Source organism: Faecalicoccus sp. LCP19S3_E2, from assembly GCF_052121255.1.
Classification (GTDB): domain Bacteria; phylum Bacillota_I; class Bacilli_A; order Erysipelotrichales; family Erysipelotrichaceae; genus Faecalicoccus.
Genome location: NZ_JBQKEP010000006.1, coordinates 1 through 57671, shown reverse-complemented (window position 1 = coordinate 57671; position 57671 = coordinate 1). Strand labels below are relative to the sequence as shown.

General features: G+C 35.5%; 43 protein-coding genes and 2 pseudogenes (1 of these 45 running past the window's edge). 41 read left to right on the top strand and 4 right to left on the bottom strand.

The window, feature by feature from the left end; genetic code table 11:
- From ACTQX6_RS07100 to ACTQX6_RS07080, 5 genes are all read left to right on the top strand, one after another.
- A protein-coding gene (locus ACTQX6_RS07100) for a CD1107 family mobile element protein (protein ID WP_441657378.1) crosses the window boundary here: on the top strand, positions 1-442 show its 3' portion. It extends 1109 nt beyond the left edge of the window; only the last 442 of its 1551 coding nucleotides appear in the window; its start codon lies beyond the left edge, outside the window; the stop codon is at positions 440-442.
- Positions 443-537: 95 nt separating this feature from the next.
- Entirely contained in the window at positions 538-2244 is a 1707-nt protein-coding gene (locus tag ACTQX6_RS07095) for a DNA topoisomerase 3 (protein WP_441657377.1), read from the top strand.
- Positions 2245-2324: 80 nt separating this feature from the next.
- Positions 2325-3872, top strand: coding sequence for an RNA-binding domain-containing protein (locus tag ACTQX6_RS07090; protein ID WP_441657376.1), 1548 nt, complete (start codon positions 2325-2327; stop codon positions 3870-3872).
- A 76-nt stretch (positions 3873-3948) separates the two neighbouring features.
- Positions 3949-12681: a helicase-related protein gene (locus ACTQX6_RS07085; RefSeq protein WP_441657375.1), complete on the top strand. Its 8733-nt coding sequence runs from the start codon at positions 3949-3951 to the stop codon at positions 12679-12681.
- 43 nt (positions 12682-12724) lie between these two features.
- Entirely contained in the window at positions 12725-13384 is a 660-nt protein-coding gene (locus tag ACTQX6_RS07080) for a DNA-binding protein (protein ID WP_141604745.1), read from the top strand.
- A gap of 71 nt (positions 13385-13455) precedes the next feature.
- Here ACTQX6_RS07080 and ACTQX6_RS07075 read toward each other — a convergent pair whose 3' ends face one another.
- Together ACTQX6_RS07075 and ACTQX6_RS07070 are read right to left on the bottom strand one after the other, a co-directional pair.
- Entirely contained in the window at positions 13456-14787 is a 1332-nt protein-coding gene (locus ACTQX6_RS07075) for a relaxase/mobilization nuclease domain-containing protein (protein WP_141604744.1), read from the bottom strand.
- 5 nt (positions 14788-14792) lie between these two features.
- Positions 14793-15143 (bottom strand): plasmid mobilization protein, encoded by a 351-nt coding sequence (locus ACTQX6_RS07070; RefSeq protein ID WP_141604743.1) that lies wholly within the window; start codon positions 15141-15143, stop codon positions 14793-14795.
- Between the two features lie 298 nt (positions 15144-15441).
- Between ACTQX6_RS07070 and ACTQX6_RS07065 the strand changes: the two genes are divergently transcribed.
- The 21 genes and pseudogenes from ACTQX6_RS07065 (at position 15442) to ACTQX6_RS06965 (ending at position 37798) form a co-directional block, all read left to right on the top strand.
- Positions 15442-15666 (top strand): helix-turn-helix transcriptional regulator, encoded by a 225-nt coding sequence (locus ACTQX6_RS07065; RefSeq protein WP_141604742.1) that lies wholly within the window; start codon positions 15442-15444, stop codon positions 15664-15666.
- Positions 15667-15753: 87 nt separating this feature from the next.
- Positions 15754-16722 (top strand): helix-turn-helix transcriptional regulator, encoded by a 969-nt coding sequence (locus ACTQX6_RS07060; protein ID WP_141604741.1) that lies wholly within the window; start codon positions 15754-15756, stop codon positions 16720-16722.
- A 137-nt stretch (positions 16723-16859) separates the two neighbouring features.
- Complete coding sequence (locus tag ACTQX6_RS07055) at positions 16860-17462, top strand: MptD family putative ECF transporter S component (protein ID WP_141604740.1); 603 nt, start codon at positions 16860-16862, stop codon at positions 17460-17462.
- A gap of 4 nt (positions 17463-17466) precedes the next feature.
- Positions 17467-18159 (top strand): energy-coupling factor transporter transmembrane component T family protein, encoded by a 693-nt coding sequence (locus tag ACTQX6_RS07050; protein WP_141604739.1) that lies wholly within the window; start codon positions 17467-17469, stop codon positions 18157-18159.
- Positions 18160-18170: 11 nt separating this feature from the next.
- Positions 18171-19643 carry an ABC transporter ATP-binding protein gene (locus ACTQX6_RS07045; protein ID WP_141604738.1) on the top strand — a complete coding sequence of 491 codons (1473 nt, stop codon included), beginning with the start codon at positions 18171-18173 and terminating at the stop codon, positions 19641-19643.
- A 4-nt stretch (positions 19644-19647) separates the two neighbouring features.
- On the top strand, positions 19648-21363 hold the full coding sequence (locus ACTQX6_RS07040; RefSeq protein ID WP_141604737.1) for an ABC transporter ATP-binding protein: 1716 nt from the start codon (positions 19648-19650) through the stop codon (positions 21361-21363).
- On the top strand, positions 21364-23112 hold the full coding sequence (locus ACTQX6_RS07035; protein WP_141604736.1) for an ABC transporter ATP-binding protein: 1749 nt from the start codon (positions 21364-21366) through the stop codon (positions 23110-23112). It abuts the gene before it with no gap.
- A 15-nt stretch (positions 23113-23127) separates the two neighbouring features.
- The gene (locus tag ACTQX6_RS07030; RefSeq protein WP_125176721.1) at positions 23128-24474 is read left to right on the top strand and encodes an MATE family efflux transporter; all 1347 of its coding nucleotides are present in this window, start codon (positions 23128-23130) and stop codon (positions 24472-24474) included.
- Between the two features lie 301 nt (positions 24475-24775).
- The gene (locus tag ACTQX6_RS07025; protein ID WP_125176723.1) at positions 24776-25192 is read left to right on the top strand and encodes a sigma factor-like helix-turn-helix DNA-binding protein; all 417 of its coding nucleotides are present in this window, start codon (positions 24776-24778) and stop codon (positions 25190-25192) included.
- 466 nt (positions 25193-25658) lie between these two features.
- Entirely contained in the window at positions 25659-25889 is a 231-nt protein-coding gene (locus ACTQX6_RS07020; RefSeq protein WP_002843391.1) for a DUF6870 family protein, read from the top strand.
- Positions 25890-26030: 141 nt separating this feature from the next.
- Positions 26031-27701: a recombinase family protein gene (locus ACTQX6_RS07015; RefSeq protein WP_141604735.1), complete on the top strand. Its 1671-nt coding sequence runs from the start codon at positions 26031-26033 to the stop codon at positions 27699-27701.
- Complete coding sequence (locus ACTQX6_RS07010; protein ID WP_141604734.1) at positions 27702-29384, top strand: recombinase family protein; 1683 nt, start codon at positions 27702-27704, stop codon at positions 29382-29384.
- A gap of 1 nt (position 29385) precedes the next feature.
- Complete coding sequence (locus tag ACTQX6_RS07005; protein WP_141604733.1) at positions 29386-30912, top strand: recombinase family protein; 1527 nt, start codon at positions 29386-29388, stop codon at positions 30910-30912.
- 7 nt (positions 30913-30919) lie between these two features.
- Positions 30920-31366 (top strand): annotated as a pseudogene (tnpA, locus tag ACTQX6_RS07000) (IS200/IS605 family transposase).
- Between the two features lie 168 nt (positions 31367-31534).
- Positions 31535-31855, top strand: a complete 321-nt coding sequence (locus ACTQX6_RS06995; protein WP_117447266.1) for a PTS lactose/cellobiose transporter subunit IIA — start codon at positions 31535-31537, stop codon at positions 31853-31855.
- On the top strand, positions 31855-33267 hold the full coding sequence (locus ACTQX6_RS06990; RefSeq protein ID WP_441657374.1) for a glycoside hydrolase family 1 protein: 1413 nt from the start codon (positions 31855-31857) through the stop codon (positions 33265-33267). Before ACTQX6_RS06995 ends, ACTQX6_RS06990 begins: the two co-directional genes overlap by 1 nt.
- Positions 33264-33557, top strand: a complete 294-nt coding sequence (locus tag ACTQX6_RS06985; RefSeq protein WP_117447267.1) for a PTS sugar transporter subunit IIB — start codon at positions 33264-33266, stop codon at positions 33555-33557. The genes ACTQX6_RS06990 and ACTQX6_RS06985 overlap by 4 nt, the downstream gene beginning before the upstream one ends.
- Before the next feature lie 4 nt (positions 33558-33561).
- Complete coding sequence (locus ACTQX6_RS06980) at positions 33562-34848, top strand: PTS sugar transporter subunit IIC (RefSeq protein WP_321035985.1); 1287 nt, start codon at positions 33562-33564, stop codon at positions 34846-34848.
- Positions 34849-34926: 78 nt separating this feature from the next.
- Complete coding sequence (locus ACTQX6_RS06975; RefSeq protein WP_441657373.1) at positions 34927-36795, top strand: BglG family transcription antiterminator; 1869 nt, start codon at positions 34927-34929, stop codon at positions 36793-36795.
- Between the two features lie 152 nt (positions 36796-36947).
- On the top strand, positions 36948-37283 hold the full coding sequence (locus tag ACTQX6_RS06970) for a hypothetical protein (protein ID WP_259295374.1): 336 nt from the start codon (positions 36948-36950) through the stop codon (positions 37281-37283).
- Positions 37284-37291: 8 nt separating this feature from the next.
- Entirely contained in the window at positions 37292-37798 is a 507-nt protein-coding gene (locus ACTQX6_RS06965; RefSeq protein ID WP_259295375.1) for a type II toxin-antitoxin system death-on-curing family toxin, read from the top strand.
- A 164-nt stretch (positions 37799-37962) separates the two neighbouring features.
- Here the strand turns inward: ACTQX6_RS06965 and ACTQX6_RS06960 are convergent, their stop codons facing one another.
- Positions 37963-39792, bottom strand: coding sequence for a heavy metal translocating P-type ATPase (locus ACTQX6_RS06960; protein ID WP_434313156.1), 1830 nt, complete (start codon positions 39790-39792; stop codon positions 37963-37965).
- 295 nt (positions 39793-40087) lie between these two features.
- On the opposite strand from ACTQX6_RS06960, the gene ACTQX6_RS06955 reads away from it, so the two are divergent.
- From ACTQX6_RS06955 to ACTQX6_RS06945, 3 genes and pseudogenes are all read left to right on the top strand, one after another.
- A complete protein-coding gene (locus tag ACTQX6_RS06955) occupies positions 40088-40996 on the top strand; it encodes a transposase (protein WP_117447271.1) in 909 nt (302 codons plus the stop codon).
- A 2-nt stretch (positions 40997-40998) separates the two neighbouring features.
- Positions 40999-41388: pseudogene (locus ACTQX6_RS06950) on the top strand (ISL3 family transposase); the annotation flags it as partial.
- A gap of 126 nt (positions 41389-41514) precedes the next feature.
- Complete coding sequence (locus ACTQX6_RS06945) at positions 41515-41733, top strand: cation transporter (protein WP_117447078.1); 219 nt, start codon at positions 41515-41517, stop codon at positions 41731-41733.
- A gap of 319 nt (positions 41734-42052) precedes the next feature.
- Here ACTQX6_RS06945 and ACTQX6_RS06940 read toward each other — a convergent pair whose 3' ends face one another.
- Entirely contained in the window at positions 42053-42676 is a 624-nt protein-coding gene (locus ACTQX6_RS06940) for a lactate utilization protein (protein ID WP_117447079.1), read from the bottom strand.
- 91 nt (positions 42677-42767) lie between these two features.
- Here ACTQX6_RS06940 and ACTQX6_RS06935 point away from each other — a divergent pair, with 91 nt between their 5' ends.
- From ACTQX6_RS06935 to iadA, 12 genes are all read left to right on the top strand, one after another.
- On the top strand, positions 42768-43064 hold the full coding sequence (locus tag ACTQX6_RS06935; protein ID WP_117447080.1) for a metal-sensing transcriptional repressor: 297 nt from the start codon (positions 42768-42770) through the stop codon (positions 43062-43064).
- A gap of 10 nt (positions 43065-43074) precedes the next feature.
- Entirely contained in the window at positions 43075-45606 is a 2532-nt protein-coding gene (locus ACTQX6_RS06930) for a heavy metal translocating P-type ATPase (protein ID WP_117447081.1), read from the top strand.
- A gap of 458 nt (positions 45607-46064) precedes the next feature.
- On the top strand, positions 46065-47435 hold the full coding sequence (locus tag ACTQX6_RS06925; protein ID WP_294686947.1) for an MATE family efflux transporter: 1371 nt from the start codon (positions 46065-46067) through the stop codon (positions 47433-47435).
- 190 nt (positions 47436-47625) lie between these two features.
- Positions 47626-50334 carry a PRD domain-containing protein gene (locus ACTQX6_RS06920; RefSeq protein ID WP_117447083.1) on the top strand — a complete coding sequence of 903 codons (2709 nt, stop codon included), beginning with the start codon at positions 47626-47628 and terminating at the stop codon, positions 50332-50334.
- Entirely contained in the window at positions 50321-50746 is a 426-nt protein-coding gene (locus ACTQX6_RS06915) for a PTS sugar transporter subunit IIA (RefSeq protein WP_167698424.1), read from the top strand. The genes ACTQX6_RS06920 and ACTQX6_RS06915 overlap by 14 nt, the downstream gene beginning before the upstream one ends.
- A 19-nt stretch (positions 50747-50765) precedes the next feature.
- Positions 50766-51230, top strand: coding sequence for a PTS sugar transporter subunit IIB (locus ACTQX6_RS06910; protein ID WP_117447085.1), 465 nt, complete (start codon positions 50766-50768; stop codon positions 51228-51230).
- A 10-nt stretch (positions 51231-51240) separates the two neighbouring features.
- Positions 51241-52017: a PTS mannose/fructose/sorbose/N-acetylgalactosamine transporter subunit IIC gene (locus ACTQX6_RS06905; RefSeq protein WP_195222990.1), complete on the top strand. Its 777-nt coding sequence runs from the start codon at positions 51241-51243 to the stop codon at positions 52015-52017.
- Between the two features lie 20 nt (positions 52018-52037).
- Positions 52038-52877: a PTS system mannose/fructose/sorbose family transporter subunit IID gene (locus ACTQX6_RS06900; RefSeq protein WP_167698426.1), complete on the top strand. Its 840-nt coding sequence runs from the start codon at positions 52038-52040 to the stop codon at positions 52875-52877.
- A gap of 56 nt (positions 52878-52933) precedes the next feature.
- On the top strand, positions 52934-53899 hold the full coding sequence (locus ACTQX6_RS06895) for an SIS domain-containing protein (protein ID WP_117447087.1): 966 nt from the start codon (positions 52934-52936) through the stop codon (positions 53897-53899).
- A gap of 68 nt (positions 53900-53967) precedes the next feature.
- Positions 53968-54603, top strand: a complete 636-nt coding sequence (locus ACTQX6_RS06890) for an HAD family hydrolase (RefSeq protein WP_272002561.1) — start codon at positions 53968-53970, stop codon at positions 54601-54603.
- Between the two features lie 209 nt (positions 54604-54812).
- Positions 54813-56282: a 4-alpha-glucanotransferase gene (gene malQ / locus ACTQX6_RS06885; RefSeq protein WP_117447089.1), complete on the top strand. Its 1470-nt coding sequence runs from the start codon at positions 54813-54815 to the stop codon at positions 56280-56282.
- Positions 56283-56313: 31 nt separating this feature from the next.
- Positions 56314-57444 (top strand): beta-aspartyl-peptidase, encoded by a 1131-nt coding sequence (iadA, locus tag ACTQX6_RS06880; protein ID WP_117447090.1) that lies wholly within the window; start codon positions 56314-56316, stop codon positions 57442-57444.
- The last annotated feature ends 227 nt before the right edge of the window (positions 57445-57671 follow it).

The following is a 57671-nucleotide window of genomic DNA, read 5'->3' as shown; positions in this document are numbered from 1 at the left end:
CAGCGATAACAAAGAAACGAATATGTATTCAGCAGATGCAAGGCAGTTTATTACCTTTCAGACTAAAAATGGTAAGACTTTTCATCTTATCATCAATCACGATGAGGATAGTGAGAATGTAATGCTTTTAACAGAAGTATCTGAAGATGACCTACTTAACATGGTGGAGAAAAAAGAAGCTCCAAAGCAGGAAGTAGTAAAAGAAGAACCTGTTAAGGAAGAAGTAAAACCTGAGAAAAAGGAAGAAAAGAGCAGTTTAGGGACATATATAATTCTTTTACTTGTAGTCGGTGGAGCATTAGGAGCAGGATACTACTTTAAGGTTATAAAAAAGAAAGAAGATAAGGAGCTTGAGGCATTGGAGGAAGATGATGATTTCTTTTCTGAAGCTGAAAGTGATGAAGAAACAAATGATGCAGATGAAGCAGAAGATGAGCAGTAATGCTGCATCAAAAATAATACAGTGTTTGGTGCAAATGCAGGGCGGGAGAGTAATATCTTTCGCCCTATTATATTTAAAACAGGAGGAAAACACAGATGAAGTTAGTTATTGCAGAAAAGCCAAGTGTTGCAATTTCTATTGCAAAGGTTATTGGAGCAAATAAAAAGAAAGACGGATATTATGAGGGAAATGGATATAGGGTTTCTTGGTGTGTTGGTCATTTAATTCAGATGGCAAATCCGGATGTTTATGATGAAAAGTATGCGAAGTGGAATATGGCTGATTTACCGATTATTCCAAAGGACTATAAGTATGAGGTAGCAAAGTCAACCAAGAAACAGTTTGCTATCCTTAAAAAGCTGCTGAATGATAAAGAGATTGATACGGTTATCAATGCGTGCGACGCAGGTAGAGAAGGAGAGAGTATTTTTAGACTTGTATATAATCAGGCAAATTGTAAAAAGAAGATGAAACGCCTTTGGATTTCATCTATGGAAGATAGTGCAATTAGAGATGGCTTTGATCATTTAAAAGACGGAAAAGACTATGACAATCTCTTTGAGTCGGCACAGGCAAGAGCTATCGCTGATTGGCTCGTAGGAATGAATATCAGCAGACTCTATTCTTGTTTGTATAAGCAAAATTATTCTGTCGGCAGAGTACAGACACCTACTCTTGCTATGATTGTAAAAAGAGATGATGAAATAGCTAATTTCAAGAAAGAGAAATACTATACATTGGAGCTATCTATGGATGGTTTTACACTTTCAACAGATAGAATTGATGATGAAATAGCAGCAGAGCAGCTCTTAAATTTAGTAGGCAATAAGATTGAAATTACCGATGTCATTCAGAAAGAAAAAATTACAAAACCAGACTTGCCATTTGACCTGACAACACTTCAAAGAGAGTGCAATAAGTATTTCGGATATAGTGCCAAGCAGACACTTGACTATGCACAAAGCCTTTATGAAAAGAAACTGATTACTTATCCAAGAACAGACAGCAGATATTTAACGGAAGATATGATTACAAGTACCATCAATAACATTTTGGGCAAAAATGACTTTGATACAGGGCGTATCAAGACAGTATTTAACTCTAAAAAGGTTACGGATCACCACGCTATTATTCCGACAATCAGTTCATTAAAGGAAGATGTTTCTAAGCTTCCTCTAAGCGAAGCTAAAGTTTACTTCCTTATATCCGATAAATTTCACGCAAGTGTAGGTTATCCACTCATTGAAAATACAACAAAGATTGTAGTTTTATTTGACGGCTTTGAGTTTACAAGTGCCGGCAAGGTTGTTAAAGATGACGGCTTTACAAAATATCTTAAAGATTACAAGTCTAAGAAAAATGAAGATATAGAGCTTCCTGATGTAAAAGTAGGCGATGTATTTGAAGTAGAAAATAAAGAGATTAAAGAAAAATTTACCCAACCTCCGAAACACTTTACTGAAGATACTCTCTTAAAGTCTATGGATATTGCAGGAAATGATGCCTTAGAAAAAGGCGTAGAAGTTGAAAGAAAAGGACTTGGCACTCCGGCAACAAGGGCAGGAATTATTGAAAACTTAATCTTTAAGGGATTTGTAGAAAGAGATAAGAAAAATCTTATAGCCACGCATAAAGGAATCAGTCTTGTAACGATTGTAGCTGATAACTTTAAATCGGCAGAAACTACCGCAAAGTGGGAAATGGAATTATCCGATATTGCTCAGGGTAAATCTTCAAAGGAAGAATTTTTAGAAGCGATTGAAAATGAGATAAAAGAAGCGGTTTCAACTTATAGTAAGTAAGATGACACTAATTTCAGAGTGGAAAAAATATCCTAAAAGTGCTATAATATATTGAAATATTTTTTGGAAAAGGAGGTATTATGCAGTTTTTAGACATAAAGAGAATGGCTCACAGCATTCTTGAAAATCAAAACATAGAAAGCAGTTTTATCGAATATAAAAAGTCGGCAAATTTTAAAGATAAAATTCTAAAAACTGCTTGTGCCTTTGCCAATAACTATATGAACAATGAGATTGGATTGTTGTTTGTTGGAATTGAAGAAGTTGACGATAAAGAAACGGGAGAAAAGGCAATTCCCAAAAGACCGATAGAGGGGATAAAAGAGTCCAAAATTGAAGGGATTGAAAATGAATTAAAATCTCTGCTTTCCAATATCCATCCTAGAATAAACTACCATATTATTACGGATAAAATTGATGATGAATACTATATTATCGTTGCGGTAGAGAGTGGTAGTAACGGTCCGTTTGAAACAAGTGAAAGAGCGGAAAGGGATAAAGATATTAGGCTAAAGGCAGGAAGATATATCAGAGTCGGTAGAGATTCAAGACTGCCAAATCCAACTGAAGAATTTGAGCTTTTGAAGAAATTTGCAAATTTTTCTTTTAGCTCTAATTTGAACGATACAGCTACCATAGATGATTTAAGCTATGAATACATGAAAGAATATCTGCTTCAGACAGGAGCAAAGAAAGATGTTAGAGAAATGTCTAAGTTGGATATGGCAAAGAGTATGGGACTTGTCAGTGAAAGCGAGTATGGTGGTTATAGAGCTAAAAATTTTGCTGTATTGATGTTTGCAGAAACACCGAATAAATTTATTCCAAATGCCCATGTTGAAATCATAAGAGAAATTGACGGAACGGATAAAATGGAATCAAAAAGATTTGATGGGCCGGTTTGGATACAGGCAAAACAAGTCAGCAAATATTTTGAAGATAATATTATGGCTTCGTATACCATAAGGGAAGCTGATAAAATTGAGCATAAGATTATCTATAACTATCCTCTTACGGCATTTGAAGAACTTGCTACTAATGCTATTTTGCATAAAGAATATGATACGCCTGAATATGTAGGAATATATATTTACAAGGATAGAATTTCTTTTGTAAACCATAACAGACCACTTCCTCCTGTAACTATTGAAGCTCTTAATAGAGATAGAAGTTTTGATAGAAGGCAGTATCTTAATAAAGAACTTAAAGATATGTTCTTTTCTCTTAATCTGATAGAGTCATACGGATCCGGGATAAGGCGTGCAAAAGATGCACTATTAGAAAATGGTTCTCCTGAGCTTAAGTTTTATCCGGACAATGAAGAAGATAACTATACTAATGCAGTTATGGGTGTGAACAAAGAATTTTTGAAAGAGTTTAATGGTAGTACTACCAAAGAAACTACCAAAGAAACTACCAAAGAAACTACCAAAGAAATAAGTAGTATCCAAGAACAAATAGTTCTTCTTATGAAAAGTAATCCAAGCATTACTGCGGAACAGATAGCAAATGAGATTAAAGAAATAACAGCAGATGGGGTACGATACCATATAAGGAATCTTAAATCTCATGGAGTTATTAAAAGAGAAGGCTCTACCAAATCAGGTAAATGGGTAGTGATGAAATAAACAAAATTACAGAATCAAAAGGTGATTAGAGTAAAATCTAACCGCCTTTTTTGTTTGGAAAAAGAAGGAGGTAAAAATGCGAATAAATGATTTTCATAACATTTTGGAGCTTGTAAAACAAGATGTGCTTGATAGTGAAGCAGAATACCTGAAGCTCCTAAAGGTTGTAGGAAACAATCAGAGATACGACTTTAGAAGTCAGTTAAGTATCTATGATAGAAATCCTGAAGCGACAGCCTGTGCCAAGTTTGATTATTGGAGGGAACGATTTAACCGTACCGTTATGAGAGGTCAAAAGGGTATCCCAATTTTAGAGGACTACGGCACATACAAGAAGGTGGACTATATCTTTGATATAGGTCAGACAGTTTCAAGAAACAGGGATGTCAATGAAGTCAATCTTTGGAGATTTGATAAGGAAGCTCATAGGGATGTCTTAAAGGAAATGATAAAAAATGAGGGCTATGAGGAAAGTGAAAGCACCTTAGAAAATATCTTTTCTTTAAGCAGACTTTATGGCGATGAAAAGATAGACAGCCTTATGAATGAGTTTAGAATAGCTGATGAGGATAGAATATCTTTTACCAAGTTTGTGAGGGACTCAGTGAGTTATGCAGTAGCTTCAAGGTTTAAGTTAGATTATCCTATGGATAATGAGCTTCTAAAGGAAAACTTTGCAATGCTTGATAGTATTTCCATTATGAGCTTAGGTGAAACCGTATCGGATATTAGTGGAAAGATTATTGATGAAACCATTCAAAAAAGCAAAGAGATTGAGCTTCAAAAAGAAGTTTTAAGAGATAAAGAAGCAGGATATAATAAGATTAAAGAAGAATTAGAGGAGGTAGAAGAAAATGTACTTCGACGAGATGATCAGGAAAGAAATGAAAGCGGGCGAGTTCTCCGAAATGGAGAGTACAGACGAGATAATAGAGAAAATCAGGGAGAATACGCTAAACAGCTTGGAGGAACAGACGGACTTCATGAAAGAATTCCCGAATCCGACTTACGCAGTGATGAGGCTGGATTATCTATCACAGAGCGAGGAACAGAGCCACTTCGAGATGTTGGTGGATCTATACAAGGAGAAGAAACTGACAGGACACCTGATGAATATTCAGAAACAGGCAATAGAATTTATGAGAACGGAGAAGCCGAAATTGATGGCAGCTTGGAAGATAGAGGACGAGAACAATCCACAGTATGGGGCGATGATTTCAGCTCTGAAGGAAATGACAATCAAGGAAGTAGTGGAAATTTAAAAGATAATACTAATGTAGAGTTAAAAGAAGCTGAAAAGGCTTCTTTTTCTTTGCCCGAAAATTCTCATGGACAGATGAGGCTTACTATTCCTCTTAATCAGAAAGACATAGACACTATCCTTATTAACGGAGGAAACCATGATGGCGGTAGGCTTCCTCTTATAGCAGAGTTTTCTAAAGGAAAGAGCAATGAAGAATTGGGAGAATACCTCAAAGATACCTTTAGAGGAGGAAACGGATTTTACATTGATGAAAGAGAGGTATCTTCCTGGTATTCGGATAAAGGTATTCATTTAGCTTACGGCACTTCTGCAAGAGAAGATGATACGCAAATTTTAAGCTGGAGTGATGCTGCAAGTAGGATAAATGAGCTTCTTGATAGTGGTGAGTTTGCTATAAATGTAGAGCTTTTAGAAGCACATGACTATGAAAGAGATAGAATTTCAGAATCCTTATGGTATCTAACGCATGATTTAAGCGAAGAAGGTCAAGGACAGGGATATTTTGAAATCTTAAAAACAAGCGGAGGAGGCTTTCCGGAAGAAACGAAAAGATTGTCTGAAGCATTAAAAAATCCTGAGTATCTGAAAGAAACAATCAACGAATACAGCAGGTTTTTAGAAGGATACAAAGAAAACAGAAATGTATTAAGGTTTCACTATCACAAGGTAGACAGCCTTTATCAGAGGTTACAGGAACTTGAGTTGTCACGAAAGGAATACAGTACCAATCTGACAGAACTTCCCAAAGTGAAGTCCTTTATTACAGAAGATGAAGTCCTTGAAAGTCTTTCAAGAGGAAGTGGCGTCGATAGAGGAAAAGAGCGAATTACAAAATTTTTCAAAGAAAATCATACCTTGCAGGAAAAAGCTAATTTCTTAAAAGACGAATATGGCATAGGTGGTAGAAGTCATGCAGTATCGGGGGCAATGGGAAGTGATGAATGGCATGATGCAAAGGGACTTAAATTACAGAAAAATAATTGTAATGATGTTTTCCTTACTTGGTCAAGTGTGGCAAAGCATATAGAGGATTTGCTTTCTAAAAATCTTTATCTTGAAGAAAAGAAAACAGAAAGTAAGTCAGAGATAGAAGAAGCAAAAGAACCACAATATTATTCTAAAGATGATCCTGAAAACTTAATGACTGATGAAATGCTTGAAAGAGTGCCTGAGCTTTATGCACAGGAAGATGTGTCTTTAGCGGATAAAGAGGTTCATGCTGCATATATCATTCCGTTTAGAAGTAATTGGACTTGGTATATGACGGAATATGACAGAGAAAGTGGAGATGCCTTTGGACTTGTGTTAGGATTTGAGCCTGAATGGGGATATTTCAATCTTGAAGAATTAAAGGAGTTAAATGCCCAAAGGCTCATTTTAGAAGATTTTCCAAAGACCTTTAGAGAACTTAAAGATACGGAACTTAAAAAGCAGATGGATGAGCAGGAGCTTCAAGCGGTATTTAACGGAGAGCTTAGCTTTGAAGATAAAGAAGAACTTGAAATATCTGAAGAAGTAGAAGAAAGAGTAGCTGTAACACCTGTTCAAGGAACGCTATTTGATTACCTCAAAGAAAGAGAAGAAGTAGAGCTTAACGAAGAAAAGGAAAGGCTTTCAGATGAATTTGCAGTTAAAGAAGGTGATACCGTCTATTTTAACCATGAAGAATACAGGGTTAGGGAGATTGCTGAAAACCAAATCACAGGAAGATATGACTTATGGCTTGATCCTGTAAGAAGTGGAAACCATCAAATCCCTATTGTAGCCTTTACAGATAATGAAGATTTATTAAAACAAGTAAGCCCTGAAAGACCTGCGTTTATCGTTGGTGATGAAATTAAATACAAGGACAAAAACTATACCATCACACGCTTTGATGATATGGGAAATAACCTAAAGACGGTAACGGTTAAGGATAATATGGAATATCTTGGCGGTATGATAACAGGCTCCGATGTAATTCCTTATTATCTGGAAAGCGATCTTGAGAGAGTATTTGAAAATCTGACATATAAAAAGCCTGAAACTATTGTTAAAGAAAGTGAAATAAAGAAAGCAGAAGCTCATAACTTTAAAATTACAGAAGAAACACTATCTGAAAAGTTATCTCCAAGTGAAAGGCTAAATAATAACCTTGAAGCAATCTCTATGCTGAGTCGCATCGAAAGTAGACAAAGAGAGCTTGACAGTACAGCTCAGGAAGTTTTAGCAAGGTATGTAGGCTGGGGTGGACTTGCTGATGTATTCGATGAAGAAAAAGGCGGACAGTGGAAAGAAGCGAGGAGCTTTCTAAAGGAAAACTTATCTAAGGCAGAATATGAAGCTGCAAGAGAATCTACCCTAACGAGCTTTTATACACCGAAAACTGTTATTGACGGTGTATATAAGACACTTTCCGATATGGGATTTAAGAGCGGAAATATCCTTGAACCGTCAATGGGTATCGGAAACTTTATAGGAAATCTCCCTGATGAAATGAGTAAGTCTAAGTTTTACGGTGTAGAGCTTGATTCTATAAGTGGTAGGATTGGAAATCTACTATATCCTGAAAGTGATATACAGATTAAAGGGTTTGAAGAAACGAGCTTTTCCAATAACTTTTTTGATGCAGTTATCGGTAATGTTCCCTTTGGAGAATATAAGGTAAATGACAGGGATTATAACAAAAATAATTTCCTTATCCACGATTATTTCTTCGCCAAGTCCATTGATAAAGTCAGAAATGGCGGTGTTATCGCCTTTATCACATCAAGTGGCACAATGGATAAAAAGGATGAAAGTGTCAGACGCTATCTTGCAGCAAGAGCAGAGTTTTTAGGAGCGATAAGGCTTCCTAATGACACTTTTAAGGGTGTTGCCGGAACGGAAGTAACCTCAGATATTATTTTTCTAAAAAAAAGGGATAGTATCAGAGAAAGGGATGAGGACTGGATACATCTATCTGAAGATGAAAAGGGACTTACCTATAACAAATACTTTGTAGATCATCCTAAGATGGTGCTTGGAAGTATGGAGGAAGTATCGGGAAGATTTGGAAATACAATAGCTTGCCTGCCAAAAGAAAATACGGACTTAAAGGAATTACTTGCAAAAGCAAGTGAAGAAATATCTCAATATGCAAAGTATGAAGAAATAGAGCTACTTGATGATGAAATCAACACAATACCTGCCACGGATGATGTTAAGAACTTCTCCTATACCATTATTGATGATGAGGTGTATTACAGAGAAAACTCACTTTTTGTCAAGAAAGAAATAACGGATAAAAACAAGGAAAAAATTAAGGATTATCTTGAGTTAAATGATGCTCTAAAAGATGTAATCTACAAGCAAAAGGAAGATTTTTCCGATGATGAAGTAAGGAAAGCTCAGGAGAAGTTAAATGAAGTCTATGACAGTTTTTCTAAAAAGCATGGGTATGTCAATAACCTTTCTAACACCAGAGCCTTAAAAGAAGATAGTAACTTCCCACTTGTATCTTCCATTGAAATCCTTGATGAAGAAGAAAACTTTAAGGCAAAGGGAGATATTTTTTCAAAAAGAACCATCACAAAGGCAAAGACAATAGACCATGTAGATACTTCCCTTGAAGCTCTTGTATTATCGGTATCTGAAAAAGGTTATGTGGACTTTGAGTATATGGGAAGTCTTACAGGAAAAGACAGACCGACTCTGATAGAAGAATTAGGGGGAGAAATCTACCTAAACATTAGAGAAGAACAAAACTTTTATAGACCTCTATCCTTTAACTTGGAGGATGGGGATTTACCTTTTGCTTGTGCAAATGGCAGCAACTCCTATAAGTATGGCTATGTAACAAAAGATGAGTACCTAAGTGGAAATATCAGAGATAAGATTGCAATTGTTGACAGTTATCTTTCTAAGCTAAGACAAACGGAAAGAGAGCTACCTCATCTTGGCTATGCGGAAGATGGCAAAGAAAAAGAGCTGATAAGCTATGAGATGAACCGATTGGAATACCAAAAGGCAGAGCTTACAAAAGCTTTACCAAAGGAGCTTGAAGCAAGTGAGATTAGCGTTCGTCTTGGAGCAACTTGGATACCGATTAAGGATATAGAAAAGTTTATCTTTGAAACACTTAAAACACCGGGCTGGGCAAGATGGGATATTAAGGTTAAATTTTCAAATCTTACAAGTGAATGGAATGTAGAGGGTAAGAGCAAAGACAGGGGAAATGACCTTGCTGAAATGACTTACGGTACAAGTAGAGTAAGTGCCTATAAGCTGATTGAAGATGCTCTAAACTTAAAAGAAACAAAGGTATTTGACCAGATTGTAAATCCTGACGGCTCCAAAACTTCTGTACTAAATAAAAAGGAAACTCTCCTTGCAGGACAGAAACAAGAGCTTCTAAAGGAAGAATTTAAGAACTGGATATTTAACGATCAGGAAAGAAGAAACAGGCTTGTAAAGCTATATAATGAGCGTTTTAACTCCATCAGAAATCGTGAATATGACGGCAACAACCTATCCTTTGAGGGAATGAATACTAAAATAGAGCTTAGACCTCATCAAAGGAACGCTATTGCAAGAAGTTTATACGGAGGAAATACGCTCCTTGCCCATGTGGTTGGTAGTGGGAAGACTTTTGAAATGGTAGCTTCCGCAATGGAATCTAAAAGGCTTGGAATGTGTTCTAAGTCTTTATTCGTAGTACCGAATCACCTGACAGGTCAAATCGGTCGTGAGTTTATGCAGCTATATCCGTCAGCGAATATTATGGTGGCAGATAAAAAAGACTTTGAGCCGAAAAATAGAAAAAGGTTCATAGGAAGAATTGCTACTGGTGAATATGATGCGGTTGTAATCGGGCATACGCAATTTGAAAAAATTCCGATGAGTAAGGAATATCAGGAAAAGCATATTCAGGATCAGATTGATGAAATCATAAACTATGTTGAGGAATATAAGCATGATAGAAATCAGAACTTTACGGTAAAGCAGCTCGAAAAGACGAAGAAAAAACTTGAAACAAGGCTTGAAAAATTAAATGATGATTTTAAGAAAGATGATGTCATAACCTTTGAGGAATTAGGCGTTGATAAGCTATTTGTGGACGAAGCACACAATTACAAAAATCTCTATCTCTACACAAAAATGAGAAATGTAGCAGGTATCGGTCAAAGTGAAGCCTTTAAGTCCTCCGATATGTTTATGAAGTGTAGATATATGGACGAAATGACGGGTGGAAAAGGCATTGTTTTTGCCACAGGAACTCCTGTATCAAATTCCATGACAGAGCTTTATACCATGCAGCGTTATCTTCAGTATGAAAGCCTAAAGAAAAACGGATTGGAACATTTCGACTCATGGGCTTCTACCTTTGGGGAAACGCAGTCAGCCTTTGAATTATCTCCGGAGGGAACGGGATACAGGGTGAAAACAAGATTTTCAAAGTTTTATAACCTGCCTGAGCTTATGTCTATATTTAAGGAGATTGCGGATATTCAGACAGCGGATATGCTGAATCTTCCAACACCGGAAGCACACTATGAAGTCATTAAGACCTTGCCGAGTGAGGAGCAAAAGGAAATCCTAAAGAGTCTATCTGAAAGAGCAGACGATGTGAGAAATAGAGTGGTAGAGCCTGATGAAGATAATATGCTGAAGATTACCAATGACGGTAAAAAACTTGCCTTAGATCAGCGTTTAATCAATCCTTTGCTACCCGATAATCCTGAAAGCAAGGTAAATGTCTGCGTTAAAAATGTGTTTGCCATTTGGGATAAGACAAAAGAAGATAGGTCAACACAGCTTCTATTTTCCGATATGTCCACTCCAAAAGGCGATGGAGAGTTTAATATCTATGATGATATTAGAGAAAAACTTGTGGCAATGGGGATACCGAAAGAAGAAATAGCCTTTATCCATGAAGCTAATTCGGATAAACAAAAAGACGAACTCTTTGCAAAGGTAAGAAAGGGAGATGTGAGGATATTACTCGGTTCAACTCAGAAGATGGGAGCCGGCACAAATGTGCAAAATAAACTGATTGCACTTCATGACCTTGATGTTCCTTGGCGTCCTGCCGACCTTGAGCAGAGAGCAGGAAGAATTGTAAGACAGGGGAACGAAAATAAAGAAGTAAATATCTATCGTTATGTTACAGAGAATACCTTTGATGCCTACCTTTGGCAGACCATAGAGAATAAGCAGAAGTTCATTTCACAGATTATGACAAGTAAAACACCTGTGCGTGTAGCAGAAGATGTGGACGAAAGTTCTCTTAACTATGCAGAAATTAAAGCCCTTGCCACAGGTGATCCTAAGATTAAAGAGAAGATGGACTTGGATAATGAGGTTACAAAACTTAAAATGCTGGAAGCAAACTTTAAGTCCAACCGTTATAGGTTAGAAGATAAGGTCGCAAAAACATACCCTGAAGAAATTGCAAGGACGGAAAAGTTAATTGAGGCTGTAAAGAAAGACATATCAGAGATTGAGCCACAAGGAGAAGGCGAAAATAAATTCACTTCGATAACCATAAAGGGAGAGAAGATATTTGATAAAAAGATTGCGGGAGAAAAGTTACTTGAAGCTATCAAGACCGTAAAAATCAATGAAAGTGAGATTATAGGAAAGTATAGAAATATGGACTTGGAAGTCAGCTATAACTTCTTTACCAATGCCCATGACTTTAGCTTAAATGGTGCTGCAAAGCATTCAGGAGAGCTTGGAACAAGTGCAGACGGTAATATTACAAGACTTGATAATGCCCTTGAGAAAATGCCTGAAAAACTGAAAAGACTGGAGGAGAAGTTTACAAGTACAAAAGAGCAGCTCGAAAATGCCAAAGAAGAACTTAAAAAGCCGTTTGAAAAGGCAGATGAACTAAAGAGTAAGGTGCTTCGTTTGGCGGAACTGAATAAGCTGCTTGATATGGGAGATGTAGAGGAAAAAAGAAATGATAATCCTCTTGTGGAAGATGTAAAAAGAGCGATTATTGATTTCTGTAACAGAGAATATGATGAAAATTATAGCTATGATGAGTTTGACACATTATACCCTGATTTAAAGCATATAGGGATTGCCTATACCAATACACCGGATGAAAGGCATGGTATTCAGTATGAGCTTGATTTAGAGGAGAAAACTTGGACGCAGTACATTGATGATACTCCTATCAAGACAGAAAGCTTTGACTATGAAAACAAGGGAGAGAATGAAGCTCTAAGGAATATGAAAAATGAAATTGAGTTATCCTCTTTTGAAGATTTAACCTATGTAGATTCAGAGGACTTAAAAGTAGCACTTGGGCTTGATATTGATGATGAAGGTAACTTTTATGATCCACTTGCAAAAGACCTCGATAATGACGGTATTTCTGATAGGTATGACAATGACTTTAAGGACAGCGACTATTTTGAGTCAACCTTTGATGTGGAAGATAATGTTCATAGTAAAGGAGAAACTACACAAAAATCAGAGGATAAGCCGTCTATTTTAGGTCAGATAAGAGCCTATCAAAACGAAAGTAAAAAAGAAGAAAAACCAACAACAAAAGAACAGGAATATGTACGATAAGGGAGCGAAAAGCTCCCTTTGACCATGAAAGGAGAACAAAAACATGGATTACAAAACAATGAGAGATAGAATTGAAGATATGGTAAATGATAATCATAAAGATTTTGTTAAGGCAATTATAAGCATGGAAAAGGGCATTAACGATGAAAGTGCATTAGACAAGCTATATGATGCGTATATGGATAATGACACAGTTAATTTACTGCATGAGGAATTTGATTATCTGATAGAAGAATTAAGAGAACAGGGGCAGATAAAGGATATGCCTTATGTTAAGCAGAAGAAAGATAATCTAATAAATATCGTTGGAAATATTGTCGGCAATGTTGATGTTATTGAAAGAGAAAATAAGAACGGTGAAGCTTTTGAGGTAGTCAATTTCTCTGTGGTGTCTAAAGATGACGAGGGGAATAAGGTATATCATAACTGCTCTGCTTATGGTGATAAAGGGGACATACCAAAGGATTTTAAACAGGGAGATTTCGTTAAGCTCTTTGGGCAAATCAGAACTTCCATTGATGATAATGGCAGGGAGCATAGCAATGTAAGGATACTATCTTCAAAGCTGTTAAAGGCAAAGGAACAAATGAAAGGACAGGAGGAAAAGAAAGAATCTGTACTTGGAGCTATCAAGAAATATCAGGCTGAAGATAAGGAAAAGCCTAAAGAAAAGAAAGAAGCATCAAAAGAAGCTGAGAGATAGATTTATGGTCGGTGCAGTCTTAGGACTGCACCGGCTCTTTTTTTATTTGGAAAAGAAATAGGAGATAAAGATTATCTCTCCATCTCCTTACCCATATAAATTCCATAGTTCTTTCGTATTTGATAAAGCTCGTCCATCGTGGTTTTTGAGGACGAATACTCTTGCATTAGGGTATTCTTTTTTTCTTGTAATTTATCAAGTTTATCTAAAATATCCCTTGAATTTGGGAGCTTGGAATAGGATTTTTTAAGCTCTGAAAGGGCATTTTCATATAGGGTAATCTGAGCTTTGTACTCTTCAAAAAATGCCTTATCAGACGGATTAGCCTTATATTCTTTGTAGTATTGCCTGTATTTTTTAACAGTGTGAACTTGCTCCATAGTGGCAGAAAGCTCTTGCATTTCCTTATCAATAGACTTGATCTTATCCTGTAAATTTTGCCTTTCATCGGCTGTTTTTTGGATGTACTCATCAAGCTGCTTGACAGATTTAATACCTTGTTCTCTAAGGAAGATGACTGACTCAGCCATTGTGTTAAGGTTATGTTTGGTTGCCCAATATTCGTAACCTTTGCTTTCCTTTACCTTTGTATTGGTGTTCATATCAATAACATTGCCAATGCGTTTTTTGATAGCAGGGATTTTAATAGATTCTCTTTCTGCAATGCGTTCTTTTAATCTTTCTTCGGTATAATCTTCTCCGATTGTTTTGGCTCTTGTAAATCTCGGCTTATCTTTTGGTTTAAAGGCTATATGTTTTCCATGCTTAATTTCATAGCCAAGATCAGCCATTGTCTTTAGAAAATCGTCCCAATCCTTAGACTGTTTAATCATTCTGTCAATGTCAAATTGAAGTCTACTTTTCCAAGAAGTACCACGCTTTGCCTGTTCATTCTCATACCAAGATTTACCGTTAGTCTTGTATTTTTTCTTATAATTTTCGTAAAACTCATCAATGACAGATAGGTTGTTTTCTTTGCATAGCTTATCGCTTTGATACCTGATTTGATGATAGCTTTTCTTATTAGACTGGTAGCACTTACCCGTTACCATATTTACATTATTGAAGATGATGTGATTGTGAATATGTCCTTTGTCTATGTGAGTAGATAAGACAAATTCATACTCGTCTTTGAGTATCTTTTTACATAGCTCCATACCGATTTGGTGTGCCATTTCAGGCGTAGTTTCTCCCGGTAAAAAGGATTGAATGAGATGTCTTGCAAGAACAGTTCCTTTTGTTCCTGCGTCATTTCGTGTCCTTAAAAATTGAGTGTGAGCAGTTGACTCATGGCATTTATGAGTGCTGATTAAAAGCTGTTCGTCTGTTTTATCTCCATTTACAATGTACTCGATAGCAAGATTAAGAGTCGATTTTATCGGGTGTATTTTTGTAACAGCCATAAAAACTAATCACCTCCTGAAGTCCTGTTAAGCAGTAATGAATGAATTTGCCATAGCTCTTTTGAAAAATGTTCAATCTCTTTTTTCATATCATTGATGTCCTCTTTGTAGATTACACCGGTCGAGTTTATTCGCTTTGCAATCTGGTTGATGTTGTTTGTAGCATTGGAAAGTAAGCCTTGTAAATCTCTGAAAGGTTCTAAATCTACTTGATATATTTCTTTTTCCAAAACGCATTTTCTAATAAAATGGCTCATATTTCTACATTTTGCAAGCTTTCTTTTCTCCTCAAAAAGAGTCTTTTCTTCCTTGGTCAGTTTAATTTCAAGTCTTTCATTTCGTATTCTATTTGCCATAGATATTTCCTCCTTTGAATGTATTTCGGGGTCTTAGGGTTCTCCCTAACAAGCTAAAAATTGATAAAAAAAGAAGCAGATCCCAAAGGGCTGCTTCATCAATTTTTTCGTAAGTGTCCGTACACTTACTGTGCTTGCTACAAAAGAATGATTAAGGTAGTAAGCATTAAGCATATACTTAAAAATTTATAGATTAATTCTATAATATAAATTATGATAAGTCAAGTAAACTTGACTTATCTCAATATAAAATATAGAATAAAAGCAATAATAATTGCCATATAGAATGAGGTTGTCTATGCGTGTTGAAATGATATTAAAAAATAGACTCAAAGAGGAACGAATAAATTTCGGAATATCTCAAAAAGAACTTGCTCAACTTGTTGGGGTATCAAGGCAGACTATTAACTCAATAGAAAATGAACAGTTTTATCCTACAACAAAATTATCTCTTATAATCTGTGAGGTGTTAAAAAAACGAGTTGAAGATGTTTTTTATTTATATGAGATAATTGAAAGATGATTAGCTTAAACTAACTAATCGGTGTTATAATTTATTAAATCTGAAATACAAGATAATTCTTAAATAAAAAGTGAGGTGATGATACCTGTGAGTGAAAAGACAATAGTAGAAAATGCTTATAAGGGATATAGCTTTTATGACACAAATGAATTAGGACATAAAAAAATTTACAAACTTAGCAATGAAACAGGTACAGGAGAAATGTGTTGTTATAATTTAATAGATGGTTTTACTTTGTCGTATAACAATCTAAATATGGAATCTTCACATCAGAAGATTAAGCCTTGTGATGGTATAATTCAAATTGATCATTGTTTAGATGGTTGCTATGAATTTAAGTTAAAAAGTAATGAAAGAGCATTTGTGGGGAAAGGTGATTTTAGTGTTGTAGATTTAGGAAAAGTTCCTTTTGAAAGTTCAAGTATACCTATGAAACGATATATAGGATTAACTGTATTTATAGATATAAAAATTGCTCAAAAATCTGTAGATAATTATTTCCCTTTTGCAAAAATAAATATAAAAGATATTATGGATATGTTGTGTAAAAATGGTCCGGCGTTAATAATAAAATCAAGAAAAGAAATAAACCATATATTGAACGAACTATATACGGTTAGTGAGGATATTCGTATATCCTATTCTATTATTAAAATCATTGAACTATTACTTTTTTTAAGTCTTATAAAAACAGAAGATATGAAAAAAATACCAACTTTTTCTGAACCAATTTATGAGGCGACACAAGACTGTTATAAGGCACTTGTTGAAAATCCATTTGATAAATATTCTATTTCTGAACTTGCAAAACAGTATGCAATTTCAGAATCCAGTTTAAAGCGTTGTTTTATGCATTTGACAGGACAATCTATTGGAAGTTTTATAAAAAATACTTGCTTAGAGGAATCTGCGAAGTTGTTAATTGATAAACCACATATTGCAGTAGGCGAAGTTGCTGATTTTGCAGGATATTTAAATCCGGGTAAATTTGCTTCTGCTTTTAAAACTTATTTTGGAGTTTCTCCTCAACAATATAGAAAAAATAATTTGACCTGATTGGAGCAAAAACATACCTTTTGGGTAGTGAGAGAAATGCTTGTTCTTTGATAAAATATTTATTGAAGAACAGGCATTTTTTGTTGGATTTATACCAATGAGTTAGCCGTATCTAATATTTTGAAAAGGAGAAGAAAATGTCAGAAAAGAGATTAACAGTAAGAGATATTGTAACAGTGGCAATTATGATAGCACTATTTTTTGCTATTTCTATTGTTGTTGGTATGGGGACGGTTACTATGCCGATTTTATATCTATATGGTACAGCAGGGATTGAAATGTTTATAGGAGCAATATTTTATCTTGTTGCAGCAAACAGAGTCAATAAACATGGACTATTATTTATTTGGATTTTAATTTATGCCTTGATAACAGCGGCAATGGGATATGCGTTTATGGTTCCATATTTTATTGGTTTAGCCGTTATATGTGAACTTACAATGCTTGGAAAGAACACTTATAGGAATCCAATTAGAAATATGATTGGATGGAGTACCTATGCAATAGGGATGTTTCTTGGGATTGGGGTACCTTGTTGGATCGCATGGGAAAGTTATCAAAAACAGGCACTTGCCAGTGGGTTTGCTGATGCGACACTAAAGCTTCAGTATGAATTGGTTTCTTCACCATTATTGATATTAGTAGGCGTTGTTGTGACGGTTCTTTTATCTGCATTAGGAATTTTGTTTGCACAAAAAATATTGAAAAAACATTTTAAGAAAGCAGGTATATTAGATTAATGTTATGGAACAGAGAATGAGGAAAATAGACGGTCTTGGTGGATTGGCTTGTTTACTCTTAACTCTAATTTCTTGTACAGTATCTATTTTTACAAAAGATTACTATATGCATGCTCTGTTTGTGGGATGGCTTTGTATCATTTTGGTATACTTCGGCTTTTACAAACAGAGCTTGATTTATGTTGTGATATATACTTTTACAACATTTTGGCTTTTAGGGATGATTCCTAAAGGAATAGTTTTTATTTCGCCAATGCTATTAGGTATGGTGTACAAGTTTATCGTTCCTATTATGGCAGCATATTTAACTTTTAAGATACCGTCAGGGAAACTGATTGCAGTTTTTCAAAAATGTGCTTTGCCTCAGAATATCATCTTGATTTTGCTTGTAATCATTCGATTTATTCCAACAATATCAGGAGAGTTCAAGACTATTAGAGAAGCAATGAGAGTTAGGGGTTTTACAGGAAGTGTAAAAAGAGTTTTATTCCACCCTTTACAAACAATGGAATATGCAGTTGTGCCTTTAATCTTTCGTTCAATTAAAGTTGGTGATGAATTGGCTGCTGCATCTATCGTAAGAGGAATTGAAAATCCAACTAAAAAAAATAGTTATTATGAAACCAAATTTACAAAAGCAGATGCAATAATAATATTTATCAGTATTTGCTTAATGGTAGCTTGTATTTTGAGATAGGAGGGAGAGTTATGGAAAATAAGATAAGACTTAATAACATAAACTTTGCCTATCGGGGAAATGAGAAGCTGTTAAATGGCGTTAATTTAGAAATCTTAAAGGGGCAATGTTTTGCTATAGTTGGTGGATCCGGTTGTGGAAAATCTACTCTAACAAGGGTTATAAATGGATTGATACCTTCATTTTATCAAGGTGATTTAGAAGGAGAAGTGTTTATTGATAACAAAAATTTAAGAAAATTAAATACTTGGGAAATAGGATCTCTTGTTGGAAATGTATTTCAAGATCCAAGAAGCCAATTTTTTGCTAATGAAGTGGCAGGTGAGATTGCTTTCGGGTGTGAAAATTTAGGTCTATCCCATGATGAAATAGTTGACAGAGTTCATAAGTCTGCTAAAGAGATGAATATATTAGATTTATTAAATGCAAGTATTTATACATTGTCTTACGGGATGCGGCAACGTGTTGCGATATGTTCAGCCAAAGCTATGCAACCGGACATTTATGTATTTGATGAACCATCTGCAAATTTGGACTTAAAATCAACGTACCAATTTGCAAAACTAATTCAAAAATTAAAAGATGAAGGAAAAACTATCATTATCGTAGAACACAGGCTATTTTACTTAAATTCAATAGCAGATAACTATATTTTTATGGTAGATGGAGAAATAAAGAAAAAATATACATCTGATGAGCTAAATGCTTTCACTTCAAAAGAATTAAATAATATGGGATTACGCTCATTGAACTTTGAAGATATTATTTTAGATAGTTTTGCGAATAAGATCATTCAAGGATATAAAAGTTTTGGGATAAGTGGAATTTCAAAAAAGTATGGAAAAAATTTGTTGCTGGATAATATAAGTTTCAAATTTGACAGTAATGAAATTATTGCCTTAATTGGTTCTAACGGAGTAGGTAAAAGTACATTAGGTAAAATCTGCTCGGGACTTCAAAAAGAAACAACAGGAGAAATATGTTTGGAAGATAAACCGATTAAGAGAAAGCAAAGATTGGAGAAAATTTGGTACATTCCTCAAGATCTTGACTCTCAATTATTTGGTGAAGATTTAGTAGACGAACTTGTTACGGGACTAAAAGATAAAGAAAAAAGTATAGAAAAAGCGGAGGAAATCCTAAAAAGATTAGGTTTATTTGATATAAAAAATCAGCATCCATCAACTTTATCTGGAGGTCAAAAACAAAGACTGGTTTTAGGAGTAGCAATGATGAGAAATATTTCTGTTGTAATTTTAGATGAACCTACATCGGGATTAGATTATGGAAGTATGGAACAAGTTGCAAGGCTAATTAGAGAACAAAGAAACTTGGGAACAAAATTTTTGATTATTTCACATGATATAGAGTTTATTGCAAAGATTAGTGAGAGAGTAATCAAAATTGAAGATGGAAGAATTACAGAAGATTACTATCTTAAAGACATAAATACTTTGCTAAATTCAATGGGATATGAGAGGTGATACTATGGATGTGATGAAAAAGCATACAGGACAAATAATTTTGTCAATATTTATAGCTATAATAGGCGTTGTTTGTAGCGTCTTGCCATATTTTGCAGTAGCAAATATTGTAACGGAAATAGCAAATGGCAGTACAGGATTTATGGTTTTTAGTAAACAGATAATGATTATATTACTTGGATTGGTTGGAAGTGTAGTATTTCATACATTATCAACATTGATTTCACATAATTTGGCATTTTGTGTTATTGAAGATTCAAGAAAAAAATTAGCAAGGAAATTCAGCAAACTTCCAATGGGAACAATAGAAAAGAAAGGAAGTGGAGAGTGGACACAGTTTATGGTTGAAACTTTGAATAAAATGGAGCAACCAATTGCCCACGTTATTCCTGAAGTCATTGCAAATATCATTATCCCTATTGTTTTATTAATAAGCATATTTGTTATGGATTGGAGAATGGGTCTTGCCAATCTCATAACATTACCATTAGGCTTGTTATTTTCAATGCTAATGATGGGCGGATATGAAGAAAAATCAAAACGTTATCAAGAAGCATCTAAGAATATGAATACCACAGTGGTTGAATATATTCGTGGCATTAACATTATTAAGGCATTTAATAAATCTGCATCATCTTATGATAAATTTGTGAATGCAGTTGAGGGAAATAAAAACAGTATGCTGGATTGGTATCTAAGCATTTGCTTTTATATGACAGCAGCTATGGAAGTTTTACCATCAACTTTAATATTTGTACTTCCAACTTCCTTATTTTTATTCATGAAAGGAACTGTTGATGTAGGAACTTTGATTATGTGTGTTTTATTATCCTATGCTTCTTATAAACCGCTTATTAAGGCTATGAGCCATTTAGATACTATGGCGAATATAAAAGTGGTCATTGAGGAGATAAAAGATGTTATGAAACTTCCTGAACTTGAAAGAGGAAATACATCACAGAAAATAAATTCATACGATGTAACTTTTGATAATGTTACATTTGGCTATGACGAAAATAAAAAAGTATTTCAAGATTTATCCTTTACTGCAAAGGAAGGAGAACTTACAGCTATTGTCGGGTATTCCGGCGGAGGAAAATCGACTTTGGCAAAACTGATTGCAGGTTTTTGGAATATTGATTCCGGAAAAATAAGTATTGGGAATGTAGATTTAAATGATATTTCTCTTGAAAGAAACATGGATATTGTAACTTATGTATCTCAAGAAAATTATTTATTCCCAAAAAGTATAATTGACAATATGAGAATGGCAAAACCTGATGCAAGCATTGAAGAAATTCAAAGTGCTTGTAAAAAAGCAAGCTGCCATGATTTTATTATGAATTTGCCAAATGGTTACGAAACAGTTATCGGAGAGTCTGGAAATAGCTTGTCAGGAGGAGAAAGACAGAGAATAACCATTGCAAGAGCTTTACTAAAAGATAGCCCGATTGTTCTTCTTGATGAGGCAACGGCATATTCAGATCCGGACAACGAAGCTGAAATACAAAAATCTCTTGATGCTTTGGTAAAAGATAAGACTGTTATTATGATTGCTCACAGACTTTCAACGATTATTCATGCGAATAAAATTATTGTAGTCAATTCGGGAAAAATTGAAGCAGAAGGTACCCATCAGGAACTTCTTCAAAGTAGCAACACCTACTCCAGGATGTGGAATGCACATAACAGCGTGTACTTAAATGGGGAGGTGATATAAATGAGAGAACTTCTAAAGAAACTGTATAGTATTGCAGGAAAAGAGTCGCAAAAATTAAGCCGAATGATCGTTTTTGAAATAGTGAAAAGTATTTTTGAAGGTATTTCTCTTGGGGCGATATTATTCCTCTTGCTTAAAATTTTTGAGAAACTATTTGAGCAAAAAGAAGTAGTTATGAATGATGTCTATATAGTATTTGGAATAGCTGTGCTTAGCGTTGCAGGGAAAATAGTATTTGGCTATTTAGCAGACCGCAACAAATATATAGCAACTTATAATTTGGGTGCAGAAAACAGACTGTATATTGGAGATAAGTTAAAACAAGTAAATATGGGATACTTCAACTCTAATCGATTAGGAGATATTTCAGGAGGATTGACAAGCGTAATAGGAGAGTTGGAAACAGTAGGTGTCAATATTATTGAAATGATGTTTGTAGGAATAATACAAACTGTTATTATGGCATGCTTTATGTTGCCTTTTGATTTCATTACAGGAGTGATTATTCTAATAACTTTAATAGTTGGATTATTAGTTAATGCAGTTTTTCAAAACAAAGCGGATCAACTAACTAAGAAATTGCAGAAATTGAAGATAGAGTTGAATGCTAATACTTTAGAATTTGTAAAAGGTATCGGCGTTATAAAATCTTTTGGTAAGAATAAAGAAATGCTTGGCGATTTAGAAAACAGCATCAGCAACAACAAAAAAGGATACTTTAATGTTGAAAAAGTAATTGTACCGGTAAATTTGATTTTTCTTCTTGTATTCAAATTAGGTATGTGTGCAATTATTTTAAGTTCCATTATTAGATATAGCAATGGAGAATTAGAGCCATATAAAACAGTAATGCTTATCGTTTCAAGCTTTATCGTTTTTGCAGGTTTTGAGATGGCAGGAAGTATGCAGAATTTAAGAGGAATTGCTGTGCAAAACCTTGATGCGATTACAAAACTTAGAGATATAAAGACTATTAGTGAGGGACAGAAAGTAGCGATTGAAGACTCTGATATATCCCTGAAAAATATTGATTTTTCTTATGACGATAAAAAATTATTTCAGAGTGTAAGTGCTTTTATACCGTCAGGAAAAACAACAGCTTTGATTGGAGCGTCAGGAAGTGGAAAAAGCACTATATGCAATCTGATAGCAAGGTTTTGGGATGTGGATAGCGGCGAGATAACAATTGATGATACAAATGTAAAAGATTATAGATACGACAATCTATTATCTAATTTCAGTTTTGTTTTCCAAGATGTTTATTTATTTGACGACACAGTGAAAAATAATATCGCCTTTGGAAATCCTGATGCAACTTATGATGAGATTGTTGAAGTTGCAAAACACGCAAGATGCCATGATTTTATTATGGCACTTCCAGATGGATATGAAACCATTTTACAAGAAGGCGGTTCCAATTTATCGGGAGGAGAAAGACAGCGAATTTCTATTGCAAGAGCAATGCTTAAGCCAAGCAAACTCGTCATACTTGATGAAGCTACTTCAAGCGTGGATCCCGAAAATGAACAAGAACTTGTAGCGGCTCTTAATGATTTGTTAAAAGATAAGACCGTAATAGTGATTGCTCATAAACTTGAAACAATTAAAAATTCCGATCAGATTATTGTAATGGATAAAGGAAGTATTGAAAATGTAGGAACTCACGATGAACTGATGAAATCATCTTCAATTTATAAAAAGTTTATAGAACAAAGAGAAAAAGCTATTCAGTGGAAATTAAATGATTAAAGGAGGAGTTATAGAGTGAAACAAGATATGAAAGAACAACTACTAACCAAAAGACCGATAGATTTACTCTTTCAGCTATCTATTCCGGCAGTTATAGGAATGATAGTGATTGGTCTATATCCACTAATGGACGGAATATTTGCGGGTAAAATTATAGGGCAAACTGCGATGACAGCTTGTGGTGTTGCGATGCCATTAACATTTTTCAACAGTGGGGTTTCAACTTTACTCGGCGTTGGTTCTGCCTCTGTACTTTCAAGAGCTATTGGGAAAGGAGACAAAAAAACAATAGATAAAATCATGGGTAATTTAGTGTTTTGGGTAATTTTATTTTCGGCAATTATTACAGTCGGAGGAATATTACTTGCACCACACTTTTTATCTATGGTAGGTGCGACAGGCGAAATTAAAGCCTATGGTATCAGATACCTTAGAGTTATTTTCATTGGCTCACTATTTGTAAACTTCACACAATCAGCCAACATGGTTATGCGTGGTGAAGGGCTGATGAAAAAAGCCATGATGATTATGGGACTTGGGGCTTTACTAAATATTATTCTTGATCCAATCCTAATGACCGTTATGGGAGAATACGCTATTGAAGGTGCTGCACTTGCAACTATTACAGCACAGTTTGTCCAAGCTGCTGTAACACTTCATTATTTCTTGAAAAAGAGCAAAGTTGTTAAAATTCATAAGATACAGTCAGATGCGGAAATTAAAAAAGAAATGTTCGGCGTAGGTTCATCAGCGATGATGATGCAACTTCTATTTATGATACAACAAACAATGCTTTATAAAATGGCATTTAAGTATGGAGGGGATGTAAATGGAATTTTGATGGCAGCATCACTTCGTGTATATGCCTTTTCCTTTATTCCTCTTTGGGGAATGAGTCAAGGTTTACAACCTGTTGTAGGAACAAACTTTGGTGCAAAGCAATATGATAGAGTAAGACAAGCAATGAAGGTATTTTCTGTAGGCGGACTTGTGCTTGCAGCAATCTTTTGGATTCCATCATTGTTATTCTCAAGTCAGATACTTTCATTGTTTGGTGTAGAAGCAAATATCATAGCACAAGGCGTTGGAAACTTTAGATTATTCTATAGTGTATTTATTTTATATGGAGTAATGGTTATGAGTATTACTTTCTTCCAATCTATTGGAAATGGAAAGAAAGCAGGAATTATTGTAATGATGAGACAGTTATTCCTATTTGTACCAGCAATGATTCTTTTACCAATGGTATTTGGAATAAAAGCGGTTTGGTTTACTCAACCACTGGTGGATTTCATTATGATTGTTGTTGGAATATTTATGATGCTTGGAGAATTAAGAAATCTCAATAAAGAAAAATTATAAGTTGGTAGAGTTGAAATAATATAAATCATATACAAGGAGTGTTTATTGATAATGACTGGAGGGAAGAGATATGAAATATCTTATGAAGTTAATTTCAAAAAAATATTTTAATAATTCAACTGCATCTTTTTCCTCTATGCTTTATATTCGCCTATACTTATATACATTATCTTAGACAAGTAAATATATTTTACGGAAGAAGAAATTTCTTTCATTTTCGAGGACTTTTTGTGCGTAGATGCAGAAGTCCTCCTTTTTTTGTCTGAAAACAATTAGACAGAAAAAGAATGGAGGAAATTTTATGGCACGAGAATACTACCTTTATGTTAGAGGTCAAAAGATAAAAGTCAGTGAAGAAATATATAAAGTCTACTGGCGAGAAAAAGAACATGAGAAGTATTTAGAGCAGGTGGACAGAAAAAACCACCTGCTTTTCTTTTCGTCATTGGATCATGATGGACACTTTATAGATAATATTGTCGATGAAAATGTTGATGTGGAAAAGATTGTTGAAACACAGATGATGATTGAAGCAGTCAGAAATGCCATATCAAGACTTAACGAAGAAGAAAGGGACATCATAGAGCGTTTGTACTTTAATGATGAAACGCTATCAAGTATAGCAAAAGGTAAGAAAGTGAGCTATCAGGCTATACAATGGCGAAAAAATAGTATTCTTAAAAAATTAAGGGTGCTACTGGAAGAATTTATGAAGTAATCGCCTTGTGCATGAGGGCAGATTTTCCTTGTAAAAGTGAAGGGAGATCTGTCCTCTTTAATTTTGTAGAAGATAGGAATTGTAGTTCAAGATATTTAAAAGGAATTCTCTCTTAGAGCCATTAGGCAATTGTTCTTTGACAACTGAATAGACCAAGACGGGACTTTTAATTACTTAGTGAGCGAATAGTATTTACGCCATGACTTTTCTGCTGGAAAAATTCGGTTCAAATGAATACTGCCATAGGCAAGGATAAAAGAAAAAGAGCGAGAGATAGATAACTTTAAAGCAAAGAATGGGAAAACTTTGTGAGCGATGACATAAGTAATGATAATGATACTTCTTTAGTGAAAGCCGGCTCATCTTAACAGGGGCGGTGGTGAGATTCCAATGTTGCTTATCCCAAAGCACTCGTCAATGTCAAAAAACTTACTTAAAGAAAACAACAATGAAAGGAGTTTTCTAAATGAACACAGAAGAATTAACAAGATATAAAAATATGTCAGTGGAAGATATAGATAGAAAATTCGTTCCTGACATTGAAGATATAAAGAATAATAAAAGCATAGATCCTATTTCCATGTATTTTATGAATATAGGAAATGTTCTTGTAAAATGTACTTATGCAGAAAACGGAAGATCCTTAGAGGATTGTTTTCTGTCATATCTAAAAAAGAAAGCAATGCTGCTTGACTAAAAATATGATAAAAGGGGCAGACTTTTTTATCCAAATGTGGTATAATACTTAACAGATAGGGATACAACTAAATATGTGCTGAAATGACTCCAAGTTATCATATTTCTCTTAAAAAGAGTATGAAAGTTTGGAGGTTTTATTATGTCTAAAAATAATTTAGATGCAAATAAGTTTAAAGTTGCAATGTACCTTAGACTATCACAAGATGATGAAAAATATGATAAGGACTTTAAAACAGAAAGTAACAGTATCTCAAATCAAAGGCTTCAGATAAAAGAATACATTGATAAGAATGAAGATATGGAGCTTGTAAGTGAATATGTAGATGATGGGTACTCAGGCATCAATTTTGAAAGACCATCTTTTAAAGAAATGATGGAAGATGTCATTACAGGAAATATTAACTGTATTATCGTAAAAGACTTATCAAGATTTGGTAGAGATTATATTGATAGCGGTAGGTATCTACAAAGAGTATTTCCTTCACTTGATATAAGGTTTATAGCCTTAAACGATAATTATGACAGCTTTACAGCCAGTGAAACAGAAAAGAACTTAGTTATTCCTTTCAAGAATTTTATTAACGATAACTATTGTAGAGATACATCTGCAAAGGTCAGAAGTGTTTGCAAGGTCAAGAGAAAACAAGGACAGTTTATATCGAACTATACTCCTTATGGCTATGAAAAAGATAAAGAAGATAAGCACAAAATTGTAATAGATAAAGAAGTAGAGTATGTGGTGCAAAAAATCTTTTCTATGAAACTTGAAGGATATAGCTCATTTTCTATTGCAAAACACTTGAATGATAATGGAATATTATCTCCTATGGAATATAAGAAATCAAAGGGGATTAGATATAAGACAGGATTTAGTACAAAGGCTGTTGCCAAGTGGGATACACCTGCTGTAAATCGTATTTTAACCAATGAAATATATATTGGAACGCTACAACAAGGAAAAAGAGAGAAGATAAACTATAAGCTGGATAAGGTGGTTTCAAAAGATAGGGCAGACTGGATTGAAATAGAGGATAACCACGAAGCAATCATTGATACTCATGATTTTGATGTTGCTCAAAAACTATTAAAATGCGATATAAAGGCAAAGAATATCGGAGAAAAAGCAGATATATTTTCAGGACTATTGTTTTGTAAAGACTGCAATTCTCAAATGACTAAGAAAGTAGATAAAAGAGGGAAAAAACCAACAATCTACTATATTTGTTCTTCATATAATAAAGGAATGGGTTGTAGTAGACACTCAATAAAACAGGAAGATTTAAAGGTAGCTGTTCTTGAGATGATTCGCCACTATATTAAATCTCTTGGAAAATATGAAGCCTTTTTAGAAAAAGTAAGAGAAATGGAAGTGTCTTATGAACTTTTCAAAAAGATTGATAAAAGACAAGAGCAGACTAAGAAAAGTAAGGCAAAATTTGAACTTCTAAAATCTTCCCTTTATCAGGACTTAAAAGAAGGACTGATAGCTGAAGAAGAGTTTTACGATATGAGAGAGTTTTACACAAACCGTATTGTAGAAAGTGAATTGATTTTAGAAAAGCAAAATAAAGAAATTACAAGGCTATATAAAAAGAGCTTAGGAAATCAGAATTTCTTTTCTGAGATTAAGAAGTATAAGAATATCAATACCTTAGAAAGAGGACTTCTTGTAAGGCTAATAGATAAAATATATGTTTTGGAAGATAAAAGAATAGAGATTCATTTTAACTATGATGAAACCATAGATGTACTTGAAAAGATAAATCACTATACCAATCAATACCCGGAGAAAATCAGGGAGGTGGTATAGATGGCAAGGACATCAAATAGACGAATAAAAGCAGAAGAAAGCATAATAGATAGAGTAGAAACGAATAGTTTTCAGACTGCTATTTATACAAGAATTTCAAGAGATAAAAAAGAAAAGCCAAGTGATTCTATTGAAAATCAGATTGCTCTTTGTGAAAGTTATATAAAGAAAAATGATGGTCATAATTTGGTTGGAATATATAAAGACATCGCAAAGACAGGAACAGAATTTGAAAGACCTGACTTTGAAAAACTTATGACAGAAGTAAGAACGGGAAAAGTAAACTGCATTGTTGTAAAAGACTTATCTCGTTTTGGAAGAAACTATACAGAGCTTGGCAATTTCATAGAAAAGATATTTCCATTTCTTGATGTAAGATTTATTGCTGTTAATGACAACTTGGATACTTTTCACATGGAAGATCCCAATAAGTCTCTTGAGGTAATCTTGAAGAACATTGTAAATGAAACTTATGCAAAAGATATTTCAAAGAAAATATCAACTTCACATCAGATTAGAATTAAGCAGGGCGGATTTATTTGTGGTGCAGCTCCTTATGGCTACACAGCAAGAAAAGATGAAGATGGAATCAGAAGATTATATGTTGATGAAAATACGGCTCCAATCGTAAAAGAAATCTTCCAGTCCTATTTGAAGGGACTTAGTACACTTGATATTTCAAAATTATTACTTGAAAAGAAAGTATATGTAGCAACTGATTATAGGAAGTTTGGAAAAGCTAAAGCTGATGAAAATGAACTTATAAAAGCTTGGATGCCAACAACAATATTACAAGTGTTAAAAAATCGTGTATATACAGGAACACTCATTCAAGGCAGAAATCAAAAGCATTTATTTGAAGGTAAAAAGAGAGAAAGACTTAGCGAAGAACATTGGACAATAACAGAAGATGCCCATGAAGCAATTATCTCGCTTGATACATTTGAAAAAGTGCAGGAAAAAATATCCTCAAAATCTAATCCCATTAAAAACAGTAGAAAAGAAAATAAGAATGCTAAGGATGATACAGCCTTTAGAGGAAAACTCTATTGTGTGATTTGCAAGAGAAAAATGAGTGTACACAGGCAAAAAAGTGGTAAGAAAACTGTATTTTATTTTAGCTGTAATCGGTTCAGAGAATTTACAACAGAAAAATGCGGAACATCTATTACAGAAGCTACTCTTGAAAAAACTGTTAAAGAAGCCTTTGATACCACTCTTTCAAATAACAGTAAAAGCTATAAGGTTTACCTGAATGCTTATGACAATCTTAAAATGGAAATGGATAAGAAAAAGGAAAAAGAAATAACTGAAATTGAAAGAAAAATTTTAGGCTTTAGCAGACTTCAAAGTGAGTATTATGAAAAATATGTTTTGGGAAAGTGGAGTAAAGAAGATTTTGAAAGAGAAAAAGGACTTCTCAGTAAAAAGAAAGCAGAGCTTGAAAGCCTAAAAGAAAGACAGCTTGCTATCTTTGAAAAAGAAGTATTTGAACTTGAAGAAAGACATAAGTACCTTACAGCCCTTTTTAAAGGTAAAACAAAAAAATGGGATAAAGACTTTGTAGATAGCATTATTGATAAGATATTTATAGGGAAAGATAATACAATAGAAATCAAATTCAATTTTGAAGAAGCTCCTGTGCTTACTGAAAAACTCAGTAGAAAGGTAAGGAGAGGCTGATATGAATATAGTAGATTTTTACTTAAGACTTTCCTTAGAAGATGGAGACTATAAAGATGAAAGCAACAGTATAACTTCTCAAAGAGAAATATTAAAAGACTATATCAGTTCAAGAGAAGAATTTACTGGAGTGAAGATAAGAGAGCATATTGATGATGGCTATACCGGAACAAATTTTAATCGTCCTGCATTTCAAAAGATGATAGGTCTTGTGAAGAAAAACGAGATAAGAACTATTCTTGTAAAGGACTTATCACGATTTGCAAGAGATTATATTGAAGCAGGTGCATATATCGAACAGATATTTCCTTTTATGCAAGTTCGATTTATTTCAGTCAATGATAATTATGATAGTAATAACAATGAGAATGGAATCAGTAGTTTGGAAGTTCCATTCAAAAACCTTGTCTATGATTACTACTCAAAAGATATTTCGCAAAAAATGCGTTCATCAGTAAAGGTAAGGCAAGATAAAGGATATTACTTTGGTTCAAAAGCTCCTTATGGCTATGTAAAAGATGAAAAGGATCATCATCAGTTACTTGTAGATGATAGAGTAAGAAATATAATACAAGAAATTTTTGAAAGATACCTTAGTGGTGAAAGTATGCTTTCCATTTCTAAAGATTTTAATCATAGAGGTGTTTTAACTCCAGCAAAACATATAGGGCTTAAAAGAGGAAGTGGAGTATGGACAGGGCAGATTATTAGATATGTATTAACACAAAGAGTTTATACAGGAGCTGTTATTGGTGGAAAGACAAGGGTACAGGAAGTTGGTTCTGATAATAGGAAATGGGTTGATAGCAAAGACTGGATAATTAGAGAAGATATGCACGAAGCTATTATCTCTAAAGAAGATTTTGGTAAGGTTCAGGATATGCTAAACAGCAATGCAAAGCGAATTAGTAGAGAGCGTAAGAACTTTCATATACTTCAGGATAAGGTCTATTGTGGCAAGTGCCATCATAAAATGAGCTATACAGTTAATTATGGGAAAACAGATGGATACTGTTGTCCTTATAGATATAAGGCGAAAGATTGTGGCTGCATGAAAGGTAAGATAACTGCGTCCACGCTTGAAGATATAGTCGGAAAGGAAATGAAGCACTATACAGAGAGTTTTATTGAAAACGAACAAACCAGAAATATTGAATATGTAGTGCAGGAGAGTATTTGCCAAAATCTTAAGGAAAGAAAGAAGAAGCTTGAAATAGAAAAGCAAAAACTTCAAGTCTCAAAAATGCAGTTTTATGAAAAGTATAAACAAGGTATAATAGACAAAGAAGTATATTTATCTCAAAAAGAAACTTTAAGCAAACAACTCCAAAATATAGAACAAGAAATTTCCGTCATTGAAAACAAGATAAAGGAAAATTCTGTTTCGGAGCATAACCTAAATGTAGATAAGTTAAAAGAAGCAGTATCAAATGGAGAGCTTGATATAGACTGGATAAATGAAGTCATAGATAGGATATATGTTTATGATAAAGATAAGGTTGAGATAATTTGGAAATTTACGGAATAAAAAATGTATCCAATACTTGACACAAGGGTGGAATTGTAAGTATCATGTGGTATTTGCACCGAAGTACAGGAGAAAAGCGTTTTATGATGCAAGGAGGCTCGAAATCGGTCAAATATTAAGACAGTTATGTGAGTGGAAAGGAGTTAATATTCTCGAAGCCGAAGTATGTATAGATCATGTACACATTCTTTTGGAAATACCACCAAAGTTGAGTGTATCGGGATTTATGGGATATCTGAAAGGGAAGAGTAGTCAGATGATCTATGAAAAGTGGGCGAGTGCCCGGTTTAAATATCGAAATCGCCAATTCTGGTGTTGAGGCTATTATGCGGATACGGTCGGGAAAAACATAAAAAAGATAGAAGAATATATAAGGAATCAGCTGAAAGAGGATAAAATAGCCGAGCAACTGGCATTTGAGTTTGAGGATCCGTTTACGGGGAAACAGAAATAATGCAAGTCGCAGACCACGCAGCGCTGTAAAGCGCAGCTCTGAAAGCAGGGCTATGCCCGCATATAAAAACCCGGCCGGGGGGATCATTATTTCCGTAACTAGCGGAAAAAATAGATTTTATGCTTACTATAGTTGCTTCTACAATAGATAGTAAGGAAGGAGTATATCATGGATTTAGAATCAAGTTGTATGGAAATGATCCTTCATAGCGGAAATGCAAGAGGATATGCGAGCGAAGGTGTAGAATTACTTAAACAAAAGAATTTTGAACAGGCTAAACAGAGTATACAAAAAGCTCAGGACGAAATTCTGATATCTAAACGTAAACACGCCGAGTTATTAAGAGATCTTTCATCGAAAAGCTGTAATGAAATAAATCTGTTGTTAATTCATGCAGAAGATCATGTGTCTTCTTCGGATTTAGCATTAAACTTTGCTGTAGAGCTCTTTGATATTTATGAAATACTAGGGCATAGAAAGGAGTACTGATGGGACTGAGAACAGACTTTTTATGGGGCAGCGCCACCGCATCTTATCAATGTGAAGGAGCATGGAATGTTGATGGTAAGGCACCAAGTATGTGGGATGATTATCTTCATAAGCATCACTTAGAAAATGGGGATATTGCCAGTGATCATTATCATCACTATAAAGAGGATATTCGAATGATGTCTGAGGGAGGACAAAATTCATATCGACTGTCTTTATCGTGGCCAAGAATAATTAAAAATAAAGAAGGGGATATCAACCAGAAAGGAATTCAGTTTTATAGAGAGGTTTTACAAACCTGTAAGGAGTATCATATAGAGCCTTTTGTTACATTATACCATTGGGATCTACCCCAATATTGGGAATGTACAGGTGGGTGGCTAAATGAAGAAGTTTGTCATGCATTTGCACACTATGCCAAAGTATGTTTTGATGCATTTGGGGATCTTGTCAATTATTGGGTTACTTTTAACGAGCCAAAATGGTTTACAACAAGTGGCTATCTAATTGGAAACTATCCTCCAGGGCACCAAAATACACAAGAAATGATATGTGCAGCATACCATGTCATGTATGCAAGTTCTTTAGGTGTTAAGGTTTTCAAAGAAGGAAAATATACTGGTCAGATTGGTATTGTTCATAGCTTTGGACCCGTTGATGGGATAGACAACTCTTTTCAAACAAAGATTGCTATGCGATTTGCGGATAATTACGCAAACAACTGGATTCTAGATTCAGCTGCCAAAGGCAAAATACCTTTCGATCTTCTTTGTGTACTTTCACAGAATTATGACTTATCTTTTATAAAAGATGAGCAGCTAGAAACTATTAAAAACAATACAGTGCAATTTTTGGGACTTAATTATTACTCTAGAGTGCTGGTAAAGCCCTATACGCAGGGGGATACTGTGTTAGTGGTGAATAACACAGGAAAGTCCAATAAAGGAAAAAGTAAAGTTATCATTAAAGGATGGTTTGAACAAATTATGGACAATCCAGATGCGATTTACACAGAATGGGATACAGAAATTTATCCGCAAGGCCTAGAGAAAGGTCTACTAGAAGTTTATAAAAGATACCATCTTCCGATATATATAACAGAGAATGGAATCGGCGTAAGAGAAAAGATTACAGATGAAATGTTAGAGGATGATTATAGAATCTCCTTTATGAATGATCACATTAACTCAATTATGAATGCAGTAGATAAAGGGGTTGATGTACGTGGATATTACGCATGGAGTTCTTTTGATTTGTATTCATGGAAAAATGGCGTAGAAAAAAGATATGGATTAGTAGGGATCAATTTTGATGATGCTTTAAAAAGGATTCCTAAGAAAAGTTATTATTGGTATAAAAAAATTATTGCAGATAACGGGAACTCAATTGAGAGAAAGGAGTGGAATTTATGAAGGTCATGTTAGTTTGTAATGCAGGAATGTCTACTGGGATTCTTGCGAAAAGAATTGAGGAAGCAAGCCACGGGGAGATCGTTTGTCAAGCCTATGGAGAAGCTGAGTATCTAGATCATATGGAGGAAGGATACGAATTGTTATTAATCGGTCCACAGATTCGTCATTTAAAAAAACAAATCGAGAATTCTGTTCAAATTCCTGTAGATGTTATCGCACCGCAGTATTATGGTGTAATGAACGGAAAAGCTATTTATGAAGATTTACGGAAGAGATATATAGAGAGGTAATAAAATGGAGAAGTTTACAGCATTTCTAGAACAAAAATTAATGCCATTGGCTACAAAGTTTTCAACACAAAGACATCTAAAAGCCATTCGAGATGCTTTTATCTGTATTATGCCTATTACGTTGGCAGGAGGTATTGTATCAGTTATTTCAGCAGCTCCGGTTACAGAAAATACAACAAATGGTCTTTTATTGGCATGGGCGGGTTTTGTAAATAATTATTCAATGATTTTATCCTGGATTAATACCATGACCATGGGAGCTATGTCTCTTTATGTTACTATTGCGCTGACCAGTTTTCTATCAAAGTCATATAAGTTAGACACGTTATTACCTATACTACTATCTGTAACAGGATTTTTTCTAACTTGTGTAGCGCCTATTACATTAGGTTTTGATGGTAAATCGGTGGAAGTTTCTTATTTGGATGGTAAAGGAATTTTACCAGCTATTCTAATCTCTATTTTGACTGTAGAATTTTATAGAAAAATGAGAGAAAAGAATTTTGGCCGAATCAAATTACCGGACTCAGTGCCGGCATCACTTTCTGAAACTTTTGCATCATTGTGTCCGGGAATAGTGATAATTTTGATGGACTCGATTCTATTTATCATATTCTATTCTATGGAAACAACTTTACCTGGTTTTATCTATACGCATATGGCTCCAGCATTTGATGCGGCAGATAGCTTAGTATTTGTTGTGTTAATGACTGCATTTGTACAGTTGTTTTGGTTCTTTGGTGTACATGATGCTGCTTTTTCTGGTATTTTGGCACCAATTCGAGAAAGTGGATTGTCTGTCAATGCAGCAGCAAAACTAGCAGGCCATACTATGCCAAGAGTTTTTACAACTCCTTTCTGGGTATATTTTGTAGTCATTGGCGGATGTGGATCTGTATTATCACTGGCTATATTGTTGTGTAGATCAAAATCTAAACAATTAAAGACGGTTGGAAGAGTAGGAATTATACCGGCATTCTTCAATATTTCAGAACCAATCATTTTTGGAGTTCCGTTAATGCTCAATCCAATATTCTTTATTCCATTCATTCTAACTTCTACAGTAAATTGTTTAATCGCATATATCTTGACAAGCATAGGTATCATAGGAAAATCCTTTGCCATGTTGTCTTGGAATATGCCTTCTGTTTTCGGCGCCTTTTTATCAACTATGGATATTAAAGCCTTATTATTAATTGTTGGTCTGATATTATTAGATATGGTCATTTATTATCCTTTTTTGAAGATCCAAGAAAAGCAACTTGAAGAACATGCTGAGGATATAGAATAGAAGAAACGAGTATACGAAATCATATTTCAGATGAGTTCGTATACATTTTTTTACATATAGAAAGCAGAGTATCAGAATATGAAAGTATGTAGTCAAAGACAATTAAAAATATTGAAAAAACTTCTAGATAAAGAGTACGTCACGACTGAAATGTTGAGTAATTATCTTCATGTGTCAGATAGAACGATACGTAATGATATTTATGGAATTAATGAATTATTCCCAGGGTTAGTTATTCAGTCTAGGACAAAAGGGGTCTATTCGGACGATTTAGAGTCTTTATTACAGATTATTGGTCAAAGTGATGCGTTTGGTCCAAAGGAATATACAGAGTTCAATGTTTTAAAACAAATATTGTCAACAAACCATATGGATATTTACGAATTTGCTGATAGATTATTTATGAGTGATTCGTCTTTGACATTAATGATACGAAGTATTAATCAAAAACTTCAAAGTGCCAGTTTTAAGTCAAGAATCCGAAGAAAGAACAATACTTTATTTATAGAGTGTGATGAAGATGAAAAGAGAAGACTACTGTTTTATTTTTTGATGCATGAATATAATGACCATTCAATCTACAGGATGGACTATCAAAGTATGTTTTCGTCAGTAGATTTATCAAGTATTCGGGAGATATCTATTGTCTTCTTGAAAAAACATAAAATCAATATACGAGATATAGAATTGATTTCCTTTACGATTCATGTGGCACTTATGATCGAGAGAACTATACAAGGAAATAGTATTGGAGATATAGAAACGGTTGAAAATACATACTATGTGGGACTTGCGGAAGAATACTTAAACCTGCTATCAGAAAAATGTTCATGGAGTTTTAATAAAAACGAAGTAGGATATTTAGCAAATCTGTTTGCGGGCAAGGTTCTGTTAGAAAATTCGGATCAAATAAGCGAATTGGAAACATTGGTGAACAGAACCTTACATGATATAAAAGATGCTTATGGAATTGATTTTCTTGAAGATATGGAGTTAAAAGAAAAACTATTAGTACATTTAGTAGGTCTTAATAATAGGGTACGGCATCATGCGTATCTAAATAATCCAATGAAAGAACAAATAAAAATACAGTTCCCTATATTATTTGATATTAGTGTATATATGGCCGATCAGATACAGGAATACTTTTCCATACATTTATATGAAGACGAAATAAGTTATCTCACTTTACATCTAATGGGGTCCTTAGAGAGGATTAAGAAGAAAAATAGTAAAAAGGTGGTTATTTTATCTCCGCTTGGAGAATCGGGATTTCAATATTTTTCGCATCGAATCCAATTCATTCATGAGTATAAAATAAATGTGATACAGATTATTTCTATGCAAGAAATAAACAGTGTGTACCAACTAAAACCAGATCTTGTTTTATCGTTTTATGATGAAGTTCATATAGATGGTATTCCGGTATACACAGTTCAAAATTTTTTAGATAATGAAGATATTGAAAATATATATTCGCTTTTGAATGTCCTCAATAAAGAAGATTGCTCAATATTATTTGAGGAAGATTTGTTTTTTGCTGGAAAAAATTTTGCATGCGAAGAAGATGTCATCCATTTTCTATGTGAAAAGTTAAAGCATAAATGTTATGTTCAAGAAGACTATGAAAATCTTATCTTAGAAAGAGAAAAGGTGGCACCCACAGCCTATGGAAATTTATTTGCAATTCCTCATCCTATCAAAAGAGAAGGCATAGCAAATAAGGTTGCGGTATGTATTTTACGTAAAAGTATTGAATGGGATTCACAAAAAGTAAAGGTCATTTTTTTAGCAAGTTTAGCAAGAAAAAACAATAAAAATTTTGAAGACTTTTTTGCGCGACTTACAGATTTACTCAGTGATTATCAAAAAGCTAAAAAGCTATCGAAAGTAAATACATATAAAGAGTTTATGGAAATATTTCTAGATAAGAAGTATAGTCTTTAAATATCTTTAATACTCTGAGGGGGAATTTCCATTAGATCATAGAGTGGTAAGGTTTTGTTTATGGACAAATTCTTGGTCTGCTCTATGAACACCAATTATGGAAAGTAATGTGCAAAATATACACATTGGGTATAAAAGATAGATTTTAAATCTTGGGGCATAAAGAGCATCAAAAAAATGTGGTTTTTAAAAATGGTGAATTGGAATTAGAGGTTAATGTAACGCCTGAAAAAGATACGGTATGGCTTACACAAGCTCAAATGTCAACATTGTTTGATACTGCCAGATTTTCTATTGCTTACCATATTAGTAATATTTTTAAAGAAGGAGAGCTAAATAAAGAGACTTCTGTCGAAATTTTCGACAGAAGTCTGAATAAGGCATCTCGTCCGCCGATGTACTATAATCTGGATGTGATTATATCGGTTGGTTATCGGTTAAATCGCAAAGAGGTATTGCCTTTAGAAAATGGGCAACATCCATTTTAAAGGATTATATGCTCAAAGGTTATGCCGTTAATAAAAAACGCTTAAAAGTTTTAAATAAAACTATAGAAATTCAATCGAGAATGTTAGCTACGGCATACGAACCTAATGAAAAAGAACTGTTGGATGTAATAGAAGCGTATCAAAATGCTTTATCCTTACTGGATGATTATGATCATGGATCCCTATCAAAACCGGAAGGAACCGATTTCATTTATCGTTTAACTTATGAAGAATGCCGAGAACTTATTGATAAGATGAAATTTGAATCAGATGTGTTTGGTGTGGAAAAAGAAAAAGGGAAGCTCAACGGTATCTTGGCTGCTGTCTATCAAAATATATTTGGGCAAGAGTTATATCCAAGTGTTGAAGAAAAGGCGTCTAATCTCTTATACTTCCTTATCAAAGATCATCCTTTTGCGGACGGCTGTAAACGCATCGGTGTTACGATCTTTTTAGAGTTCTTGAATAAGAATCATCATCTGATCATTGATGGCAAAACAAATCATATCTTGTAGCGATAACCTTAATGATTGCCGAATCAAGGCCGGAAGAAGAGGAAACTATGGTCAAATTAGTGATGAACTTTCTTGTGAAAAATTAGCAGTAATTTGTTTGGAAAAGATGTAAAAAAAGAACAGATACATATCATACAAGGTTACCTGTTCTTTATCCTATGTAGTTACAGCTTATTGACGAATAAAGCTCGTATTGCGTTTAATACGGCAATAACCATGACACCGACATCGGCAAAGATTGCGATCCACATATTCGTTAAACCTAACGCCCCTAATAGTAAGCAGATTAGTTTTACACCGATGGCAAATACAATGTTTTCATAAACGATGCGAAGACATTTTTTTGATATTTTGATAGCTTTTGGAATTTGCATAGGATCATCATCCATTAAGACGATATCCGCTGCTTCGATGGCCGCATCACTTCCCATGGCCCCCATGGCAATTCCAATGTCGGCTCTTGATAGAACGGGAGCATCGTTAATGCCATCCCCAACAAAGGCCAGTTTTGCGTGCTCTGGTTTGGACGATAAAAGCTCTTCTACTTTTTCTACTTTATCACCTGGTAAAAGGTTACTATAAACGGCATCTAATCCTAATTTTTGACCAATTGAATCGGCCACTTTTTTAATATCGCCAGTCAACATGACTAACTTTTCGATTCCACAGCTTTTTAAAGCCTGCATTGCCTTTAAAGAAGTTGGTTTTAACATATCAGAAATGACAACGTGTCCTGCGTATTGACCGTTGATGGCCATATGAAGGATCGTTCCGGTATGATGACATTCTTTATAAGGAATGTGGTATTTTTCCATAAGTCTTGTATTTCCGATCAAAATATCTTGTCCATCGACTTTGGCAACAATACCATGACCGCTGATTTCCTGAATATCTTTTACGCGGGAGCGGTCAATTTCATGGTGATAGGCGCGCTGTAGGCTTTTACTGATAGGATGCGAAGAGGCACTCTCTGCCAAAGCTGCAATCTCAATCAGCTTATCATTTTCAATTTGATTATGATGAATACCGCTGACTTCAAAAACGCCCTGTGTTAATGTACCGGTCTTGTCAAAGACAACGATTTTAGTTTTTGATAATGTTTCTAAATAATTGGAGCCTTTTACCAAAACACCGGCTTTACTGGCACCACCGATACCGGCAAAGAAACTTAAAGGAATGCTGATGACAAGGGCACATGGACAGCTGATTACAAGAAAGGTCAATGCACGATACATCCATACATGCCATTCTGGATCTAAATTCATGCCAAACATACGAACGATGGGTGGTAATATAGCCAAAGCTAAAGCACTGTAACAAACGGCTGGTGTATAAATACGGGCAAAACGGGAAATAAATGCTTCCGATCTAGACTTTCTGGAACTGGCATTTTCAACAAGGTCCAAAATCTTGGAAGCTGTGGATTCATCAAATTCTTTTGTCGTCTTAATTTTTAGAACACCACTCATGTTGATACATCCACTAATGATCGCATCTCCGGCTTTGATATCGCGAGGCAGACTTTCCCCTGTTAAAGCACTGGTATTTAAGCTGGAGTTTCCTTCTAGGACAATGCCATCGATCGGAACTTTTTCTCCCGGCTGTACAACGATCACGCTGCCGATTTCTACCTCATCCGGATCTACTTTTTCTAATGTCCCGTTATTTTCTATATTGGCATAATCCGGACGAATATCCATTAAATCACTGATGTTTCTTCGGCTTTTACCAACTGCATAACTTTGGAACAATTCACCGATCTGATAAAACAACATAACCGCAATCGCTTCGGTATAATCCCCGTTATCATAAATGGCAAGCGCTATGGCTCCCAAAGTCGCGACAGCCATCAAGAAGCATTCATCAAAAACCTGATGGTTTAAAATTCCTTTTCCGGCCTTAATCAAAATATCATAACCAACGATCAGATAAGGAATCATGTAGGCGATAAAACGATACCATCCTTCTATTTCTATAAAATGTAATCCAATCATAAAAGCAGCTGCTAATAGAATGCGAATCAACATCTTTTTCTGTTTCTTATTCATAAGGAAACCTCCAATCAATACAATAATTGAACAATTATTCAATTGTCACTTATACTATACATCATTCTAATAAAGAATCAAGCAAAATCTATTCTTTTTGGCTCTTCTGTACTAAATGTGGGTAGATCTTTATCAAAAGAATGAATATCGCTTTTATTCATCGTATAAAATAAGAATATTTGAATATAAGAAAACCATGTGGTATTTTTCTTAAGCGACCAAACCAGGAAAGGAATACCATATGGCACTTAAAAAATTACTAAAATCCATTCTCAATGTCAATTGTATCAAGATAATTAATGCAGAATTTGATCATGTTTCATCTTCTCTATATATTCGTGTTGAAATCACAAAAGGACAAAGATCCCGTTGTCCAGTCTGTGGCAGAAAGTGCAACGGATATGATTCTACTACTGAATACAGGTCTTGGAGAGCTTTGGATTTTGGAGCCTGTAGAGTATATATTCTTTCCCATGTGAATCGTGTTCAATGCCCTGTCCATGGAATCCATACCGAACAGGTTCCATGGGCTCACCATCATTCCGGTTTTACCAGGGAATCTGAACAGCAGGTCGCTTATCTGGCTTTGCATCTCAATCGTACAGAAGTATCGAAACTGATGCGTATCAATTGGCGTACTGTAGGTATGATTCTTTCACGTACAAAGGATCGTCTTGAACCGGACAGTTCCATACGATTCAAAAACTTGAGACGAATTGGTATTGATGAAACGAGTTATCGCAAAGGCCACAAATATATTATGGTTGTCATAGATCATGATACGAATCAAGTGATCTGGGTAGGCAAAGGCACGGGGAAAGAAGTGTTAAGTTCTTTCTTTGCCCTTTTGACACAGGAGCAGAGAGAATCTATTGAATTGACATCCGCTGATGGAGCCCGATGGATCCAAAGCTGTATTGAAGAATGGCTTCCAAACTGTGAAAGATGGATTGATGGATTTCATGTAGTTCAATGGGCAATCGAATGCATGGATGAACGGCGAAAAGAAGTATGGCGTGAAGCTAAGCAGAAAAAGAGAGGGAACCAAAAAGAGGAAGAGGACGTCCTAAAAAAGGAGAAGAAGCCAAGGCAACAACAAAATATGGGAAGAGCTATAAATATGCACTTGGCAAGAATCCTGAGAATCTAACAGAGCATCAACAATCCTGTTTAGATGAGATCAAAGAACTATATCCGAAGATGTTTCGAGGATATCAGTTAAAAGAAGGACTAAGAAAAGTGTTTCAGTGCAGGAAGGATACAATAGAGAAAGAATTAAAAGCCTGGTTGTCATGGGCATGTCGAAGCAAGCTGAAACAAATTGTAGAATTAAGCAAAAAGATACGGCGACATAAGGACGCGATCATTGCGACCGTAAGACATGGATTATCGAATGCGCGTATAGAATCCATCAATAACAAGATCAAAGTGTTGATACGAAAGTCATATGGATTCAGGAATATACAGAATCTTATCGATATGATCATGATCGTATGTTCCCGGTTATACTATGAAATCAAACTATCTTATGAGCTTAGATGATTTCTACCCACACTTAGTTCAGATGCTTCAAAAAAGATGATTTTTTACTTGCATAATTTTCTAAATAAGGTAAATTATAGTTATCAATTAAATAATTGCTCAATTAATAAACTAAAGGAGATTTTTATGAAAAAGACGTATAAGATTGATGTAGATTGCGCTAATTGCGCCAATAAGATGGAAGATGCAGCCAAGAAAACAGAAGGTGTTAAGGATGCGGTTGTGAACTTCATGACATTAAAAATGAAGGTAGAATTTGAAGAAAATTCAGATGTTTCCAGCGTTATGGAGCAGGTCTTAAAGAACTGTAAAAAAGTGGAATCGGATTGTGAGATATTTTTCTAGGTAGTATCGATAAGAAGTCATCAGCGATAGAGCGGATGGCTTTTTTGTATAACTCTTATAGATGAAGAAAAGTATTCTTTCGAACGTTAAAGAAACAACTTTTCTTTATTTTTATGGATCTTTTTTTCTTGGCATAATACTAATGAATAGAAACGATTATGGCAGCCATAATGATGGATGAATATAAGAATAATATACTATAGTTATTTTAAGTTAGTCTAATTTGATCCTATAAAGAGTTTATGAATATTAAGTACAAAAAAATGAAAGAAGCTATAACACTGGAAACCAATTAATTGTTATAGCTTCTTTGATGGAATTAATATCCCAGTTCTTCGCCTACAAGAATTACAGAAATTCTGCCAGCCTGCCCACTTCTTCGGGTCACCAAAACTTGATTACAGATGCAGTCAGGAGCCAGGCAATCCATGCATCGACCAACTTTGGCACAAGGTGTATCTTTATGAAGTCTTGTGGTATTTGGCGGTGTTGCCATATTCCGAACACGCTTGATGCCACTTTCAATATCTGGTACCACCTTATTCATACCGGCAATGATCAATACATGCTCCGGTCCATAACATAGATAACAAATGCGGTTGGCCCGTCCATCGATATTGATCAATTCTCCATCTAAAGTAATCGCATTGGTGCTCATTAAAAAGTAATCAGCAAGAAATATCTTAGAAGCCTGTTCTTTTGGATCGCCCTGTGTTCGATCGATGGCGTTATAATCGCCCTGTTTGATCGCATCCAAAAGTCCAATTTCATTCAAAGTCATGGAGCCACCCCAGCCAATAGAACTTTTAGCCGGCATCAGTTGTAATGCTTTTTGTAAAGCTTCTTCTTTTGTGGCGCAATAGTAGCCCTGCATATTACGCTTATTTAGATTTTTGATAATGGTTTGGGCCGTATTTTGAAAAGACAGTTGTTTAGGATTCATGATCGTACCTCCCTGTATTGTTATTATAGCGCATCATCTCACTTGATATATACCCTATGTAGGTATATAATTCTAACGAAAGGTGATGAATATGACAGAAAATACAGAACATAAAAAACATACACCGCGTCCGCAGGCGGAAGTAAAAATGTTAAAAAATCGTCTGCATCGTATGATAGGGCAACTGACAGGTATTGAAAAAATGTTAGATGAAGGACGCTACTGTGGAGATATTTTGATTCAGGTTTCGGCATTGGAGAGTGCCTTACAGTCTTTAGGCTATTTGATCCTTCATGATCATCTGGAAACTTGTGTGCGGGAAAAGGCAAAAGAAGAAGATCCGGAGGTCATGGAAGAAGTCATGATGTTAGTTAAAAAATTGAAATAGAGGGATGTCGATGAAAAAACAGTTTGATGTAACAGGAATGACATGTTCAGCTTGCCAGGCCAATGTCACAAGGGCCGTTTCCAGGCTGGATGGTGTAGAAAAAGTAGATGTTTCTTTATTATCAAATTCGATGCGAGTGGAATATGATGAAGCCAAGACCAGCGCGGCATCGATTTGTGATGCGGTAGAGCATGCCGGATATGTGGCAAGAGAAAAAGGAACAAAGAAAGAAGATGCTTCATTTCAGGAAGAATGGGATCAAAAAAGAGCAGATGCGAAAAAAGAACAAGATGCTTCGTTTCATCGACTTTTGGTTTCAATTCTTTTATTGATCCCCTTGATGTTGATTGCGATGGGACCAATGTTGGGACTGCCTATTTTGGCCGGTGAAGAAAATGCGATGATCTCCGGCTTGAGTCAGGTGTTAATTTCTATGTTGATCTTATGCATTCAAAGACATTTCTTCATTCATGGTTTTAAGTCTTTGTTTCATAAGGCACCGAATATGGACAGCTTGGTCGCCATTGGTTCCGGGGCCAGCTTTGTGTATGGATTATACGCTTTATATCGTATGGCTTATGGATTTGGACATAGTGATATGATGATGGTACATCATTCCATGCATGCGTTGTATTTTGAGTCGGCTGCCATGATCGTTACGTTAGTAAGTGTAGGAAAATATTTGGAATCTCGATCAAAGCGAAAAACGGGCGATGCGTTGGATAAGTTGATGGATCTAAGTCCAAAAAATGCATGTGTGATTCGTGATGGCAAAGAAAAGATGATCTTAGCCAGTGAACTGATGCCACATGATCATGTTGTGATTCGTCCGGGAGATCGAGTTCCGGCAGATGGTACGATTCTTTCCGGTAATGGAGTCTTGGATCAAAGTGCTATCACCGGAGAAAGTGTACCGGTGGATAAAGAAGTTGGAGATACAGTTATATCAGCCACTTTGAATCAGAATGGTTCTTTTATCTTTGAAGCAACTAAGGTCAGACAAGATACGACATTGGCACAAATCATTAAGCTGGTGGATGAAGCCGGAAATTCCAAAGCACCGATTGCTCGTGTGGCGGATAAAGTTAGTGGTATCTTTGTTCCCATCGTGATTGGTATTGCGATCGTCACAGGAATCGTATGGATTATTGCGGGCCAAAGCTTTGAATTTGCTTTATCTAATGCGGTAGCCGTTCTAGTAATCAGTTGTCCATGTGCTCTGGGGTTGGCAACACCGGTTGCCATTATGGTATCGACCGGGAAAGCGGCAGAGTATGGTATTTTGATCAAAAATGCAGCAGCTTTGGAAAATATGGCTCATATGGATACGATCGTATTAGATAAGACCGGGACAATTACCAGCGGAAAGCCTAGTGTGCAAGAAGTCGTGACCGATTTGGATCAAAGGCAGTTTCTAGCTTTAGCAGCCAGTTTGGAAGTAGGCAGCGGACATCCTTTGGCCAAAGCTGTAGTCGACTATGCCCAGGAAAATAAAGTTGATTTACTGCCGGTTGATCAGTTTGAATCGATCAGTGGCAAAGGAATCAAAGGTGTGGTACAGGAAAAACATCTATTGGCCGGCAACTATAAATTCTGTAAGGAACAAGATGTTGTGTTTACAGATGAAATCGTACATGCGATTGAAGAAGCCGCCGGTAAGGGCTGGACACCATTGATCTTTGTACAGGAGCAAAAGGTGATTGGTTGGATCAATGTAGCCGATACGATCAAGGAAACAAGTAAGGCCGCCATTCAAGCATTTAAAGAAAAAGGAATGCATGTGGTGATGTTGACGGGTGATAATCAGAAAACAGCCCGGACAATTGCCAAAGAGCTGTTGGTGGATGAAGTGATTAGTGATGTATTGCCAACCGATAAGGAAAATGTCATTCGCACCTTACAAAGCCAGGGGCGCAAGGTCATCATGGTTGGTGATGGTATTAACGATGCACCGGCATTGATGCGGGCAGATATCGGTATTGCGATCGGTAATGGTACGGATATTGCGATTGATAGTGCTGATGTCGTATTGATGAAAAGCTCTTTACTGGATGTCAATACAGCTATCGATTTAAGCAGAAAAACGATTCGAAATATTCACATGAATCTGTTCTGGGCATTTTTCTATAATGCGTTAGGAATCCCATTAGCTGCCGGTATTTTCTATCCGTTCTTTGGATGGCTTTTATCGCCGATGATCGGAAGTGCGGCCATGTCGCTCAGCTCTGTTTGTGTATGTACCAATGCCTTACGTTTACGTTGGTTTAAACCAGAAATTGTAATGGAAATTCAAGAAACAAAACAACAAGAAAAGAAAGTAGAGGAAGAAAAAATGACAAAAACAATGAAAATTGAAGGAATGATGTGCCAACATTGTGTGGCTCATGTAAAAAAAGCTTTGGAGGATGTAACCGGGGTTACTAAAGCGGATGTAGATTTGGAGAGTGGATCGGCTAAGATCGAAATGGAAACCGATGTAAAAGAGGACATTCTGAAAAAAGCGATTGAAGATGCAGGATATACACCTGTATCAGTAGAGTAGAAATGATAAAGAGAATCTTCTTGACTTGCTCGAGCAAGATTCTTTTTTTATGTTTTTTCATGATTCTTGAGAATCAAATTGAATGTAAAGTTCGTTTATTTAAGTTTATGATTTAAGCAATATCAAATATAAAAATTTAACAGGTGATTCTGTGATAGAATTGACCTGTTTTTTTTGTTGGAATTAAGACATATCCGATTCTATATTCATCTTTTGTCGCATAGATTTACTATTTACAGCTAATTTTATGGTTCTCCTATTGGATTTTGCATTCAATGACAAATTTGTCAGGTCTTTCTACAATAGGTATGACTCAAATTTTAGTGTTCTTTTGCGTCTTAAAAAGAAGGTAAAATCCATGTTTACTGTGCAAACCTGAAGATGAGTGTTCAGGACATAGACACTGCATTTTTCCAAGTGAAACTCTCTATATAATCGCGTTGAAAGCGAGGTGTCTTATGCGAACAACATCTTTCAAATTGAGTCGGTTTATTGGCCCTGTTTCTTTTTATAAATATGCCTTCTCTTTGGCAATTCCATTAGGAATAACCAATCTGCTGGCAATCTCTATGGGTGCTTTAGATACTTTAATGATTTCCTGGATTCATCAAGTGAGTGCTGTTGGAACAGCCACGCAAATTGAGGTGATTGCCTTAAATGTAGTTTGGGCCTGTGCGGCAGGGACCGGTATTTATGCTATTCAGTTTTTTGGTGCCGGCGATTATAAAAACTTAAAACGTTGTTTTGGTTTAAGTATAAGCTGTGCCGCTTTTGTAGGGATATTGACGTATGGTGTCATTACTTTCTTTTCTGCCTCTATTTTACACTTCTATATACAAAATGATGAGGTGATATGGAATGGATGCCAATATTTGCGAATTGCGAAGTATGCTTATATTTTGATGAGTTTTCAACTCTCTTTTTCTGTGATCTATCGGAACCTGGGGAAGCCTTTTTATCCTTTTGTGATCGGAATGATTACTTTTTTAATGAAAATGCTTTGGAATGTTCTTTTGATTTTTGGCTATGCTGGTTTTCCTAAACTGGGGATCATCGGAGCACCTTTGGCCTCTTGTATAGCGCACAGTATTGCGTTGGCGGTCAATATTATTTTGGCTTATAAGACCAAACAACCGTTTGTGGGAAAAATCCGAGAAATGTTTTCTTATGATCTATCGTTTATTCGAAGGATCTTACCTAGAATCCGACCTTTATTGTTGAATGAGATTTTATTTGGATTTGGCAATACATTGTTTGTCAAAGCTTTTGGTTTTTTAGGTATAGAGGCGATGAACGCCTACTATATCGGCGCGAAGATCGGAGACTTGTTTTTTGCGGTGGCGAATGGTTTTTCTGACTCTATATCTTCCATTATTGGGATTTCTTTAGGACAAGGAAAACTAAAAGAAGCCGGGCAACAAAGCATGTATTTGATTTCTATGGCGATTGGACTTTGTTTGGGCGCCGTGATCTTGATTACATGTTTTTCACCTTTCCTTGTTTCTTTGTTTGAAGTGCAGAGCGCATCTGTGCTGAATAATGCGATATGGATCGTCCGTATTTTTGCCTTACGAATAGGCATGCGCTTTTTTATCGTAATCATTTTTGGTACGTTGCGTACCGGAGGAGATACCAAAGCCTTGATGTTTCTGGACAGTGGTTTGATGTATATGGTGGGACTTTCTATCGCTTTTGGCAGTATCTTGGTATTTCATGTTCAAAGCATCGTTCTTGTATTTCTATTATGTCAAACAGAGTATGTATTGCGCATTTTATTTGGAATGATGCGGTATCGAAAAGGTCTTAGGAAGACAAATTTAGTCAGTTGAAGAAGAGACAATAATTTGTAGAAGAGCTAACAATTGAACACAAAGTGTTTAAAAAATAAGAAATTTGTTTAAAAAGTTGGAATCATAAAGAATTAAGCGTTTGTATTGTTGAAACTTTTTACACTGTAAATATGAACTCGTACTTTTGCATACACTATAGTCGTAAGCAGAAAGCTGGAAAGGAGGGCACATGAATCGGAGCACAAAAGACTTGATCGATGACTATCTGTATTCGATAACAGCTACACAAGATTTTAGCAATAATCAACCGTTTACAGCAGCTGCCATTAGTGCCCAGCTTCATGTAAGTCGCAGCCTTGCCAGCAAATATCTTAATGAATTGGCTAAGGAAGGAAAGGTTATCAAAGTCAGTTCGCGACCTGTTTATTTCTTTCATCGTAAAAAGATGGAAGAAAAATATACAAGCAAATTTCAGGAAGAAGATTTTTACGATTTAGAAGAAGTAAAGCAGTTTGTCAAAGACCATTATCAGCAAAGCAAAGGCTTTGAGAACATTGTTGGATATGATCTATCTTTGGCAAAAACGATAAAGCGCTTTAGCGAAGCCTTTGAATATCCGCCATGCGGACTTCCCATTTTGTTGTATGGACAGAGGGGAACGGGGAAAAGTCTTCTAACTGATACGATCATCAAAAATGCGATTCAAAAAGGAAAGGTATCTTCACATGCGAAAGTGATGCGATTTGAAGTATCGGACACCAATAGTGATGAAATACAGTGTGAATTAAAACAAACACTGCAAAAAGAATATAGGCTCGATCAGGCAGAAGAGATGATCTTAGTGTTTAGACATGCACAGTATCTAAGTGAATCATTACAAGAATATATTGGTAGTCTTTTAAAAGAAATGCGTGATTATCAACAAGTTCGTTTACGAAATCGCATCCTACGCATTATTTTACTGGCGGAAAAAGAAATGACATCCTGGATGAGCGAGTCTTTGATGAAATATATCGTTTTATCTCTATATTGCTCATCTTTTCAGGAAAAGAGCGTGGAAGAAAAAGAAGAGCTGGTGATGCGATTTATTCAAAGCGAAGCACAAAAAATTGATGGCAAAGTAAGTCTTTCTGTTATGGCATTAAGAGCTTTGATCAATGGAGAATACAAACAAAATGCCAGAACTCTGCAGTCTTATATCAAGATCATGTTTGCCAGTGCAATCAAGCGAGGAAACAAGGAACAATTACAGATTCAAATCGTGGATCTACCGGAAGAACTGTTAAAAACATTACCGGTCACCGCACAGGAAAATGGCGGTTATTTGAATTTAGATACCTATCATAGAAATAGTAAAATTGAATACATTTTGAACTATTTTGATCAAATTATACATGTTTTCGATACTAAGGATGACATTGAAAAAGTCATGGAAAATGCCAAGAAAAACATTGATTTATTAAATGATCATCTATCGTATAAACAAAAAATTTTAGGAAGTGAAGTTAAAAACATTGAAGTTTTGGTATCGAATCTTTTAGAGCTTTTATCCAGACATCGATATGTGAATTTGCCGGGAAACTTCAGTACGGTGATTTCACGCATCTTATATTTAGAAGAGTTGTATGCTTCATCGGTAGAAAAATGGAATGAGAAAAACCAGAAAACGATGGATGCGATTTATGCCCTGTTACAAGATGAAGTTACGTATGCAGCCATGACCGTGGATGAAATCAGACACCTGTTGCAGACCAACTTGGAAAGAAAGGTTTCTACATTCCTCTGGATCTATATGGTGATTTACATCAATTATTACAATGCGGAGCTTCCAAAGCGGAAAGCGTTAGGGATTATCCTATGTCATGGCTATTCAACAGCTACTTCAATTGCTGATGCGACCAATACGATGTTACAAAGCTATGTATTTGATGCCTTAGATATGCCATTGGATGTCACCCAGGAAGAAATTCGAGAAGAATTGATTCGCCATTTGGGAAGGATGAATAAAGGAATGGATGTCATCGTTATGGTGGATATGGGATCTTTAGAAATCTTAGGCAAAGATGTTGCATCCTCTTTACAGTGTAATATCGGTGTTATCAATAATGTGTCCACTGCATTAGCTCTAAATGTAGGTTCACTGATCCTGCAGGAAGAAAACATAGAGAAAATTCTGGAGAAAGCCAGTGCTTCATCGCAGGCAAAGTTCACGGCTTTCAAGAAACAACGAAAAGATACCATTCTCTTTGTCAGTGAAAGTGGCTTACATATGGCACAAAGAATGAGAGATTTTTTTGAAAACAGCTTGCCGACTACTCTGGCTTTGAATTTGGAAGTATGTGATTTTGGAGAAATGATAGCACAAGGTAAGAATCATGAAGTTTTCAATAATAAAAATATTTTGTTTATTACCGGAACCGCGAATCCGCATGTGAATGAAGAAGTATTTATCTCCCTGGAAGGAATTATATCGGGCAGCAATACACAAATTATTACGCAGATTCTTAAGGACTATATGGATCCGGATCAAATCGATACGTTTTTAAATAATATTCGAAAGTCTTTTACTTTGCAAAATGTGGTAGGTCATCTAACGATATTAAACCCGAAAATCTTGCTGGACGATGTAACAAGTGCGATCGATCGACTGCAGGACTTATTAGGATATCAATTTAATGGACGATCCTTGACCGGAATTTATATCCACGTATGTTGCTTAATGGAAAGATTGGTGACAAAAACACAAATTGAACAGTATGACAATTTAGATTTATTTGAGAAAAACAACAAATCATTTATCAAATGCGTCAACGAATCATTTAGAGATATCTTAAAACGATATAATGTACAACTGCCTGTGAGTGAGATTGCGTATTTAGCCGATTTTATGGTTTATGGAGAACGGAAGAAAGAGGTACAGACCAATGAAAAAAAATAAAAAGATTCTGATTGCATCACATGGAAGTCTCGCAAAAGGGATGTTGAGTTCCTTAAACATTATTATAGGAAAAGTCGATAATATTGAGACTTTATGCGGATATTTAGATGCCGATTTTAATTTAGAGCATTCGATTGAAACCATCATGAAGGCACAGGACTTTGATAAAGAAGAATTGATCGTCTGTACGGATATGGTAGGTGGGAGCGTTAATAATGGATTTATTAAGTTTTTAGGAAAATATCCATTTTATTTAGTATCCAATGTAAATCTGCCATTCTTGATTGATCTGATTCTTAGTTTGGATTCATTCCAGGACAATACTTTGGAAACAAAGGTGAAGGAGGATGTGTTTGGTGTGAAATACATCAATCCAATGCTTCAGGAATGGACAAACTTAGAGGATGTATAGAGGAAAGGAGGAGAGAGCTATGATCAAAGCTGTAAGGGTCGATCATCGGTTGGTACATGGACAGGTTGCCTTTACATGGACTCATTTTTTGGCGGCTACACGAATCATTGTAATTGATGATGCCGCGGCTAGTGATGAGTTCCAGAAGATGGCACTGAACATGTCAAAGCCAGCGGCATGTAAGCTCAATATTTTTTCGGTAGAAAAAGCATTGGAAAAAATGCCGAAAGTAGAAGCTTTAAATGATGAGATCTTTATTGTATTTGGCTGTGTCAAAGATGCCGCAAGATTTATTGAAGGCTATCCGAAAGTAAAAGAAATCAATTTTGGAGGCATTGCCAAAAAAGAAGGATCGAAACAGTTTAGTGAAGTTGTTTATTTAGATGATCAGGAAATTGCTTATGCGAAAAGAATAATGGAATGTGGTACACAGATCATCATGCAGCAGCTGCCATCGACAAAGAAAGAAAAGTTAATTTTATAAGGAGACTATCATGTTATTTCAATCTATAATAGTGGGTCTGATTGCCGTATTCGCAAAGTTAGACTCCAGAATGTTAGGTCGTTTGAATTTTGAAAGACCGCTTATTACTTGTACATTGGTTGGTTTATTTTTAGGTGATTTGAAAACCGGATTATCCGTAGGTGCCTATATGGAAATGATCAGTCTTGGCTTTATGTCTGTAGGTGCTTCCGGCTTTGATATGAACATGGGATCGATTGCAGCGTGTGCTCTTGTTATCATGACAGGAACCAATGTAGAAAATGCGTTGACGATTGCGACTCCAATGACATTATTGATCATCTTGATCGAAAATTTAGCAAGCATTCTACGAATTAGTATGACACATATGTGTGATAACTATGTAGAAAAAGGGGAATTTAAAAAGGCATGTCAGGTTCATATTTTCTGGGGACCCCTATTGTACTTTGTCTGTGCTTTTATTCCGGTATTTGTGGCCGTGTATTTTGGAGAAGGACTGATTAATTCCATTCTTGCGATATTACCAGATTTCGTATTAAAGGGTATTTCATTAGGTGCCAACATTGTTGCCTTCTTTGGTTTTGCCATGTTGCTTTCTGTTATGGTGAATCGTAAAAATATTATTTACTATTTCATCGGATTCGCCATTGCGGCTTACTCTGGATTAAGTCTGACCGCCATTTCCATTATCTCTATTTTAGTAGCCGTACTTTTGTATTCATTAAAGTATGGGGATTCTCCGTTGACTTCATTGGCTGGAGCACCGGTCGATGAACTGGATGATTAACGTGTAAGGAGGCAAGAATTATGTCAAAAAAAGGATTAGAAGCACAAAGAAACTATCCGTTAAATAAAAAAGTGAGTGAGTATTTCTGGGGCGGATGGTGTATGCAGGCTTTATGGAATTATGAACGTCAAATGAATACAGCATTTATGTGGGGTATGCATAAGACCTTAGATCGATTGTATCCAGACAAAGAAGAAATCGAAAAGAAGAAAGAGCGTTATAACGCTTCATTGGAATTCTTCAACATTACACCACAGTTAGGCGCTTTTGTATTAGGGTTAGCCGGTGCTATGGAAGAAGAATATGCGGAAAATCCAGATACATTTGATCCAAAGATGATCACATCGATCAAAACAGCACTCATGGGACCTCTATCCGGTATTGGAGATTCCTTGTTTCAAGGAACGATTCGAATCATTGCCATGAGTATCGGTATTTCTTTAGCACAGCAGGGATCTATTTTAGGACCAATCATCGCCATGTTGATTTCTATCGCAACTAGTTTCCCGATTACTTGGTATGGAGCCAAGCTGGGTTATACAAAAGGTAAAGAATTTATTCAACAAATCGCCAAAAGTAATTTGTTTGACAAGGTGATGTATGGTTGCTCCGTGGCTGGTTTAATGGTAATCGGAGGAATGACGGCATCTTTAGTCAACATCACAACACCTTTACAGTATGGAGATACATTAGTTGTACAAAATCTATTAGATGGAATTTTGCCTAAAATGATTCCATTAGCTCTAACATTTTTAATGTACAAGATCGTCAAAAAAGGAATTCACCCGATTTGGATCGTGCTGATTTGTTTTATCGCAGGAATCGCTTTGAATTATTTTGGAATTTTAGCTGTAGCATAAGGATTTCACTTAAGTCATTAAGTAAATCATAGAAAAGAACATAAGGAGGGATAAAAATGTTCGACATTAAAAAGATGATTGAAGAAATCACAGAAAAAAAGGAGATCAAAAACATTAGTTTTACAGGTGTAGGAGGTTCGCTGGCTTGTTATTATGCGGCAAACTATTATCTGCAAAGAGAGGCCAAACATTTAACGACAAGCTTCGTTTCATCCAATGAATTTGTACATGATACACCGGCCTGTGTCACGGAAAACTCTATTGTTGTTATCGCATCCAGAGGTGGAAACACAAAGGAAACGGTAGAAGCAGGAAGAGTAGCCAAGAAATTAGGGGCCACGGTTGTTGGCTTGACACACGAAGAAGGTGTTAATGGTATTTCCACTGTTTCCGATTACACAATTGTATTTGAAGATGGAGAAGGTGTTCCTTTTGAAGTTGGTAAATCGGCATATATCATGAAGATTGCCTATGAACTTTTATACAAATTGGAAAAGAATGACAAATACGAAGCTATGGTACAAGCTATGGCTAAAATGAATGACATCATTCCCAAAGCGCAAAAAGACATCATTCCGGAAGCTATCCAATTCTCCATCAACTATAAAGATGATAATGTGATTTACACACTAGGCAGCGGAACCGCCTGGTCAGCTGCTCAACAACAGACGATCTGTATCTTTATGGAAATGCAGTGGATCAATGCGGCTGTGATCCATTCCGGAGAATTCTTCCATGGACCATTTGAAATTACTGATCCGGATACCGCATTCTTATTGTTAAAATCATCCGGAAAGACAAAAACATTAGATGAAAGAGCTATTCAATTCTTGTCACAATATAATCATCATTTAACGGTTATTGACCCAGAAAAATACGGATTGAACGAATTGAATGAAGTGAGCGGTTACTTTGATTATGATTTCCATACCGCCATGTTATCTGTCTTTAATAAGCTATTAGCTGATATGAGAAATCATCCACTTAGTAAACGTAAATACATGTGGAAGTATAATTATTAAGATTTTAATGACTAAATCAATGAATGAGTCGCCCAAAAGGCGACTCATTTTAAAGGAACGAGGAAAAGATGAACAAGATAAAAGGAATAATATTTGATATGGACGGTGTTTTAATTGACAGCGAAAAAGAATATTTAAAGCTTTTTCAAGGTTTTTTAAAGGAACAAGGAAAAGTATATGAATTAGAAGAACTACGATGTCTGGCGGGTGCTTCCGGAACACTGACTGATGATTATTTATATGAAATGTTACAGATCCCCAAGGAAATAACACGAAAAAGATTAAATCGTTACTTTGATGAAAATATGGTGGATTTTAAAAAGATCTTTCGTAAAGAAGCGCTGGATGTTCTAAACTATTTACAACAAAAACAAATAAAATTGGCATTGGCAAGCTCATCATCCAGAAAACATATTGAAGAAGTTTTGAAGACGTGTCAGATCGATTCATTTTTTGAAATCGTAGTCAGCGGTAAAGAATTTAAACAATCCAAACCAAACCCGGAGATTTATGAATTTACTGTACGTCAAATGGGTATTTCCAAACAAGATCTTTTGGTCATAGAAGATTCAACCTATGGAATATTAGCCGCCAAACGAGCGGGATTATGTGTTATCGCATTAAAAGATCCAGTATTAAAATTTGATGTCTCAAAAGCGGATTACACCATCGATTCTTTATCAGAAATCATGAATTTTATCTAGTGTATACATATAAGAACAGGTAAGTACAAGCTCACTTTTTGTCATTCTTTGACTTATTTATTTACAAATTTATAAATATGTAAATAAATAAACTATATTTATATTATGTAAATATACATAGCTGTACAAAGTTAAAAAAAGCCTGTTTTTCTTACCCCAAAATGGCTTATAATGTGTTAGAATTGACGTATTGAAAGGGGTTACAAAATATGGACAGAAAGGCAGGCCTTCTATGTCCGTTGTTTTCTGTGCCGGGAAATCAGGGCATTGGAGACTTTGGGGCAAAGACATTAAAAATGATTGATAGTATCGTGGAAGCTGGATATAAGATATGGCAGATGTTGCCGTTACAGGTGACGGGATTTACGCATTCACCATATCAGACACTTTCCAGTTTTGCCGGCGATCCTATCTATATCAACATTGACCGTTTGAGTGAGTGGGGACTTTTGACCCAAAGCTCAGTGATCAATTGTAATAAGTTTAAAAATTTTGTGGATTATCCACAAGTAAAAGAATTTAAAGAAAAATATTTTGAACGTGCCTACAAAGCCTTTAAGAAAAATATAGATTTGTTTCAAAGTGAATATGATTTGTTCTTAAAAGAAGCCTTTTGGCTGGATGACTGGGTAACTTACCAATTATTTCATGAACTTCATGAGGGAGCTTCCTGGAATGAATGGGATGAAGAATACCGCAATTTCTTAGAGGAACATGATATTGATCTGGAAGATTATCAAGATCAAATGGACTATTATCGCTTTTTACAGTTTGTCTTTTATAAACAATTTCAGGAAGTTGTTGACTATGCCCATCAAAAAGGATTAGAGATCATGGGAGATATTCCTTTTTATGTCGATTATGACAGTGCCGATGTATGGGGCAATAAGGAGTATTTTTTGTTGGATAAAGATGGCAAGCCGGAATTTGTGGCAGGTTGTCCACCGGATTATTTCAGCGAGACAGGGCAACGATGGGGTATGCCAATCTATGATTTCGAGGCACAGGAAAAAGATGGCTTTAAATTCTGGTGTGACAGAGTTCGATGGACTGCTCGATACTTTGATAAAGTACGAATCGATCATTTCCGTGCTTTTGATACATATTGGAAGATCCCGGCTTCCTGTCCGACGGCGATTGAAGGAGAATGGGTGCTGGGGCCGGCCCAAAAGCTTTTGGATGCGATCAAAAAGGCATGTCCAAATGTAGAATTGATTGCCGAGGATCTGGGCATTATTCGAAAAGAAGTGACCGAGCTGGCTGAAGCCAATCATATTCCGGGTATGGAAGTTTTGTTGTTTAAAATGGAATCCAAGCTATTAAGAAAACCATTGCCAAAGCATAAGGTCGTTTATACCGGAACGCATGATAATGGAACGATCATGGAAGAATATGGAAAATATGATTCGAATCGCCGCATCAGTTTACGCCGCTTCTTTAAGAAAAGAGGCTATACGGAACGGGCGTTTTATGATATTGTTTGTCATTATGCGCTGGATACAAAAGCAGATCTTGCGATCTTACCGATTTGGGATATTTGCGGCTATAAAGAAGAAGCCAGAATCAACCTTCCGGGAACGGTCAGTGATCATAACTGGACATGGAAACTAAAAGATTTTAAGACATTTCCACAGGAGCTTTTAAAAACAAAGCCATGGATCATCGATGCAGGTCGCTAGATCTGTGTCTTTTTTATGAAAGGATGTTCGTATGTTACAAATTAAAAATGCACATGTATATGCACCACAAGATAAAGGCATTCAGGATGTATGGATCGCCGGTGGAAAAATTGAAGCGGTAAGTAAGACTCTACCGATCATAGATGGTATAGATTGTATCGATGCGACCGGTAAAATACTAACGCCCGGACTGATCGATCGTCATGTACATATCACCGGAGGCGGTGGTGAAGGTGGCTTTTGTACACAGGCACCGGCAGTGACGGCATCCTGTTTGATTCACGGTGGATTAACGACAGTCGTTGGCCTTTTAGGAACCGATGGGATCACACGAAGTGTCCAGAATCTAGTTGCCAAGGCAAAGGGCTTAAAGGATCAGGGGATATCTGTCTATTGTATGACAGGTGCTTACGGATATCCCAGCACTACGATTACAGATTCGGTTCAAAAAGATATTGTATTTATTGAAGAGATCATCGGTTGTAAGCTGGCCTTATCCGATCATCGATCCAGTCATGTTACATCAGAGAAATTGATGCATCTGGCAAGTGATGTTCGCGTGGCGGGCATGTTGTCAAAAAAAGCCGGGATTTTGACACTGCATTTAGGCGATGAGAAACAAGGCTTACATATGGTAATGGATATTCTGGATCAAACAGATATTCCTATTAAGACATTTCAACCGACGCATGTCAATCGTAATCTCGCCTTACTACAACAAGCCATCGGTTTTGCGAAAAGAGGGGGAACGATCGATATCACTTGCGATTCTACAGAAGGTGTATATCAGGCATTGATGAAAATCAAGGAAGAAGGTGTCTGTATGGATCAGGTGACTTTGAGTTCTGATGGCCAGGGCAGCTGGTCAAAATATGATGCCCGGGGAAATCTTTTACAAATCGGCGTATCGGATGTCGATACGATATATAAACAGATCGTCTATCTGGTCAAACAGAAAAACTGGTCCATGGAGGATGCCTTGGCGTTAGGATGTCGTAATGTTGCCAAAGCATTAGAGCTTTATCCACAAAAAGGCGTGATTCAAAAGGGAAGTGATGCCGATCTTCTGTTGTGGGATAAAGATTTAAACTTAGATACAGTAATTGCACAAGGCAATATTTTGATGAAAAATGGAAAATTATTGACCAAAGAGATGTTTTAGATTAATTGTTAGAGGAAACTAATCTTTTTGTTGTTCAAACAACGTGATTTATATTCTAGTTCTCCTATAATATGAATAAGAATACAAGGAGAATATTTATGGACAAGAAAATTGATCGCTTAACCTTCAATTTGTTGATATGACATAAATAGTGTCGAATCAGACAGTATTTTATAAGTACAGAGAAACGAGGTACTTATATGTTGATGAATACTAGTTCTGATTTT

Excerpts from the sequence above, each read along its gene's own strand:
- ACTQX6_RS06895 (WP_117447087.1), top strand. The coding sequence starts at position 52,934 with ATGTTCGACATTAAAAAGATGATTGAAGAAATCACAGAAAAAAAGGAG.
- ACTQX6_RS07080 (WP_141604745.1), top strand. The coding sequence starts at position 12,725 with ATGGATTACAAAACAATGAGAGATAGAATTGAAGATATGGTAAATGAT.
- ACTQX6_RS06930 (WP_117447081.1), top strand. The coding sequence starts at position 43,075 with ATGAAAAAACAGTTTGATGTAACAGGAATGACATGTTCAGCTTGCCAG.
- ACTQX6_RS07050 (WP_141604739.1), top strand. The coding sequence starts at position 17,467 with ATGGAACAGAGAATGAGGAAAATAGACGGTCTTGGTGGATTGGCTTGT.
- ACTQX6_RS06995 (WP_117447266.1), top strand. The coding sequence starts at position 31,535 with ATGGATTTAGAATCAAGTTGTATGGAAATGATCCTTCATAGCGGAAAT.
- ACTQX6_RS07005 (WP_141604733.1), top strand. The coding sequence starts at position 29,386 with ATGAATATAGTAGATTTTTACTTAAGACTTTCCTTAGAAGATGGAGAC.
- ACTQX6_RS06990 (WP_441657374.1), top strand. The coding sequence starts at position 31,855 with ATGGGACTGAGAACAGACTTTTTATGGGGCAGCGCCACCGCATCTTAT.
- ACTQX6_RS07065 (WP_141604742.1), top strand. The coding sequence starts at position 15,442 with ATGCGTGTTGAAATGATATTAAAAAATAGACTCAAAGAGGAACGAATA.
- malQ (WP_117447089.1), top strand. The coding sequence starts at position 54,813 with ATGGACAGAAAGGCAGGCCTTCTATGTCCGTTGTTTTCTGTGCCGGGA.
- ACTQX6_RS06890 (WP_272002561.1), top strand. The coding sequence starts at position 53,968 with ATGAACAAGATAAAAGGAATAATATTTGATATGGACGGTGTTTTAATT.
- ACTQX6_RS07035 (WP_141604736.1), top strand. The coding sequence starts at position 21,364 with ATGAGAGAACTTCTAAAGAAACTGTATAGTATTGCAGGAAAAGAGTCG.
- ACTQX6_RS06955 (WP_117447271.1), top strand. The coding sequence starts at position 40,088 with ATGGCACTTAAAAAATTACTAAAATCCATTCTCAATGTCAATTGTATC.
- ACTQX6_RS07070 (WP_141604743.1), bottom strand. The coding sequence starts at position 15,143 with ATGGCAAATAGAATACGAAATGAAAGACTTGAAATTAAACTGACCAAG.
- ACTQX6_RS06905 (WP_195222990.1), top strand. The coding sequence starts at position 51,241 with ATGTTATTTCAATCTATAATAGTGGGTCTGATTGCCGTATTCGCAAAG.
- ACTQX6_RS07085 (WP_441657375.1), top strand. The coding sequence starts at position 3,949 with ATGCGAATAAATGATTTTCATAACATTTTGGAGCTTGTAAAACAAGAT.
- ACTQX6_RS06925 (WP_294686947.1), top strand. The coding sequence starts at position 46,065 with ATGCGAACAACATCTTTCAAATTGAGTCGGTTTATTGGCCCTGTTTCT.
- ACTQX6_RS06900 (WP_167698426.1), top strand. The coding sequence starts at position 52,038 with ATGTCAAAAAAAGGATTAGAAGCACAAAGAAACTATCCGTTAAATAAA.
- ACTQX6_RS07020 (WP_002843391.1), top strand. The coding sequence starts at position 25,659 with ATGAACACAGAAGAATTAACAAGATATAAAAATATGTCAGTGGAAGAT.
- ACTQX6_RS06965 (WP_259295375.1), top strand. The coding sequence starts at position 37,292 with ATGCTCAAAGGTTATGCCGTTAATAAAAAACGCTTAAAAGTTTTAAAT.
- ACTQX6_RS06945 (WP_117447078.1), top strand. The coding sequence starts at position 41,515 with ATGAAAAAGACGTATAAGATTGATGTAGATTGCGCTAATTGCGCCAAT.
- ACTQX6_RS07095 (WP_441657377.1), top strand. The coding sequence starts at position 538 with ATGAAGTTAGTTATTGCAGAAAAGCCAAGTGTTGCAATTTCTATTGCA.
- ACTQX6_RS07040 (WP_141604737.1), top strand. The coding sequence starts at position 19,648 with ATGGATGTGATGAAAAAGCATACAGGACAAATAATTTTGTCAATATTT.
- ACTQX6_RS07075 (WP_141604744.1), bottom strand. The coding sequence starts at position 14,787 with ATGGCTGTTACAAAAATACACCCGATAAAATCGACTCTTAATCTTGCT.
- ACTQX6_RS06935 (WP_117447080.1), top strand. The coding sequence starts at position 42,768 with ATGACAGAAAATACAGAACATAAAAAACATACACCGCGTCCGCAGGCG.
- ACTQX6_RS06910 (WP_117447085.1), top strand. The coding sequence starts at position 50,766 with ATGATCAAAGCTGTAAGGGTCGATCATCGGTTGGTACATGGACAGGTT.
- ACTQX6_RS07055 (WP_141604740.1), top strand. The coding sequence starts at position 16,860 with ATGTCAGAAAAGAGATTAACAGTAAGAGATATTGTAACAGTGGCAATT.
- ACTQX6_RS07010 (WP_141604734.1), top strand. The coding sequence starts at position 27,702 with ATGGCAAGGACATCAAATAGACGAATAAAAGCAGAAGAAAGCATAATA.
- ACTQX6_RS06980 (WP_321035985.1), top strand. The coding sequence starts at position 33,562 with ATGGAGAAGTTTACAGCATTTCTAGAACAAAAATTAATGCCATTGGCT.
- ACTQX6_RS06915 (WP_167698424.1), top strand. The coding sequence starts at position 50,321 with ATGAAAAAAAATAAAAAGATTCTGATTGCATCACATGGAAGTCTCGCA.
- ACTQX6_RS06960 (WP_434313156.1), bottom strand. The coding sequence starts at position 39,792 with ATGATTGGATTACATTTTATAGAAATAGAAGGATGGTATCGTTTTATC.
- ACTQX6_RS06920 (WP_117447083.1), top strand. The coding sequence starts at position 47,626 with ATGAATCGGAGCACAAAAGACTTGATCGATGACTATCTGTATTCGATA.
- ACTQX6_RS07045 (WP_141604738.1), top strand. The coding sequence starts at position 18,171 with ATGGAAAATAAGATAAGACTTAATAACATAAACTTTGCCTATCGGGGA.
- iadA (WP_117447090.1), top strand. The coding sequence starts at position 56,314 with ATGTTACAAATTAAAAATGCACATGTATATGCACCACAAGATAAAGGC.
- ACTQX6_RS06975 (WP_441657373.1), top strand. The coding sequence starts at position 34,927 with ATGAAAGTATGTAGTCAAAGACAATTAAAAATATTGAAAAAACTTCTA.
- ACTQX6_RS06985 (WP_117447267.1), top strand. The coding sequence starts at position 33,264 with ATGAAGGTCATGTTAGTTTGTAATGCAGGAATGTCTACTGGGATTCTT.
- ACTQX6_RS07090 (WP_441657376.1), top strand. The coding sequence starts at position 2,325 with ATGCAGTTTTTAGACATAAAGAGAATGGCTCACAGCATTCTTGAAAAT.
- ACTQX6_RS07015 (WP_141604735.1), top strand. The coding sequence starts at position 26,031 with ATGTCTAAAAATAATTTAGATGCAAATAAGTTTAAAGTTGCAATGTAC.
- ACTQX6_RS07025 (WP_125176723.1), top strand. The coding sequence starts at position 24,776 with ATGGCACGAGAATACTACCTTTATGTTAGAGGTCAAAAGATAAAAGTC.
- ACTQX6_RS06940 (WP_117447079.1), bottom strand. The coding sequence starts at position 42,676 with ATGAATCCTAAACAACTGTCTTTTCAAAATACGGCCCAAACCATTATC.